The organism is Pseudomonas grimontii (genome assembly GCF_007858185.1).
GTDB classification, from domain to species: Bacteria; Pseudomonadota; Gammaproteobacteria; order Pseudomonadales; family Pseudomonadaceae; genus Aquipseudomonas; species Aquipseudomonas grimontii.
Window position 1 is genome coordinate 115344 of the sequence record NZ_VFES01000002.1, and the last position, 56235, is coordinate 171578.

The 56235-nt window shown below is 61.0% G+C and carries 52 protein-coding genes and 1 tRNA gene (2 of these 53 running past the window's edge); 28 read left to right on the plus strand and 25 right to left on the minus strand.

What is annotated here, in order from left to right; translation table 11 throughout:
• From FIV39_RS04755 to bcsQ, 5 genes are all read left to right on the plus strand, one after another.
• Positions 1-637, plus strand: partial view of an SGNH/GDSL hydrolase family protein gene (locus FIV39_RS04755; protein ID WP_090401054.1) — the 3' portion only. Its footprint begins 26 nt before the window's first position; only the last 637 of its 663 coding nucleotides appear in the window; its start codon lies off the left edge, out of view; it ends in the stop codon at positions 635-637.
• Positions 637-1302, plus strand: coding sequence for an alginate O-acetyltransferase AlgF (locus FIV39_RS04760; protein WP_090401053.1), 666 nt, complete (start codon positions 637-639; stop codon positions 1300-1302). Before FIV39_RS04755 ends, FIV39_RS04760 begins: the two co-directional genes overlap by 1 nt.
• A gap of 17 nt (positions 1303-1319) precedes the next feature.
• On the plus strand, positions 1320-2735 hold the full coding sequence (locus tag FIV39_RS04765; RefSeq protein ID WP_090401052.1) for an MBOAT family O-acyltransferase: 1416 nt from the start codon (positions 1320-1322) through the stop codon (positions 2733-2735).
• 12 nt (positions 2736-2747) lie between these two features.
• Positions 2748-3872, plus strand: a complete 1125-nt coding sequence (locus FIV39_RS04770; RefSeq protein ID WP_090401051.1) for an alginate O-acetyltransferase AlgX-related protein — start codon at positions 2748-2750, stop codon at positions 3870-3872.
• A 175-nt stretch (positions 3873-4047) separates the two neighbouring features.
• Positions 4048-4968: a cellulose biosynthesis protein BcsQ gene (bcsQ, locus tag FIV39_RS04775; protein WP_090401050.1), complete on the plus strand. Its 921-nt coding sequence runs from the start codon at positions 4048-4050 to the stop codon at positions 4966-4968.
• A gap of 241 nt (positions 4969-5209) precedes the next feature.
• Here bcsQ and FIV39_RS04780 read toward each other — a convergent pair whose 3' ends face one another.
• The 5 genes from FIV39_RS04780 to FIV39_RS04800 form a co-directional block, all read right to left on the minus strand.
• Positions 5210-6397, minus strand: coding sequence for a methyltransferase (locus tag FIV39_RS04780; RefSeq protein WP_090401049.1), 1188 nt, complete (start codon positions 6395-6397; stop codon positions 5210-5212).
• The gene (locus FIV39_RS04785) at positions 6378-7067 is read right to left on the minus strand and encodes an ABC transporter permease (protein WP_090401048.1); all 690 of its coding nucleotides are present in this window, start codon (positions 7065-7067) and stop codon (positions 6378-6380) included. Before FIV39_RS04785 ends, FIV39_RS04780 begins: the two co-directional genes overlap by 20 nt.
• A complete protein-coding gene (locus tag FIV39_RS04790) occupies positions 7067-7759 on the minus strand; it encodes an ABC transporter permease (RefSeq protein ID WP_090401047.1) in 693 nt (230 codons plus the stop codon). The genes FIV39_RS04785 and FIV39_RS04790 overlap by 1 nt, the downstream gene beginning before the upstream one ends.
• 74 nt (positions 7760-7833) lie before the next feature.
• The gene (locus FIV39_RS04795; protein ID WP_090401046.1) at positions 7834-8586 is read right to left on the minus strand and encodes an ABC transporter substrate-binding protein; all 753 of its coding nucleotides are present in this window, start codon (positions 8584-8586) and stop codon (positions 7834-7836) included.
• 13 nt (positions 8587-8599) lie between these two features.
• On the minus strand, positions 8600-9373 hold the full coding sequence (locus FIV39_RS04800) for an ABC transporter ATP-binding protein (protein WP_065925764.1): 774 nt from the start codon (positions 9371-9373) through the stop codon (positions 8600-8602).
• A gap of 556 nt (positions 9374-9929) precedes the next feature.
• Between FIV39_RS04800 and gabP the strand changes: the two genes are divergently transcribed.
• The gene (gene gabP, locus FIV39_RS04805) at positions 9930-11321 is read left to right on the plus strand and encodes a GABA permease (RefSeq protein WP_090401045.1); all 1392 of its coding nucleotides are present in this window, start codon (positions 9930-9932) and stop codon (positions 11319-11321) included.
• Positions 11322-11400: 79 nt separating this feature from the next.
• On the opposite strand, the gene FIV39_RS04810 is transcribed toward gabP, so the two are convergent.
• Both FIV39_RS04810 and FIV39_RS04815 read right to left on the minus strand, forming a co-directional pair.
• A complete protein-coding gene (locus FIV39_RS04810; protein WP_090401044.1) occupies positions 11401-11814 on the minus strand; it encodes a hypothetical protein in 414 nt (137 codons plus the stop codon).
• Between the two features lie 17 nt (positions 11815-11831).
• Complete coding sequence (locus FIV39_RS04815) at positions 11832-12770, minus strand: alpha/beta hydrolase family protein (protein WP_090401043.1); 939 nt, start codon at positions 12768-12770, stop codon at positions 11832-11834.
• Positions 12771-12942: 172 nt separating this feature from the next.
• Between FIV39_RS04815 and FIV39_RS04820 the strand changes: the two genes are divergently transcribed.
• Together FIV39_RS04820 and FIV39_RS04825 are read left to right on the plus strand one after the other, a co-directional pair.
• Entirely contained in the window at positions 12943-13908 is a 966-nt protein-coding gene (locus FIV39_RS04820) for an arsenic resistance protein (protein WP_090401042.1), read from the plus strand.
• Positions 13909-13993: 85 nt separating this feature from the next.
• Entirely contained in the window at positions 13994-15598 is a 1605-nt protein-coding gene (locus FIV39_RS04825; protein WP_090401041.1) for an ArnT family glycosyltransferase, read from the plus strand.
• 106 nt (positions 15599-15704) lie between these two features.
• Here the strand turns inward: FIV39_RS04825 and FIV39_RS04830 are convergent, their stop codons facing one another.
• The 6 genes from FIV39_RS04830 to FIV39_RS04855 all read right to left on the minus strand — a co-directional run bounded on the left by FIV39_RS04830 (position 15705) and on the right by FIV39_RS04855 (position 20474).
• Complete coding sequence (locus tag FIV39_RS04830; RefSeq protein ID WP_090401040.1) at positions 15705-16025, minus strand: hypothetical protein; 321 nt, start codon at positions 16023-16025, stop codon at positions 15705-15707.
• A gap of 88 nt (positions 16026-16113) precedes the next feature.
• Positions 16114-16410 carry a hypothetical protein gene (locus FIV39_RS04835; protein WP_090401039.1) on the minus strand — a complete coding sequence of 99 codons (297 nt, stop codon included), beginning with the start codon at positions 16408-16410 and terminating at the stop codon, positions 16114-16116.
• Positions 16411-16751: 341 nt separating this feature from the next.
• Positions 16752-16827, minus strand: a tRNA-Phe gene (locus FIV39_RS04840).
• A gap of 103 nt (positions 16828-16930) precedes the next feature.
• Positions 16931-17203 (minus strand): oxidative damage protection protein, encoded by a 273-nt coding sequence (locus FIV39_RS04845; RefSeq protein WP_090401038.1) that lies wholly within the window; start codon positions 17201-17203, stop codon positions 16931-16933.
• Complete coding sequence (mutY, locus tag FIV39_RS04850) at positions 17200-18267, minus strand: A/G-specific adenine glycosylase (RefSeq protein WP_090401037.1); 1068 nt, start codon at positions 18265-18267, stop codon at positions 17200-17202. Before mutY ends, FIV39_RS04845 begins: the two co-directional genes overlap by 4 nt.
• Complete coding sequence (locus FIV39_RS04855; RefSeq protein WP_090401036.1) at positions 18264-20474, minus strand: AsmA family protein; 2211 nt, start codon at positions 20472-20474, stop codon at positions 18264-18266. Before FIV39_RS04855 ends, mutY begins: the two co-directional genes overlap by 4 nt.
• A gap of 325 nt (positions 20475-20799) precedes the next feature.
• Between FIV39_RS04855 and FIV39_RS04860 the strand changes: the two genes are divergently transcribed.
• From FIV39_RS04860 to FIV39_RS04890, 7 genes are all read left to right on the plus strand, one after another.
• Entirely contained in the window at positions 20800-22461 is a 1662-nt protein-coding gene (locus FIV39_RS04860) for an OFA family MFS transporter (protein ID WP_090401035.1), read from the plus strand.
• 169 nt (positions 22462-22630) lie between these two features.
• Positions 22631-23224 carry an imidazoleglycerol-phosphate dehydratase HisB gene (hisB, locus tag FIV39_RS04865; protein ID WP_003218037.1) on the plus strand — a complete coding sequence of 198 codons (594 nt, stop codon included), beginning with the start codon at positions 22631-22633 and terminating at the stop codon, positions 23222-23224.
• Positions 23224-23862, plus strand: a complete 639-nt coding sequence (gene hisH / locus FIV39_RS04870) for an imidazole glycerol phosphate synthase subunit HisH (RefSeq protein WP_090401034.1) — start codon at positions 23224-23226, stop codon at positions 23860-23862. Before hisB ends, hisH begins: the two co-directional genes overlap by 1 nt.
• Entirely contained in the window at positions 23863-24123 is a 261-nt protein-coding gene (locus tag FIV39_RS04875) for a DUF2164 domain-containing protein (RefSeq protein ID WP_090401033.1), read from the plus strand. It begins immediately after the preceding gene.
• A gap of 90 nt (positions 24124-24213) precedes the next feature.
• Entirely contained in the window at positions 24214-24951 is a 738-nt protein-coding gene (gene hisA, locus FIV39_RS04880) for a 1-(5-phosphoribosyl)-5-[(5-phosphoribosylamino)methylideneamino]imidazole-4-carboxamide isomerase (RefSeq protein ID WP_057010603.1), read from the plus strand.
• A gap of 9 nt (positions 24952-24960) precedes the next feature.
• On the plus strand, positions 24961-25731 hold the full coding sequence (gene hisF / locus FIV39_RS04885; RefSeq protein ID WP_003171107.1) for an imidazole glycerol phosphate synthase subunit HisF: 771 nt from the start codon (positions 24961-24963) through the stop codon (positions 25729-25731).
• A 66-nt stretch (positions 25732-25797) separates the two neighbouring features.
• Positions 25798-26553: a substrate-binding periplasmic protein gene (locus tag FIV39_RS04890; RefSeq protein WP_090401032.1), complete on the plus strand. Its 756-nt coding sequence runs from the start codon at positions 25798-25800 to the stop codon at positions 26551-26553.
• Here FIV39_RS04890 and FIV39_RS04895 read toward each other — a convergent pair.
• From FIV39_RS04895 to gpmI, 4 genes are all read right to left on the minus strand, one after another.
• Positions 26544-27323 (minus strand): divergent polysaccharide deacetylase family protein, encoded by a 780-nt coding sequence (locus tag FIV39_RS04895; RefSeq protein WP_090401031.1) that lies wholly within the window; start codon positions 27321-27323, stop codon positions 26544-26546. The genes FIV39_RS04890 and FIV39_RS04895 overlap by 10 nt on opposite strands.
• 1 nt (position 27324) lies before the next feature.
• The gene (locus FIV39_RS04900) at positions 27325-28653 is read right to left on the minus strand and encodes a S41 family peptidase (RefSeq protein WP_090401030.1); all 1329 of its coding nucleotides are present in this window, start codon (positions 28651-28653) and stop codon (positions 27325-27327) included.
• A 30-nt stretch (positions 28654-28683) separates the two neighbouring features.
• Positions 28684-29979, minus strand: coding sequence for a murein hydrolase activator EnvC family protein (locus tag FIV39_RS04905; protein WP_032890130.1), 1296 nt, complete (start codon positions 29977-29979; stop codon positions 28684-28686).
• A gap of 247 nt (positions 29980-30226) precedes the next feature.
• Positions 30227-31753, minus strand: a complete 1527-nt coding sequence (gene gpmI / locus FIV39_RS04910; protein ID WP_090401029.1) for a 2,3-bisphosphoglycerate-independent phosphoglycerate mutase — start codon at positions 31751-31753, stop codon at positions 30227-30229.
• Positions 31754-31904: 151 nt separating this feature from the next.
• Between gpmI and FIV39_RS04915 the strand changes: the two genes are divergently transcribed.
• The 3 genes from FIV39_RS04915 to secB are packed head-to-tail and all read left to right on the plus strand — an operon-like array spanning position 31905 to position 33095.
• The gene (locus FIV39_RS04915; RefSeq protein WP_090401028.1) at positions 31905-32318 is read left to right on the plus strand and encodes a rhodanese-like domain-containing protein; all 414 of its coding nucleotides are present in this window, start codon (positions 31905-31907) and stop codon (positions 32316-32318) included.
• A gap of 1 nt (position 32319) precedes the next feature.
• Entirely contained in the window at positions 32320-32574 is a 255-nt protein-coding gene (gene grxC, locus FIV39_RS04920) for a glutaredoxin 3 (RefSeq protein WP_033896917.1), read from the plus strand.
• A gap of 41 nt (positions 32575-32615) precedes the next feature.
• Positions 32616-33095, plus strand: a complete 480-nt coding sequence (gene secB / locus FIV39_RS04925) for a protein-export chaperone SecB (RefSeq protein ID WP_090401027.1) — start codon at positions 32616-32618, stop codon at positions 33093-33095.
• 126 nt (positions 33096-33221) lie between these two features.
• Here the strand turns inward: secB and FIV39_RS04930 are convergent, their stop codons facing one another.
• A complete protein-coding gene (locus FIV39_RS04930) occupies positions 33222-33677 on the minus strand; it encodes a tRNA (cytidine(34)-2'-O)-methyltransferase (protein WP_046070509.1) in 456 nt (151 codons plus the stop codon).
• Between FIV39_RS04930 and FIV39_RS04935 the strand changes: the two genes are divergently transcribed.
• Positions 33676-34116 carry a hypothetical protein gene (locus FIV39_RS04935; protein ID WP_090401026.1) on the plus strand — a complete coding sequence of 147 codons (441 nt, stop codon included), beginning with the start codon at positions 33676-33678 and terminating at the stop codon, positions 34114-34116. The genes FIV39_RS04930 and FIV39_RS04935 overlap by 2 nt on opposite strands.
• Before the next feature lie 616 nt (positions 34117-34732).
• Here FIV39_RS04935 and ntrC read toward each other — a convergent pair.
• From ntrC to glnA, 5 genes are all read right to left on the minus strand, one after another.
• A complete protein-coding gene (gene ntrC, locus FIV39_RS04945) occupies positions 34733-36169 on the minus strand; it encodes a nitrogen regulation protein NR(I) (RefSeq protein ID WP_027605069.1) in 1437 nt (478 codons plus the stop codon).
• Complete coding sequence (gene glnL / locus FIV39_RS04950) at positions 36166-37251, minus strand: nitrogen regulation protein NR(II) (protein WP_024072896.1); 1086 nt, start codon at positions 37249-37251, stop codon at positions 36166-36168. The genes ntrC and glnL overlap by 4 nt, the downstream gene beginning before the upstream one ends.
• A gap of 296 nt (positions 37252-37547) precedes the next feature.
• Positions 37548-37973: a cupin domain-containing protein gene (locus tag FIV39_RS04955; RefSeq protein WP_090401025.1), complete on the minus strand. Its 426-nt coding sequence runs from the start codon at positions 37971-37973 to the stop codon at positions 37548-37550.
• 99 nt (positions 37974-38072) lie between these two features.
• Positions 38073-38612, minus strand: a complete 540-nt coding sequence (locus tag FIV39_RS04960) for a chorismate mutase (RefSeq protein ID WP_090401024.1) — start codon at positions 38610-38612, stop codon at positions 38073-38075.
• 115 nt (positions 38613-38727) lie between these two features.
• Positions 38728-40134, minus strand: coding sequence for a glutamate--ammonia ligase (gene glnA / locus FIV39_RS04965; protein WP_090401023.1), 1407 nt, complete (start codon positions 40132-40134; stop codon positions 38728-38730).
• 334 nt (positions 40135-40468) lie between these two features.
• Here glnA and thiI point away from each other — a divergent pair, with 334 nt between their 5' ends.
• Complete coding sequence (gene thiI / locus FIV39_RS04975; protein ID WP_090401022.1) at positions 40469-41923, plus strand: tRNA uracil 4-sulfurtransferase ThiI; 1455 nt, start codon at positions 40469-40471, stop codon at positions 41921-41923.
• A 139-nt stretch (positions 41924-42062) separates the two neighbouring features.
• Positions 42063-43883: a translational GTPase TypA gene (gene typA / locus FIV39_RS04980; protein ID WP_090401021.1), complete on the plus strand. Its 1821-nt coding sequence runs from the start codon at positions 42063-42065 to the stop codon at positions 43881-43883.
• A gap of 186 nt (positions 43884-44069) precedes the next feature.
• On the opposite strand, the gene FIV39_RS04985 is transcribed toward typA, so the two are convergent.
• Positions 44070-44504: a YkgJ family cysteine cluster protein gene (locus FIV39_RS04985; protein ID WP_024072902.1), complete on the minus strand. Its 435-nt coding sequence runs from the start codon at positions 44502-44504 to the stop codon at positions 44070-44072.
• Between the two features lie 238 nt (positions 44505-44742).
• Between FIV39_RS04985 and FIV39_RS04990 the strand changes: the two genes are divergently transcribed.
• From FIV39_RS04990 to FIV39_RS05015, 6 genes are all read left to right on the plus strand, one after another.
• A complete protein-coding gene (locus FIV39_RS04990; RefSeq protein WP_090401020.1) occupies positions 44743-47193 on the plus strand; it encodes a glycogen/starch/alpha-glucan phosphorylase in 2451 nt (816 codons plus the stop codon).
• A 172-nt stretch (positions 47194-47365) separates the two neighbouring features.
• Positions 47366-50881, plus strand: coding sequence for a DUF2339 domain-containing protein (locus tag FIV39_RS04995; RefSeq protein WP_090401019.1), 3516 nt, complete (start codon positions 47366-47368; stop codon positions 50879-50881).
• Entirely contained in the window at positions 50881-52233 is a 1353-nt protein-coding gene (locus tag FIV39_RS05000) for a DUF3999 domain-containing protein (RefSeq protein ID WP_090409812.1), read from the plus strand. The genes FIV39_RS04995 and FIV39_RS05000 overlap by 1 nt, the downstream gene beginning before the upstream one ends.
• 109 nt (positions 52234-52342) lie before the next feature.
• Complete coding sequence (locus tag FIV39_RS05005) at positions 52343-53353, plus strand: class 1 fructose-bisphosphatase (RefSeq protein ID WP_027605062.1); 1011 nt, start codon at positions 52343-52345, stop codon at positions 53351-53353.
• 176 nt (positions 53354-53529) lie between these two features.
• Positions 53530-53784 (plus strand): hypothetical protein, encoded by a 255-nt coding sequence (locus FIV39_RS05010; RefSeq protein ID WP_090401018.1) that lies wholly within the window; start codon positions 53530-53532, stop codon positions 53782-53784.
• A gap of 30 nt (positions 53785-53814) precedes the next feature.
• Positions 53815-54384 (plus strand): lipocalin family protein, encoded by a 570-nt coding sequence (locus FIV39_RS05015; protein ID WP_027605060.1) that lies wholly within the window; start codon positions 53815-53817, stop codon positions 54382-54384.
• Positions 54385-54499: 115 nt separating this feature from the next.
• Here the strand turns inward: FIV39_RS05015 and FIV39_RS05020 are convergent, their stop codons facing one another.
• Positions 54500-55864, minus strand: a complete 1365-nt coding sequence (locus FIV39_RS05020) for a formimidoylglutamate deiminase (RefSeq protein WP_090401017.1) — start codon at positions 55862-55864, stop codon at positions 54500-54502.
• Positions 55865-56011: 147 nt separating this feature from the next.
• Here FIV39_RS05020 and hutC point away from each other — a divergent pair, with 147 nt between their 5' ends.
• Positions 56012-56235 carry the beginning of a histidine utilization repressor gene (gene hutC / locus FIV39_RS05025; protein ID WP_244176459.1) on the plus strand. The gene runs 487 nt beyond the window's last position, so only the first 224 of its 711 coding nucleotides appear in the window; it begins with the start codon at positions 56012-56014; its stop codon lies off the right edge, out of view.

The following is a 56235-nucleotide window of genomic DNA, read 5'->3' on the forward strand; positions in this document are numbered from 1 at the left end:
GACCCTGCTGGTACTGGGCGAAAGCCACTTGAGCTTCCCGGACCATTTGCTGGACCCGCTGCAAGCCAACCTCACCGCGCAAGGCGCCAAGGTTCACACCATCGGGGCCTGCGGTGCCGGTGCGGCCGACTGGATCGTGCCGAAGAAAGTCGACTGTGGAGCCGAGCAATTGCCCGGTGGCAAGCCTCAGGTGTTCGGCAAAAACGCGATGAGCACCGCGCCGGTCAAGGACCTGATCGCCAAAGATAAGCCGGACCTCGTCGTGATCATCATCGGCGACACCATGGCCTCTTACCCTGATCCGCAGTTCCCGAAAGTTTGGGCGTGGAAGAGTGTGACTTCGCTGACAAAGGCTGTCAGCGAAACCGGCACCAAATGCGTGTGGGTCGGCCCGGCGTGGGGCAAGGTCGGCAGCATGTATAAGAAGGATGACGCGCGTACCAAGCTGATGTCGCAATTCCTCGCGACCAACGTGGCGCCGTGCACCTATATCGATTCGCTGACCTTCTCCAAACCAGGCGAATGGGTCACCACTGACGGTCAGCATTTCACCATCGATGGCTACCAGAAGTGGGCCAAGGCCATTGGCGGCGCACTGTCGACATTGCCGGCAGACGCTGTGAAGGGAGCCAAGTGATGATACGCATCACCCTGGGTCTTGCGACCTTGCTTGCCAGCGTCAGTGCCTGGAGCGCCGACATTCCGCTGTACCCCACCGGACCGGAAAAGGACTCGGCGTTCTTGCGTTTTGCCAATGGCACTGACAGCGAATTGAAACTGGTCGCCGAAGGTTCCAAGGCCAGCCTGGTATTGGCGGGTGACAAGCGGGTTTCCGATTACCTGCCTGTGTCGGGCGGCAGTGCGCCCATTAAGGGTGTGTTGAGCCAGGACGGCAAGGCCGCCGACCTGGCGGTCACTGTGGCCCCGGGCGAATTCGCGACGGTGGTGGCGGTGGCCGATGCCAAGGGCGGTCTTCGCCAGGTGGTGATCCATGAGCAACCGGACGACTTCAACGCCTTGAAAGCCTCCCTGGCGTTTATCAACGCCGACGCCGCGTGCGCCGACGCCAGCCTGGAAGCCGTGGCGCAAAAAGCCGAGCTGTTCAAGAAGGTGGCTGAAGGTTCGGTGCAGCGCCGTATGATCAACCCGGTGGAGCTGTCGGTGCAGCTAAAGTGCGCCGGTGCGCCGGTCGGCCAACCACTGACCTTCAGCCTCAAGGCAGGCGAGCGCTACAGCGTATTGGCACTGCCATCAGAAACGGGCTCACGGTTGTTATTCGCGCCTGATTCGCTCGCTAACTGATCGGGCCCGACACCACCATGGTCTTTGCCTCACTCGAATTCCTCACGCTGTTCCTGCCGGCCTTCCTGTTGATTTATGCCCTGGCTCGTCCGAGCTGGCGCAATGTCATCCTGTTGATCGGCAGCTGGTTGTTCTATGGCTGGTTGAGCCCGCTGTTCCTGTTCCTGCACATGGTGTTGACCGTGGTGGCATGGGTCGGCGGCCTGCTGGTGGACCGCTCCCGTGAGGACGGCAAAGGCCGGGTGCGCCTGTTGATTGCGTTGATCGTGTTCAACACCGCGGTGCTGTGTTGGTACAAGTACGCCAACATCGTCGTCGGCACCGTGAGCGAGGTGATCACCTGGTACGGCGCCATGCCGCTGGATTGGCAGCGCGTGGCCTTGCCGGCCGGCTTGTCATTTATCGTGCTGCAGGCGATTTCCTACCTGGTGGACGTGCACCGTCATACGGTGCCGGTGGAGCGCAGCTTCATCAATTACGCCACGTACATTTCGATGTTCGGTCACTCGATCGCGGGCCCGATTATTCGTTACGACTGGGTCCGCCGCGAACTGAACCAGCGTTATTTCAACTGGCCGAATTTCTCCCTGGGCGCGCGTCGCTTCATGATCGGCATGGGCATGAAAGTGCTGGTGGCTGACACCTTGTCGCCGTTGGTGGACATTGCCTTCCACCTCGAAAACCCGAGTCTGGTGGACGCGTGGATCGGTTGCCTGGCCTATTCGCTGCAACTGTTCTTCGACTTCGCCGGCTACAGCGCCATGGCTATCGGCCTGGGACTGATGTTGGGCTTTCACTTCCCGGAAAACTTCAACCGGCCGTACCTGGCCAGCAGCATCCAGGACTTCTGGCGTCGTTGGCACTTGTCGTTGTCCAGTTGGTTGCGCGACTACTTGTATATCGCCCTGGGTGGTAACCGCGACGGCGTGTGGCGCACCTATCGCAACCTGTTCCTGACCATGGCGATCGCCGGGTTGTGGCACGGCGGTGACAGCTGGAACTACCTGCTGTGGGGGTCGGCACATGGTATCGCGCTGTGTGTGGATCGCGCCTGGTCGCGGTCGAGCCTGCCGCGCATTCCGCCGGTGCTGTCGCACATCCTGACGTTGCTGTTTGTGTGCCTGGCCTGGACCTTGTTCCGCGCGCCGGACTTCCATTCGGCACTGACCATGTACGCCGGCCAGTTCGGTATGCATGGCGTGGCCTTGGGTGACGCCATGGCCGTGGCCATGCGCCCTGCCCACGGCATGGCGGCGTTGCTGGGCCTGGTGTGCATCATCGCGCCGATCTGGCAGGTGCGTTGCGAGCAGCGTTTCGGTACCCAGCCCTGGTTTGTGGTGGCCGCCTCGTTGTGGCCGGTGACCGGGTTTGTGTTGTCGTTCGCGCTGATCGCCAGCCGCGACGCCGTACCGTTTCTGTACTTTCAGTTCTAAGGACGCCCGACTATGCCCGCTCCTACAGCGCCGACTCCTCCGAGCGATTTGGCCGTCCGCACCTGCCCGTTGGCGGCCTGGGTGCTGGTGCCCTTCCTGGCGGCGGGGCTGCTGTCCTGTGCCTGGCTGATGCTGAAGGGGCCAATCAGCTTCTTGCCCGCCAAGGTCGACAGCGACATGCTGCTGCACGGTGAGTTGACCCACCGTTTCGCCAAGGAACTGGCCAAGGCGCCGATGGCGAGCCAGGCTGCCAACCTGGAGCGTGGCGCGAGCTGGCTGGCGTTCGGCGACACCGGCCCACGCGTGCGGCGGGGTTGCCCGGGCTGGCTGTTTATCAGCGATGAACTGCGCATCGACCGTCACGCCCAAGCTAACGCACAGACCAAGGCTCACGCCGTGATCGACCTGCAGCGACAACTGGGGGAAAAAGGTATCGACCTGCAAGTGGTGGTGGTGCCGGACAAGAGCCGCATTGCGGTTGCCCAGCTGTGTGGCTTGTACCGACCGGCAGTGCTCAACACCCGGATTCAGGACTGGACGGCCACTTTGCAGGCCGCTGGAGTGTCCGCGCTGGACCTCACCGATACCTTAAAACCTCTCGGGGCCGAGGCGTACCTGCGCACCGATACCCACTGGAGCGAAATCGGCTCCAACGCCGGTGCTCAGGCGCTGGCAAAACGCATCCAGCAACGTGAGATCAAGGCTACGCCCGAGCAAACCTTCGAGATCACCCAGGCACCGCTTGCCGTGCGCCCCGGTGATCTGGTGCGTCTGGCAGGTCTCGACTGGTTACCGCCGAAGTTGCAGCCCCCAGGCGAGTCGGTCGCCGCTAGCTCCGCCCACGAAGCGGGTGGCGCCACCAGCAACACCGACGACCTGTTCGGCGACGCCGGGTTGCCCAATGTGGCGCTGATCGGCACTTCGTTCTCGCGTAACTCCAACTTTGTCGGCTTTCTGCAGAAAGCCCTGAACGCTCCCGTGGGCAATTTCAGCAAGGACGGCGGCGAGTTCTCAGGCGCGGCCAAGGCGTATTTCGACAGCCCGGCGTTCAAGCAAACCCCGCCCAAGTTGTTGATTTGGGAAATTCCAGAGCGGGATTTGCAGACTCCCTACGATGCGATCATCATTGGTCGGTAATTTGACGTTTTGCCGTTTATCTAAAAAATAGACAGCCTCATCATCAAAATAATGACACTTTTGTAAGCTTGAAGCAGACTGCCTGCACAAGGGCGACCACAAGAAGACCTGCGGTAAGCAGTCGTATCAGCTGACCTTTTCACGTCTTTAAGCTTCGCCGTGAGGAAGGTGCGCTATGAGCTTTACCGACGGTCTTCTTGCTCTGCTTGGCAAAGATGTCAGCCGTGACGCCCGTGGCTTGAATTCACGACTGCACTTTTTTGGCCGCATTCCCGTGGATGATGGCACCCCCTTTCCCCCTCAAGATGACACTGTACCGTCCGCGAAGGCCGAGCGGCGCCCCTGTGTGGTTGCGCTGGTGTCGGTCAACGGAGGCGTGGGGCGCAGCACCCTGGCCACCGCGTTGAGCAGTGGGTTGCAGCGTCTGGGAGAATCGGTGGTGGCGGGGGACCTGGACCCGCAAAACGCCTTGCGCCATCACTTCGGTGTCGCTTCGACCTCGCCGGGCATCGGCCTGACCAGCCTGCAGAATGCGCATTGGAAACATATCCAGCAGCCCGGTTTTGTCGGCAGCCGCGTCATTACTTTTGGCGATACCGATATCCAGCAGCAGGACGACCTGCAGCGCTGGCTGAAACATGAGCCGTACTGGCTGGCGCAGCGGCTGCACGCCTTGGGCCTGGACGCCCGCCACACGGTGATCCTCGATACCCCCGCCGGTAATAACGTCTATTTCCATCAAGCCTTGGACGTGGCGGATGTGTTGTTGGTGATCGCCCAGGCCGACGCTGCATCCCTGGTAACCCTGGACCAACTCGATGCGCTGCTGGCACCGCACCTTGGGCGCGACCGAGCGCCGCACGTTCACTATGTGCTTAACCAACTGGATGAGGACAGTGCCTTCAGCCTTGACATGGTTGAGGCATTCCGGCAGCGCCTGGGGACAAAGGAGCCCTTTGAGGTGCATCACGACATAGGCATCAGTGAAGCCCTGGCGTTTGGCTCCGACCCGCTGGACAGCCAGACGTTGAGCCTGGCCGGTGACGATATCAAAGAACTTTGTCGCCTGCTGATTGCCTGCAAAAAGCAGCTGTAAGTTGCGGTTTATACGCTTAACGCCAGATGCTTATGCACAATCGGTGGGGTACGGGTGTCACAAAACTGCCGTTTTGTGCAGTCGTTCTCAACACGCCGCAACTGCCTGTTTTACGTGCGTTTTATTCTGTGAACAAAAAATGAACAGCGCGGCTTTTTGCCTGTAGGGCAGATGGATACAGGCTCAGTGAAGATTCCATCAACAGAGTTATCCACAGATTGGGGTGCGACAATCTTGCCTCTTAATCGCGCTCGGCAAGCACCATCAAGTTGCGCGGTGTCAGTGCCGTTTCGCAGAAGCTGCCCACTTCGACCCTGTAGCCACGTTCACCAAGATACAGTGCCCTATCCAGGACCAGCCACAGCTCCAGCGGGCGCCGAAACAGCCCGCGCACCAACTCCAGGTTCCTGACCTCGGCCAAACGTTGCCAGCCGTGCGCCTCCAGCGCCGCCCAATCCTGTTCACCTGTGGACAACCCTTTGAGGCTTGCCAACGCCTGGCAGTAGTCGGCGAAGGGTTTGTCCAGCCAACTGGCGGGCAGGGAGGGTGTGGGCAGGTACTCGTCGCAGTTGCGTAACTGGCGTTGTAACTGATCGAAACCCAGGCGGCGCGCCATTGAGGTGTCCCGCTGCAGACGTACGCGTTTGCCGGCCGTGACGGTTTCGCTGAGGGGCAGGCCAAGGTCGTCGACCGACAGTTGCAACGTTGAAGCGCGGCCCGCTTCGGACAGCGGCTGGTAGGCGTTCGCGGTGATGCGGTTGTAGCAGCACGGCGCCACTGCCAGTTGTTTGCAGCCGGCGGCACTGGCCAGTTGCAGCAGGCGCACGTGCAGGTCGCCGCAGGCATGCAGGGCGATGGGGGTGTGTTCGGGGCTGAGGGGGACGTCCGCCATGACATCTTGCAGGCGATGGGTGACGGGCAGGCCGTGGTGGTCGCTCAAGGCCTGGCCGGAAGCGATCAGGGCCGGGTTGTACTCCATGCAAGTCAGCTGTTGGCCGGCGTGCAACAGGCGGCGGCCGAGGTGGCCCTTGCCGGCGCACCAATCCAGCCAATGCCGGGGTGTTTGCGCAAAGTGCAGCGCGGCGCCGAAGGCTTCGATTTGCTGCCATTTGCGCCCGGGTACGTCGACATTCAGCCGGTGCGCAGCGGGGGGCAGGGGGCGCGTCGGTAACTTATCCACAGCGCTGAGGCGCAAGGCTTCGCAGGCCAGTGTGGGAAAAGGCGCTGGCGCCGGCAGTGTGTGGGGGTGGTTATGACTGGTTTCTGCGTCGGACAACGAGCGTTGGCGCAGCCACCGGGCCAGTTCCGGATGCTCGGTTTCCCAAGGCAACTGCCGATGAACAAAGGGCCGTGGTCGCCACAGCCCTTGGTGCTCGATCAGAAACGCATCCAGCGCCTCAAAGCGTGCTTCAACGTCCCTGGCAGGCATCGACGCGCAGCCAGCGTTCCAGCAGCTTGAAGCCGCGTACCAGGAGGTAGGAGATCAACAAGTAGAACACGCCGGCGGTGAAGAACATCTCCACCGTCAGGTAGTTGCGCGCGATGATCGTCCTGGCCATGCCGGTCAGCTCCAGCAGGGTCACGGTGCTCGCCAGCGAGCTGGCCTTGAGCATCAGGATCACTTCGTTGCTGTAGGCCGGCAGCCCGATGCGCGCGGCCCGCGGCAGGATGATGTAGAACAGCGTCTTCGGCCTGGACATGCCCAACGCACGGGCCGCTTCGATTTCCCCAGGCGGAATGGCCTGGATGGCGCCACGCAGAATCTCGGCGATATACGCGGCGGTGTGCAGCGTCATGGTGGCGGTGGCGCACCAGAACGGGTCGCGCAGGTACGTCCACATGAAGCTTGAGCGGATGCTTTCGAATTGAGCCAGGCCGTAATAGACCAGGAACAATTGCACCAGCAGCGGCGTGCCGCGAAAGAAAAAGATGTAGGCGTAGGGCAGGGCGCGCACAGACAGGTGCCTGGATGAGCGCGCGATACCCAGCGGGATGGCCAGGATCAGGCCGAGGATCACGGCGATGCTCACCAGTTCCAGGGTCAGGATGGCGCCCTGGATAAACTTCGGCAGCCACTTGATGATGACTTCCCATTCCATTACGTCGTCCTCACGAAGCCGCGGGCGGCGCGTTGTTCCAGGAAGTGCATAGCCACCATCGACAGCGACGTCAGGCCCAGGTAGATGAGCGCGGCGACCATATAGAAGGTGAAAGGCTGTTTGGTGACGGTTACGGCGATCTGCGCATGGCGCATGATTTCTTCGAGGCCGATGACCGTGACCAGCGCGGTATCTTTCATCAGGATCAGGAACAGATTGCCCAGCCCTGGCAGGGCGATGCGCCACATCTGCGGCATGATCAACCGGGTAAAGATACGAAACTTCGACAGGCCCAGCGCCACACCCGCTTCGCGGTGGCCCTTGGGAATGGAGATGATTGCGCCACGCAGCACCTCCGTGGCGTAGGCGCCGAAGCACAGGCCCAGCGCGATCACGCCAGCGGCAAACGCGCTGAGGGACAGGTCGGGAATGTCGAGCAGCTCACCCAGTGAGCGCATGGCGTTGATCGTGCCGAAGTAAATCAGCAGCACCCACAGCAGTTCCGGCACACCGCGAACGATTGTCGAGTAAGTACCGCCCAGCCATTGCAGCGGCTTGTACGGGGAAGTCTTGGCCAGGGCCCCGGCGAGGCCGAGTACCAGCCCCAGGCATAACGCCGTGAGCGCCAGTTTGACAGTCATCAGCGCACCGGCAGCGAGCGCCGGACCGAATCCGTAGAGATCGAAATTCATGGTGTTTTCATATCGCGGCAGGCATTGCTGAAAGCCGACGCGCCCAAAGGAGCGCGCCGGTCAGGCCGTTCAGATCATTCGATGCTGAACGGGAAGTACTTGTCGTTGATTTTCTTGTAGGTGCCGTCTGCCTTGATCTCTGCCAGGGCTTTGTTCAGGCGCTCGCGCAGTGGGTCGCCCTTGCGTACGGCGATACCGATCTTGTCGCTCTCTACAACCGGGTCGCCCTTGAACTCGTAGGCCAGGCCGTCTTTGCTCTTGAGCCATTCGTACTGCACGTACTTGTCGGCGAGGATCCCGTCGAGGCGGCCGGACGTCAGGTCGAGGTAGGCGTTTTCCTGGGTGTCGTAGAGCTTGGCTTCGGTTTCCGGCAGCTTGTCTTCCAGGTAGGTACCGGCCAGCGTCGCGCGCTGTGCACCGATGACTTTGCCTTTCAGGTAAGCGGCGTCGGTCTTGAAGTCGGCAGTGGCTTTAGGTGCGATGAACTGCAGCTTGTTGGAGTAGTACGGGTCGGTGAAGTCGACGGCTTGCTTGCGCTCGTCGGTGATCGACAGCGAGGACACCAGGAAGTCGAACTTCTTGGCATTCAGGGCCGGGATGATGCCGTCCCAGTCGGACACATACACTTCGCACTTCTCGACTTTCATCTTGGCGCACAGGGCGTCGCCGATGTCTTTGTCGAAGCCGACAACGTTACCGCTGGCGTCTTTATTGTTGAACGGCGGGTAGGCCGCTTCGATCCCCATTTTCAAGGTTTCTGCCATGGCCGTGGCGCTGAACGCCATCGAGACGGCCGCGGCCAGAAGGAATTTTTTATAGTTCTGCATGCATGTTGCTCCGTTAGCGGTTGCTGGACATGAATTGTTTGCAGCGCGCCGAAAGCGGGTTTTCAAACACCTGCTGTGGCGATCCTTGCTCTTCGATCAGGCCCTGGTGGAGGAACACCACTTCACTGGACACCTGACGGGCGAAGCCCATTTCATGGGTGACCAGCAGCATGGTGCGGCCTTCTTCGGCCAGCGCGCGGATCACATTAAGTACTTCCTGGACCATTTCCGGGTCAAGGGCTGAAGTGGGTTCGTCGAAGAGGATGACTTTGGGCTGCATCGCCAGGGTGCGTGCGATGGCTGCCCGTTGTTGCTGGCCGCCGGACAATTGCGCGGGGTAGGCGTGGCGCTTGTCGGCGATGCCGACCTTGTCCAGCAGGGCTTCGGCCACTTCGATTGCCTCGGCCTTGCTCTGGCCGAGCACGCGACGAGGAGCCTCGATGATGTTGTCGAGGATGCTCATGTGTGGCCACAGGTTAAAATTTTGAAACACAAAACCGATTTCGCTGCGCAGGCGGTTGATCTGCTTGCCGTCGGCGGCCATCAGCTCGCCGTTTTTCGCGGCCTTGAGCTTGAGCTCTTCGCCGGCCACCAGGATCTGGCCCTGATGCGGGTTTTCCAGCAGGTTGATGCAGCGTAGGAACGTGGACTTGCCGGAACCGGAGGAACCCAGGATCGAGATCACATCGCCGTCGCGAGCGGTCAGCGAGATACCTTTGAGTACCTCCAGCTCACCATAGCGTTTATGCAAGTTGCGGATTTCAAGCGCGGGCGTGGCCTCGGCCATGTGGGGTCCTCATTGTGTTCATTGCGATCTTCGCTGTTGGGCCGCCTTCCTGGCGAGGCGCCAAGCTAGCATAGCGTCTTGATGGCGGCCAACAGCGCGGCGGGCGGTAAACGGGCGGTGTGCGGCAGGGTGTCGCATCGGCACAGCAGCGTGTCGCGCCATCAACAACCGAACAACCGTTTGAACCCATGAATACCGCAGGCTTCGCGTAAAAAAGGGCGCGATGGTGCCAGCTTTGGCCGGGTGTTGGAAGGGTTAAACGGGCAAACGGTACCTATAGGCCCTTTTATGGCGCGCCGCGTACTTCTTGTGTGTGTTTTTGGTGCGCTGGTTCGTCTTGAAAGTGAGTCGCACGGTAACGCTATAGCTAAATGCCATTGTTCTCAATGACTTGCGACGACTGTTGAATCGTCCTACAGGCCGCGTCAATCGCGGTCTTGTAACATTTTGGCGCAAATCTTGCGTAAAAAATAAAGAACGCCCTGTTGGTTTCTTTTCACGAGGAAGAGCCCAGGCCGGGCGGACCGTTTTCGCAATTCCTCGCAAAGGTGTGTCAATGAGTAGTACGCAAAGCTCCAATGACCTCGAACAGGGGCTCAAACCGCGTCACGTCACCATGCTGTCGATTGCCGGCGTTATTGGTGCCGGTTTGTTTGTCGGCTCCGGCCACGCGATTGCTGCCGCCGGCCCTGCGGTCCTGCTGGCGTATGCCGCAGCGGGTACGCTGGTGGTATTGGTGATGCGCATGCTGGCCGAAATGGCCGTGGCGTCGCCGGACACCGGTTCGTTCTCCACCTACGCCGACCGTGCGATCGGTCACTGGGCCGGTTTTACCATCGGCTGGCTGTACTGGTGGTTCTGGGTGCTGGTGATTCCGTTGGAAGCCAACGCCGCCGCGACCATTCTCCACGCCTGGTTCCCGGATGTGGCCATCTGGGCCTTTACGCTGATCATCACCTTGCTGCTGACGGCGACCAACCTGTTCAGTGTGAAGAACTACGGTGAGTTCGAGTTCTGGTTTGCGCTGATCAAAGTCGTGGCGATCGTGGGCTTTGTGATCCTCGGCCTGGCGGCGATTTTCGGCTTCCTGCCGACCAGCCAGGTCAGCGGCGTGTCGCACCTCTTTGACACCCAAGGCTTTATGCCCAACGGCATGGGCGCGGTATTGGCCGCGATCCTGACCACCATGTTCTCCTTCATGGGCACCGAGATCGTCACCATTGCAGCGGCCGAATCGAAGAACCCAGGCCAGCAAATCACCAAGGCCACCAACTCGGTGATCTGGCGGATTGGCTTGTTCTACCTGTTGTCGATCTTCATCGTCGTGTCCCTGGTGCCTTGGAATGATCCGACCCTGGCGGCCGTAGGTTCCTACCAGACCGTGCTGGAACGCATGGGCATCCCGAACGCCAAGCTGATCGTTGACCTGGTGGTCTTGGTTGCCGTGACCAGCTGCCTGAACTCGGCGCTGTACACCGCGTCGCGCATGCTGTTCTCCCTGGGCCGTCGCGGCGATGCACCGGCCGTGGCCAAGCGCACCAACAAGAGCGGCACGCCTTACTGGGCGGTGTTGCTGTCCACCGGCGCGGCGTTCCTGGCGGTATTTGCCAACTATGTGGCACCTGCAGCGGTGTTCGAATTCCTGCTGGCCAGCTCCGGCGCCATCGCGCTGCTGGTGTACCTGGTGATCGCGGTGTCGCAACTGCGCATGCGCCAGAAGCGCATGGCAGCGGGCGAGAAAATTGTCTTCAAGATGTGGCTGTTCCCAGGCCTGACCTACGCGGTGATGGTGTTCATCGTGGGCACGTTGACCATCATGCTGTTCCAGGAAGCGCACCGGGTCGAGATCATTGCGACTGGGGTCTTGAGCTTGCTGGTAGTGGCGGCGGGGTTGTTTGTGTCGAGCCGTCGCAAGGCGCAGAGAGTAGGCGCTGCGGTGCTGAATTGATGTGATGGAATGCGGTGCTTGATTGCGCCGCAGTTCAAATGTGGGAGGGGGCTTGCCCCTTCCCACATTTTGTTTTGCGTCAGTCTTGGGCGTTGGTGAGCGCCTGGGAGGCGGCGACGTAATCGGCCTGGAACTGCGGCGATTCGATCCACGCCAGTGCGACGGCTTCATCGTCGCTGTCCGTGGCCCACTGCCGATACTCGATCAGTGCCGCCAGGATAAAGTCGGTGGCTTCTTCTTCGCCTTCCTGCTCCAGCACCAGTGCGAGCAGTGGGTGGGCCAGGAATACCGCGCAGAGGGCCTGCTGGCTGGTCTCGCCGGCGGTGCGCATCTCCACGAACAGCTCGGTCAAATCCACCGACTCAAGGTCAATCCGGTCGTCATCGCCGGAAAACGCATCCGGCTTGCTCGCGACAGCGCGTTGGGTGCGATTCTGCTTGGCCTTGGCCTTGGCCCGGTGGGCACGTTTTTGCTGCTTGTTCGGCGAGGCCATGGGCTCACGTCCTTGGGTCAGGATCTGGGTAGGGTATTGAAGCGCAGGTTGAGGGAAATCCCAAGGGTATCCGCCGTTAATTGGCCGTGTTGAAGCCATGCCAATGCAATCGGCCACAACCGATCCTGGTACTCGCTGCGAAAGAACGCGAAATGTCCGACCTGTTTTTCGCCGATGTCTTCCGGTGCGATGCGCAGATGGCTGCGCTCGCTGTTTGCGAAATAGCCCAGCAATCGCTCAATCGCCGCCACGGTGCCGAACGGGTCGTCGGTGATGCTGATCGCCAGCATCTGCGCCTTCACGCGACTGAATGGCAAGTCAGCCAGGGCACGCCCGCTGGGCCGCGTCTCATACTTGGGCGTTGGCGTGCTCCAGTCGCGTACCACGCCTCTCGGCGTATCCTCGAGCCAACCCAAGCGCTTGCCGGGGAAATACCCACAGAGTGCCGTTACCAGTGGCATCACCACATGCCATTTGGCAAACATCTGCCAGCGCCCGACGGCTGCGTAATCGCGCCAGTAGGCGAACTGCGCGCCCACGGTCACGATTCGCCGGATCACCGCGCCAGACGCACCCAGCCCCGCCGCACAGCCACCGAAACTGTGGCCGACCACATCAATCGGTTGGCCTGGAAACTCGCGCTGTGCCCGCAGCAGGATCGCTTCGAAATCCAGCGTGCCCCAATCCGACCACGACGCCTTGAAGCCGCGCAACGAACCGGTGCGCGACTCGCCGATGCCGCGATAGTCGTAGGTGATCACGTCGAAGCCGTTGGCGAACAGGTAGTCGGCGAAACGTGAGTAGTGGCGGCAGCGTACGGAAGTGGCGGCGTTGATGATGACGACCGGGCGTTCAAGGTCGGTGCGCAGGTGGCGCCAGGTGAAACCGCCGAGGGGGTGGCCGTCTGCGGTGGATTCGAGGAATGCTGCTTGGGTGGGGCGGGTTGGCAGGTTCATAGGTCCGCTCGATCCGTGCGCTTTTTTGTGGTGCTTGGAGGCTCACGCGCTTTTTATAGGGAACCGAAATTAACAAATTTAGCGCGCCATGGGTGTGAAGGTGGTCATGGCGCTCGACCTTGGCCCTTTGGGTGCATAGGCTGACGATCTTTCGATTGATCTGAGCTCGACCATGACCCGCGACACCCTCGAACACAACCAGATCCCCCTCTACTTCGCCGCTGTCCTCCTGGCCGCCGCTTTCGGTCTGCTCGCGCCTTCGTTGGCCCATGGCCTCGGCGTGCTGGTCACACCCGCCATCGCGGTGTTGATGTACGCGATGTTCCTGCAAATCCCTTTTCTGGAGCTGCGCCAGAGCTTGAGTCACAAGCGCTTTCTGTCGGCGCTGTTGCTGGCCAATTTCATCCTCGTGCCGTTGCTGGTGTGGGTGTTGACCCGTGGCCTGGTGGAGCGCCCGGCGTTGCTGGTGGGCGCATTGCTGGTGTTGCTGACGCCGTGTATCGACTACGTGGTGGTGTTTACCCATATCGGTAAAGGCGATTCACGCTTGATGCTGGCGGCGACACCGGTGCTGTTGTTGCTGCAGTTGCTGCTGTTGCCGGTGTACCTGGGGTTGATGCTGGGGGCGCAGTCCGGGGTGGTGGTGCAGGCGGGGCCGTTTATCGAGGCGTTCCTGTGGTTGATCGTGCTGCCGATGGTGTTGGCGGTGATCACTACGTCCCTGGCGCGGCGCTCATCGGGCGTCAGCGCCTGGAACGACGCTTGGGCGTGGTTGCCGGTGCCGGCGATGGCGCTGGTGTTGGTGGTGGTGATCGGTTCGCAAATCACTTCGGTGGTGCGCGACATCAACCTGTTGCTGCCGGTGATTCCGGTGTACGTGGCCTTCCTGTTGCTGGCGCCGGTGATCGGGGCGTTGGCCGCGAGGCTGTTCGCGCTGCCGGCGATGGCGGCACGGGCGGTGACGTTCAGCGCATCGACGCGTAACTCGTTGGTGGTGTTGCCGCTGGCCCTGGCGTTGCCAGAAGACGTGCGCGGCTTGGCGGCGACGGCGGTGATCCTGCAAACCCTGGTCGAATTGGTGGGCGAGTTGATCTACGTGCGTCTGATCCCGAGGCTGGTATGGCCCATAGGTCGGTGAAATGTGAATGTTCAGGTTTGTTCAGGCGCTATTGGGGATACGTTCGGCACCATAGGTCGGCGTTCCCTACCTGACAGGCCCTTTCATGGATCACCGCAACCGTTTCCGCCTGGAGTCCCTGGGCATTTTCCTGTTCGCGCTGTTGCTGTTCACGCTGGGTATCTGGGACCAGCAACCCCAGGGTTTTGACGGGCGCTGGGCGCTGTTCCTGCAGGAAATGTTTCGCCATGGTGCGAGTCTTTTCCCCACCACCTATGGGCAGCCCTACGCGGACTATCCCGGTACCGCGACCTTCTTCAGTTACGTATTTGCCCGGCTGTTCGGGGCGCCCAACCACCTGGCCAATGTGCTGCCCACTGCCCTTGCGTCCGCCGGGGTCGTGGCCTTGATCTATCGCTTGCTGGTCCCGGCGAGTCGTCCGTGGGCGTTGCTCACGGTGCTGTTGACGTTGCTCACCACCCAGTTGCTCGAGAAGTCCCGTTCGGTATGCCTGGACCAGATGGTGGCGTTGCTGTGTGTCGGCAGTTTCTACCTGCTGCACAGTGGTGAGCGCCTGGGTTCGCGGCTCAGGCAGCTTGCGGTGTTCCCGCTGTTCATCCTGGGGTTTGCGATACGCGGGCCGCTGGGATTGATCGAAGTCTGCGGTGTGGTGTGCGTGTATTGGGCGCTGGGCAGCCCTGGGGAGCGGGTCAGGCAGGTGTTGGTCCACGGCATCGTCGGCCTGGTGTTGCTGGCGGCCTGTTGGTGGCTGTTGGTGAAGCTGGCGCGCATCAGCGGTGGCGATGCGTTTGCCGATGAGGTGTTCAAGATGCAAGTGGGCGGGCGCCTTGATGAAAGCGGCGAGCCGTTCTATTTCTACTTCCAGTTGAGCCTGTACCGTTATTTCCCCGTGGTGCCGCTGGCGTTGCTCACATTGGTTGCGCTGCGTCATCGCTGGGCAGAGCGGTTTGATAACCCGGTGCAGTTGGTCATGCGGCTCGGCGCCTGTGGTTTGATGATCTTGCTTGGCCTGTCGGTACCGCACTTCAAGCGCGCCTATTACATCCTGCCCATGGTGCCGATGTTTGCGGCTGTCGCGGCCTATGGGCTGCTTCAGGCGCAAGGCTGGCTCCTGGGCGTGCGCAGAGGCTACGAGGGGCTTGTCGCCGCGCTGCCGGCGCTGTGCGTGGTTGCCGTGTGTGTCTGTCGGCATGGGTGGCAGAAGCACGGTTACTGGCCTGACGTCTCATTGCCGCTGTTGGTGGGTGGGCTGTTGCTCCTGCAAGTGGCGGCCGTGCTTGCCTGGCGGCGAGCGGGGCGGCTGGTGTGGCTCAGCGCGTTCGCGCTGGGCGCGCAATGGCTGGTGCTGGTGACGGTCGTGGAGCCTGCCAAGGACCTGCAGTTCGACACCCGGCAGTTTGTCGGCCAGGTGGAAGCGCTTCGCGTATCGCAACCCGGGCAATTGGTATTCCTGAACCTCGGCAGGGACACCTGGGCGGTGCGCTACATGATGAATCTGGACCATGACGAGCAACCGCTGTTTGTCGGTGCAGCAGAGGTTGAGCGCTTGGGTGCGTTGCCCCGTCCGTCGTGGGTCATTGTGGCGCGCAAGGAGACCGCGCTGCTCAAGGGCACGCCTCTGGAGCGCCTGGCGCCAAGCTTTGAAGGGCGGTTGAACGACAACCCACTGATGGTGTTCTTGCTGAAATGAACCGGCACCGTGCTGTGCCGTTTTTGTAGTCGTCGTTACGGACCGATCACCCAACAAAAAGCCTGCTCATCGCAGGCTTCTTGTTGTTAGCGCGTGCGACTGCGGATCAGGCAGCTTCCAGCAAGGGGATCTGCATGCCGATCTTGGCCGAGGCGAAGTTCATATCGCCGCTGGCAATGGACTGCGCCTTGAAGCCTTGGCCGATCAGGTCCTTGATATAAAACTTGTTGTAGATGAATGCGAAGACGATGTTGCTCACGCCCATTGTGATCATGGCGATGACGAATTGAATCAGGCCGTATTTCACGTCGCCGCGAAACAGGGCCGGGAAGCAACCGAAAAAGAAGGTGGTCCACGAAAAGCCGACAGGAGCTTCCTTCATCGCGCCCGTGTTCGGGTTTTTGAAAATGATCGATGTGTATGCCATTTGTTTCTCCATGTGCCCAAGGGATTAAGCGATACGTTGGGCTGCGTATCGCCTGGGTGTGATGTGTCGGGTGTGATGTGTGGCGGGGTCAGTCAACGATTTCCCAGATCATGTTGTCCTCGTCGACCATGACGTCCACGCTCAGGGTCTCGTGACCATCCGGGCCATCGACCTCAAGCAGTCCGCGATACTTGTTGTGCCCTTTTTTGATCAGGGTCACTTCCTTGACGGTGTTTTCGCCGGGCGAGGTGTCTTTGTCCCACTGCTCCTGGATGCTCTCCTTCACCTCTTGGGCAAGCTCCTCGTTGGCCGCGTGAGCGTTACCGAAGCAAAGCGTTGCGGCGAGCGCCAGCGCAAGGTTGATGCGGGTGAGGGGGCGGGTCATTTCGGGCTCCTTGTTGGCATAACTCTTCCATGTCGACCGAAGGGGAGGTGCTTCAAAGTCGAATAGCTGTTAGGGGTGTCATGCGGTTATGGGAGCGAGCGCGGGGAGTTAATCCGTCGTCGTGGCTTGCTCGTGTGTTGACGGGCGATGGCTGACGGTTACAGGAGGGAATGCATCCGCATAATGTTGCTCGCCGGCCTTGGCATATTTTGAATCATATCATAGCGCTACTACTGCGAGGTGCAGTGGGGAGCGCTATAAAGCCGGGACAACAAAAAACCCGCACTAGGCGGGTTTCTTGTGTGTTTCAGATGACATTTGCACCACCTGAAACTAATAAGTGGTGCCCAGAGACGGAATCGAACCGCCGACACGGGGATTTTCAATCCCCTGCTCTACCGACTGAGCTATCTGGGCAACGGGGCGCATTAAACGGGTTTTTCAGGGGGTCGTCAAGCAAGTTTTCAAAAAATATTTAATTATTACCGTCGCTTACGTGCCGACCCCAGTTTTTGATCAATTATTGAGCAGGTGGTACGTAGCCGTCGGCCTTGGCGTAATCCTCGCCGGAAAAGAACTTGTCCATCTCGCCCGCCAGGTATTTACGGTCGTCGGCGTTCATCATGTTCAGGCGTTTTTCGTTGATCAGCAGGGTTTGGTGTTTCAGCCAGTCGCCCCAGGCTTTGGCTGAGACGTGGTCGTAAATGTCCTGGCCCTTGATACCTGGGTACGGAGGGCGCTCCAAGGCGGGCAATTCTTCTTTGTACTTGCGGCACATTACGGTGCGGGTCATGACGACTCTCCTGCGTTCAATACATCGGCCGCGCGCTTCAGCAGTTTCTTGACCGGGGCGGCAAGGCCCAGGCGCGGCGGGGTGGCGAGGTTATACCAGAGCCAGTCGGCCTCGGCGACGTGATGGGCGGATTCCTTGACCTGAACCAGCCAGGGTTCGATGGCCAGCTGGAAGTGGCTGAAGGTGTGGATCAGCCCCGGCAGTGCCTGGTGTTTGCCCAGTTCGAGCGTGTGCTGGTTGGCCAGGTGTTCGAGGTCTTGCAGGTCGTCCAGTTCGGGCAGGCTCCACAAGCCGCCCCACAGGCCCGTGGAAGGGCGACGGTAAAGCAGAATCGCGCCTTCGGCATTGGCCAGCATCGGCATCAGTGTGCGCTTTTGCGGGATGGTCTTGCGCGGCTTGGGGATCGGGTAGCGTGTCTCCAGGCCGAGCATGTGGGCTTCGCAGTTTTGTTCCAGCGGGCACAGCAGGCAGCTGGGTTTGCTGCGCGTGCACAGGGTGGCACCCATGTCCATCATCGCCTGGGTGTAGGCGTTGACGCGATCATGGGGTGTAAAGCGCTCTGCGGTGGCCCACAGCTGCTTGGCCACCTTGGGTTCGCCTGGGTAGCCCTCTTGTGCGGTGAAGCGCGCCAGCACGCGTTTGACGTTGCCGTCGAGGATCGGCGCGCGCAGGCCCATGCTCAGGCTGGCAATCGCGCCGGCGGTGGACAGGCCGATGCCGGGCAACTCAGTGAGCTTTTCCACATCCCTGGGAAAGTCGCCGCCGTACTCGGCCACCACGATTTTCGCGGTCTTTTGCAGGTTGCGCGCCCGGGTGTAGTAGCCCAGGCCGGTCCACAGGTGCAGCACTTCGTCTTCCGGTGCGGCGGCCAGGGCTTCGACCGTTGGCAGGGACGCCATGAAGCGGTCGAAGTAATTGAGCACCGTGCTGACCTGGGTCTGCTGCAGCATGATCTCCGAAACCCACACCCGGTAAGGCGTAATGCCCGTTTGCCAGGGCAGGTCATGGCGGCCGTGGCGGTCGTACCAGTCCAGCACCGCCGTTGAAAACTGCTCGTCTCTCATCGTTTGAACAGGCCTTTCAAAGCATCTTTGAGCTGCGGGTTAACCTTGTCGAGCTTCTCTTCCAGCTTCTCGCCGAGCTTGTTGCCGGCCGCCTTGATCGCGACCTGGCTCAGGCCGTCCTTGTCCAGGCGGCAGGCCTTGGCGCCGAGTTCCAGCGGGCCACGGCAGCGCAGCGGCACTTCGATACCCTGGAAGTTGGAGCCGACTTCGCAGGCCGGGTCCGGTACTTCGCGCTGGTCGCCTTCGACGATGATGCCGACGCGGTAATCCATGCCCAGCACGCGCAGGTCGACGTCACCGTTGCCGTTGACCGTCAGCCCTGGGATGCGCACTTTCAGGTCGGGATTGTTGGCCACGCCGTTACGGAAAGTCAGGTTGCCCTTCAACTCCTGGAACGGTGTGTCCTTGCCGCGTTGTTCGCCGCTCAGGGTCTTGCGGTTGAGCAGGGCGATGCCGGTGCACAGTTGCTGCTCGAGGTTGGCGTTGAGCAGCACGCCGTTGTTGATCACAAAGCTGGCGGTGCCGTTGAGGCTGTCGATCAGGGCTTTCTGGCTGTTGCCGCGGCCGCTGAGATTACTGTCCAGCGTGATCTGGCCCTTCACGGGCGGCGTCTGCCCTTGGGCCTGCAGGATGCGTTCGACCGGCACTTGCTTGATCCGGCTTTGCAGGGCCAGCAGCGGAATATCCTGGCGCACATCGAGCGTGCCGTTGGCCTGGAAGGTCCCGTTGTAGAGGCCGCCGCTGAGGGTGCCGAGCTTGAGCTGGCCATCGCTGCCGGAGGCTTTGAGCACGGCATTCTGGATCGGCAATTTGCTCAGGGTCAGTTGGTCGAAGGCGAGGTCGGCGTCTATGTCCAGCGTACGCAGGCGGGTCAATGGCAGGAGTTTGTCCGTGCTCCAGGCGCCTTTGGTCGGTGCTTGCGGCAGTGGAGTGGTGCCACCGGCCGCCATGGCGCCGGCTTCGCTGTTCTGCACTTCGGCCTGGCGGGCAGCGGTCGCGCCCTTGGCGGATTCGGACTTGGCCGGCAGGTAGTTGTCGGCGTTGAAGGTATCGCCCTTGAGCTGTACGCGCAGCGCCTGCTTGGCGAAGTCGTCCACGGCGACGCGACCGGTGAAGGTGCTGCCGTCGAGTTTCAGGTTCAGGTCTTCCAGCGCCAGGCTGTTCGGTGTGCCTTTGAGACGGCTGACCAGCTCGACCTTGCTCAGGCTGCCCTCGGCCATCGGTGGCAATGGGTTACCGACGCTGTCGAGGAACTTGGCCAGGTCAAACTGGGCGATGGACAGCGCGCCGCTGAGCTGCGGGGTCTTGTCCAGGTCGTTGACCTTCAGCTCGCCCAGGGCGCGCAGCTGGTTGGCCGACAGTTTCAGGTTGGTCCATTCGGCGATATTGGCCGCCTGGTCCACCAGCAACTGGCCCTGGGTGGAGAAGGTCACGGTCTTGCCTTGCAGCGGCTCGCCCGTGGCTTCGCCGGTGATTTTCATGTCTTCGAACTGATAGCGCTTGAGCGCGCGCTCGATACGCAGGTTGCCGTTGAGCTCGGTCTTGACGCGCATCACCGGCTGGTTGCTGCCGAAGAAGGCGGTGAGCTTCACCGGGATGCTCGCACCTTCGTGCACGGCGCCGGCGCTCAACTGGATGCTTTCGGCACTGAATTGCTTACCGGTTTGCTCATCGTTGTATTCGACGCGGGCGTTGTTGATCGTCAGGCTATCGATGTCCAGGCGGATGGGCTGGGCCGGTTTTTCCGGTTTTACCTCGGGTGACGGCTGAGCGGGGGCGGGCGTTTCGGTGGTGGCTACCGGCGCGTTCTTGCCGATGTCTTCCCAGTTGCCATGGCCTTGCTTGTCACGGTTGAGGCGTAGGTTCAGGCCTTCGACACGCACATCGCTCATCTGTACTTCGCGACGCAGCAGCGGCAGCACGCGCACCGACAGGCCAAGCATTTGCAGGTCGGCGAAGGGTTGGGTCGGCGTGGTCAGGGTCGCCACGCTGGCTTCGTGCAGTTCAAGGCCGAGCCAGGGGAACAGGCTCCAGCCGATATCGCCATTGAGCGTCAGCTCGATGTGGGCCTTGTCGCGGGCAATCTGGCGAATCTCGTCTTTATAGTCGTTGGGATCGAAGAGATGGGTCAGGGCAAAGCCCAGAGCCACAATGATCAGCAACAGCCCGAGAAGTACCAGACCCAGGATTTTGCCGAACGCTTTCATGGGCGAGTCCTTGTATGTCGATTTCAAAATTTAGCCGCAGAGTATAACGCCCGACGGCCTGCGTCAGTTCACGGATCGTTACATTGTATCCAGCCCTAGGAAAACGGGATTTTGACGCCAATAAAACCGAAAAATCGCAAAAAGATGATGTCATTTTGGTTTTTCTGTCATCCGCTAATGCTAATCTTCGGCCGTTCGTTCGCCTTCTGCGACTTATCGTCGCGCCAAAATGGAGCTTCACTCTACAAAAACGGCCACGCTTTGCGTGCAAGGCCGAGGGAGAGAGCGCCTGACGGACGCATACTAATAACTGGGGGATACATCAATGAGCACTAGCACTGTGGCCGGCACTACCGCCGCACAGCCTGCGTTCCTGTCCAAGGAGCGCATTATCGCCAAGCCCGGGTTCAACCGCTGGCTGGTTCCACCGGCCGCCCTGGCCATCCACCTGTGCATCGGCATGGCCTATGGCTTCTCGGTGTTCTGGTTGCCGTTGTCCAAGGCGCTGGGTATCACCAAACCGGTTGCTTGTGCGCCGGACATGAGCTTCATCGCGCAAGTCTTCTCGTCCCAATGCGACTGGCCCATCTCCATGCTGGGCTGGATCTACACCCTGTTCTTCATCTTCCTGGGCTGCTCGGCAGCGATCTGGGGCGGCTGGCTGGAACATGCCGGGCCACGCAAGGCCGGTGTTGTTTCGGCGTTGTGCTGGTGCGGCGGCCTGCTGATCTCGGCACTGGGTATCTATACCCACCAGATCTGGCTGATGTGGATCGGCTCCGGGGTCATTGGCGGTATCGGCCTGGGCCTGGGTTATATCTCGCCCGTCTCGACCCTGATCAAGTGGTTCCCGGACAAGCGCGGCATGGCCACCGGCATGGCGATCATGGGCTTCGGCGGCGGCGCAATGGTTGGCGCTCCGTTGGCAGCTGCGCTGATGGGGCACTTCGCTTCGCCGACCAGCGTGGGCGTATGGCAGAGCTTCCTGGTGATGGCCGCGATCTACTTCGTGTTCATGATCGGCGGCGCGCTGTCCTACCGTGTTCCACCGACCGGCTGGAAGCCTGAGGGCTGGACCGCGCCGGTGAAAAAAGCCGCCAATGCGATGATCACCCACCGTCACGTGCACGTGAACGTGGCCTGGAAAACCCCGCAGTTCCGTCTGGTATGGCTGGTGCTGTGCCTGAACGTGTCGGCGGGTATCGGCATCCTCGGCATGGCTTCGCCGCTGCTGCAGGAAGTGTTCGGTGGCAAGCTGCTGGGTGTTGATGTGCCGTTTGGCCAGCTGGACGCCGGGCAATTGGCGTCGATTGCTGCCATCGCTGCGGGCTTCACCGGTTTGTTGAGCCTGTTCAACATCGGTGGCCGGTTCTTTTGGGCGTCGTTCTCCGACTACCTGGGCCGTAAAAATACCTACTTCGTGTTCTTCGCCCTGGGCTTTGCCCTGTACGCGCTGATCCCGAACCTGGGGCACCTGGGCAACGTGGCGCTGTTCGTCGCGGCGTTCTGCATCATCCTGTCGATGTACGGCGGTGGTTTTGCGACTGTCCCGGCCTACCTGGCCGACCTGTTCGGTACCCAGATGGTCGGCGCGATCCACGGTCGCCTGCTGACCGCTTGGGCCGCCGCGGGCGTATTGGGCCCGGTGTTGGTGAACTACCTGCGTGAATATCAACTGAGCATCGGCGTTGAACGCGCTGCGGCCTATGACATCACCTTGTACATCCTCGCCGGCCTGCTGGTACTGGGCTTTATCTGCAACCTGCTGGTCCGCCCGGTGGCCGACAAGTACTTCATGACCGACGCGGAACTCGCCGCCGAGCAAGCGCTGGGGCATGACAAAGGGGCTGATGCCAGCACCTCCCTGGAATGGAAAGCGGCGCCCGGCACTGTGCCGTTGGCGATCGCTGCCTGGCTGGTAGTGGGTATTCCGTTGGCCTGGGGTGTGTGGGTGACCCTGCAGAAGACGGCGGTACTGTTCCACTAAGTTGACTGCAAGCGGGCGCACCATCCTGGAGCGCCCGCTTGTATGCACATGTCTATCCCCGACATTCCCCGCCTCAACTCGTCAGTCTTATCCCCTTCGATGTTTCTGTTTAGCGTCCGCGCCCCTATAATGGCTGCCTTTTTCGCCCAATGATTTTGCGGAGCTGGTGATGGCCGAACGTAAGGCGTCCGTCGAGCGCGACACTCTGGAAACCCAGATCAAAGCCTCGATCAACCTGGATGGCACCGGAAAGGCCCGATTTGATATCGGTGTACCTTTTCTTGAGCACATGCTGGACCAGATCGCCCGTCACGGGCTGATCGACCTGGATATCGTCAGCAAGGGCGACCTGCATATCGACGACCACCACACGGTGGAAGACGTAGGCATCACCCTCGGCCAGGCGTTTGCCAAGGCCATCGGCGACAAAAAAGGCATCCGTCGCTACGGCCACGCCTATGTCCCGTTGGACGAAGCGCTGTCGCGTGTGGTCATCGACTTCTCCGGCCGCCCAGGCCTGCAGATGCATGTGCCGTACACCCGCGCCACCGTGGGCGGCTTCGACGTCGACCTGTTCCAGGAATTCTTCCAGGGCTTCGTCAACCACGCACTCGTCAGCCTGCACATCGACAACCTGCGCGGCACCAATACCCACCACCAGATCGAAACCGTGTTCAAGGCATTCGGCCGCGCGTTGCGCATGGCCGTGGAGCTCGATGACCGCATGGCCGGGCAAATGCCCTCGACCAAGGGCGTCCTGTAATGCAGACGGTCGCGGTTATCGACTACGGCATGGGTAACCTGCACTCGGTGGCCAAGGCCCTCGAGCACGTAGGGGCCGGCAAGGTGCTGATCACCAGCGATGCCAAGGTGATTCGCGAAGCCGACCGCGTGGTGTTCCCCGGTGTGGGGGCGATTCGCGATTGCATGGCCGAAATTCGCCGCCTGGGCTTTGACAGCCTGGTGCGCGAAGTCAGCCAGGATCGCCCGTTCCTCGGCATCTGCGTGGGCATGCAAGCCTTGCTCGATCGCAGTGAAGAGAACGACGGCGTTGACTGCATCGGCCTGTTCCCCGGCCAGGTGAAGTTCTTCGGCAAGGACCTGCACGAAGACGGCGCCCACCTGAAAGTCCCGCACATGGGTTGGAACGAGGTCAGCCAGGCAGTGGATCACCCGCTGTGGCACGACATCCCGGACATGGCGCGTTTCTACTTCGTGCACAGCTACTACATCGCCGCCGGTAACCCGCGCCAGGTGGTGGGTGGCGGGCACTACGGCGTCGACTTCGCCGCCGCGCTGGCCGACGGTTCGCGTTTTGCCGTGCAGTTCCACCCGGAGAAGAGCCATACCCATGGCCTGCAATTGCTGCAGAACTTCGCCGCCTGGGATGGGCGCTGGTAAATGGCCAGGAAGCCGAAGCCGTCGATCTTGACCCTCACGCCTGAGCAGGAAAGTGAGGCTACCCTCAAGATCAAGCGCTTCATGGAGGACCGCTTCGAGCTCAAGCTGGGCTCGTTCGAAGTCGCCGAGATTCTTGAGCTGTTCGCCACCGAAGTGGCTCCGCATTATTACAACAGGGCGATTTTCGATACGCAGACGCTCCTTAAAGAAAGGTTCGAAAGCATCGAAAGCGACCTGTGGTCGCTTGAAAAGAGCAGCTGAAAGCTTCAAGCCCCAAGCTGCAAGAATTGATACGCGTGCTTGCTTGCAGCTTATAGCTTGCAGCTTGCAACTCTTTGACGAAGGAAAAGCATGCTAATTATCCCCGCTATCGATCTCAAGGACGGCGCCTGCGTACGTCTGCGCCAAGGCCGTATGGAAGACTCCACCGTGTTCTCCGATGACCCGGTGAGCATGGCTGCCAAATGGGTGGAAGGGGGTTGCCGTCGTCTGCATCTGGTGGACTTGAACGGCGCCTTTGAAGGCCAGCCGGTCAACGGCGAAGTGGTCACCGCGATCGCCAGGCGCTACCCGAACCTGCCGATCCAGATCGGCGGTGGTATCCGTTCCCTGGAAACCATCGAGCACTATGTCAAAGCCGGCGTGAGCTACGTGATCATCGGCACCAAGGCCGTGAAAGACCCGGCCTTCGTCGCCGAAGCCTGCCGCGCGTTCCCTGGCAAAGTGATCGTGGGCCTGGACGCTAAAGACGGTTTCGTCGCCACCGACGGCTGGGCTGAAATCAGCACCGTGCAAGTCATCGACCTGGCCAAGCAGTTCGAAGCCGACGGCGTGTCCGCCATCGTTTATACCGACATCGCCAAAGACGGCATGATGCAGGGCTGCAACGTGCCGTTCACCGCTGCGCTGGCCGCTGCCACCAGGATCCCGGTGATCGCTTCCGGCGGTATCCACAATCTGGGCGACATCAAGTCGCTGCTGGACGCCAAGGCCCCAGGGATCATCGGTGCCATCACCGGCCGCGCTATCTACGAAGGTACCCTGGACGTCGCCGAAGCCCAGGCTTACTGCGATGCCTACAACGGCTGAGGACTGACCATGGCGCTGGCCAAACGCATCATCCCTTGCCTGGACGTCGACAACGGTCGCGTGGTCAAGGGCGTCAAGTTCGAGAACATCCGTGACGCCGGCGACCCGGTGGAAATCGCTCGCCGCTACGATGAGCAAGGTGCCGACGAGATTACCTTTCTCGACATCACCGCCAGCGTCGACGGCCGCGACACCACGTTGCATACCGTCGAGCGCATGGCCAGCCAGGTGTTTATCCCGCTGACCGTGGGCGGTGGCGTGCGCACCGTGCAAGATATCCGCAACCTGCTCAATGCCGGTGCCGACAAGGTCTCGATCAACACCGCAGCGGTGTTCAACCCGGAGTTCGTCGGCGAAGCCGCGCAGCACTTCGGCTCGCAATGCATCGTGGTCGCTATCGACGCCAAGAAAGTCTCCGGCCCGGGCGAAACCCCGCGCTGGGAGATCTTCACCCACGGCGGTCGCAAGCCGACCGGCCTGGACGCGGTGGAGTGGGCGATGAAGATGGAAGGCCTGGGCGCCGGGGAAATCCTGCTGACCAGCATGGACCAGGACGGCATGAAAAACGGCTTCGACCTGGGCGTGACCCGCGCCATCAGCGATGCGCTGGGGATTCCGGTGATCGCCTCCGGCGGCGTCGGTAACCTGCAACACCTGGCCGACGGCGTGATCGAAGGCCATGCCAGCGCGGTGCTGGCGGCGAGTATTTTTCACTTTGGCGAATACACCGTTCCTGAGGCCAAGGCCTACATGGCGGCGCGCGGTATCGTCGTTCGCTAAACGTTGCTGGACACTATGGCAGGCGCGCGGCACTCTCTGCGCTTGCCATGGATTCCGGTAGCCTTCATGTTCAAGACCCTGCTGCTTGCCCTCGCCAGCACCTCCATCTTTATGGTGAGTGCGGCACACGCCGAAGAGCCGTCTGACGCCTCCCTGGTGTTGCTGACGGAAAATTTCCCGCCCTACAACATGGCCAAGAACGGTAAGAACTTTGCCAAGGACGAGAACATCGAAGGCATCGCCGTGGACATCGTGCGCGAAACCTTCAAGCGTGCCGGCATTTCCTACAATCTCACCCTGCGTTTTCCTTGGGAGCGAATCTACAAACTCGCCCTGGAGAAACCCGGCTATGGCGTGTTCGTGATGGCGCGTCTGCCGGACCGTGAAGCGCTGTTCAAGTGGGTCGGCCCCATCGGCCCGGATGATTGGGTACTGTTGGCCAAAGCCGACAGCGAGATCCAGCTTGCCGACCTTGAGCAGGCGCGGCGCTACAAGATCGGCGCCTATAAAGGCGATGCCATCGCCGAGACCCTGGAGAAGCAGGGCCTTAACCCGGTGGTGGTATTACGCGACCAGGACAACGCGCAAAAGCTCGTGGATGGCCAGATCGACCTGTGGGCCACGGGCGACCCGGCCGGGCGTTATCTTGCGCGTCAGGTCGGTGTGACGGGGCTCAAGACCGTGCTGCGGTTCAACAGTGCCCAGTTGTACCTGGCGCTGAACAAGAACGTGCCCGATGAGACGGTGGCCAAATTGCAGGCGGCGTTGGATCAGTTGCGCTCGGAAGGGCTTGTGGACCGGATCATGGCGAACTATTTGTAGCGATAGGTACCGTTCTTGCCGTGCCCAGCCATGGCTTGATTGCTGCGCACGCTGATCATCAGCTTGATATCAATCCACTCGATGCCCTGGGCCTTGAGCTTGGGCAGTTCGCGCTCCAGCACTGCCAGGGTTTGCGGGTAGGGGTGGCCGATCATCACCGCTGAGCCTTGTTTGTGGGCCAGTTTGATCGCGGTTTGCAGTTGCGTGGTGATCGCCGCTTCGGTGCGTTCGTCATCGAGGAACACATCCCGCGAGACGCTGGCCAGGCCGATCTTCTGCGCCTCGGCAGCGGCCACGGTCTGCGCGCTGGTGCGGCTGTCGACGAAGAATTTGTTGCGCCGTTGCAGCTCGGCCATCAGCCAGGCCATGGCGGCCGGTTGCGCGGTCATGCGGCTGCCCATGTGGTTGTTGATACCGGCGGTGTAGGGCACGGCGTTGAAGGCAGCGTCCAGGCGTTTGCCGAGCTCTTCTATGGGCAACTCGGGGTGCCAGGCGAATGGGCCGGTGGCCGGGTCCATGGGCATGTGCAGGATCACGATCTTGCTGGCCTTGTGCGCTTCGCGGGCGAATTCGGCGGCGTGGGGCGTGTCGGGCATGATCGCCGTGGTCACCGGCCCAGGCAGGGCCAGCACGCGACGATCCCGGGTAAGGTTTTGCCCGAGGTCGTCGATGATGAGGCTCAGGTAGGCTTTGTGGGATTCGCTGGCAGGGGCCGCTTGGGCGACCCCTGCCAGGCTGCACAGCGCAGCGAGGATCAGGGCAACACGCATATCAACGGCTGCGTGTAATGCTCAAGCCCTTGAGCAGGCTTAGCGCCTGGGCCAGCTGGTAATCATCGTCCTGCGGCATCGGCTTGGCTTTCTTGCTGCTGCCTGTTGGCTGGTCGGCACCGCCGTTGCCATTGCCCAGGTGACCTTGCAGGTCCGCTTCCTTGTAGTATTCGCTGTCGATTTCGTTGGTGATCTTGGCCTTGCGCACTTCGATGTCCGGCACGATGCCCTGGGCCTGGATCGAGCGGCCGTTTGGCGTGTAGTACAGCGCGGTGGTGATCTTCAGCGCGCGATCGTTGTTCAGCGGCAACACGGTCTGCACCGAGCCTTTGCCGAAGCTGGTGGTGCCCATCAGCACGCCGCGTTTCTGGTCTTGCAGGGCGCCGGCGACGATTTCCGACGCCGAGGCGCTGCCGCCGTTGATCAGCACGGCCAATGGCACGTTCTCGCTGAGGTCGTTGCCGGTGGCCGAGAAGCGTAGCTCGGAATTAGCGATACGGCCCTTGGTGTAGACGATCAGGCCCTTGGTGATGAAGTGGTCGACCACTTCCACCGCAGACTGCAGCACGCCGCCTGGGTTGTTACGCAGATCGAGCACGATGCCGCTGAGTTTCTTGCCGTTGTCCTTGCGCAGCTTGGCCAGGGCCTTGGCCACTTCGTCGCCGGTCTTGACCTGGAATTGGGTGATGCGGATGTAACCGTAGCCCGACTCCAGCAACTGGCTCTTCACGCTCTTGACCACGATGGTCGCGCGGGTGAGTGTCACGTCAAACGGGTTGCCGCCGTCGCGCACCAGGGTCAGGGTGATTTTCTGGCCGATTTTGCCGCGCATCTTGTCGACGGCTTCGGTCATGGTCTGGCCACGGGTCGGCTGGCCGTTGATCTTGACGATAAAGTCACCGGCCTGGATGCCGGCCTTGGACGCCGGGGTGTCATCGATTGGCGAGACCACCTTGATATTGCCGTCTTCGGCGCCGACTTCAATGCCCAGGCCGCCGAATTCACCGCTGGTGCTTTCCTGCAGTTCGGCGAAATCTTCCGGACCGAGGTAGGCGGAGTGCGGATCGAGGTTGCTGAGCATGCCCTTGATGGCATTTTCCAGCAGGGTCTTGTCGTCTACAGGTTCGACATAGGCTGCCTTGATCCGGTCCATGACCTCGGCGAAGGTGCGCAGCTCGTCCAGCGGCAACGGCGCCCTAGTGGTCGCGGCGGAGGTCGCGGCCGTGGCGGCGGGTGCAGCCGGGGCGGCCTGGTCGGCAAAAGCCAGAGGCGCGCCGATCACCAGGGCGATCGTCAGGGCCAGCGAAGTGAGGCGGGACAAATGCAGCATGTCGAACGAACTCCTAATGTAGATGCGACCCTATCCTTGGGACCGGCACCATTGTGCGGGATCGCTCGGGCGACCCTGCTGACGAATAGCGAAGTACAGCGCTGGGGTGTCCTGGCCGCCACTGTTACCGACAGTGGAGATGGATTCACCGGCTTTTACAACATCACCTGCCGACTTGAGTAACGTCTGATTGTGGCCATAAAGGCTCAAATAGCCATTACCGTGGTCGAGAATCACCAATAAACCGGCGCCGCGCAGCCAATCGGCAAACACCACGCGCCCACCATGTACGGCGTGGACCTGGCTGCCGGCGGAGGCGCTGATCATCACCCCGTCCCACTTGGCGCGGGTGTCATCGCCACGGGTTTCGCCAAAGCGTGCCAGTAGTCGACCATCAACTGGCCATGGAAGTTTGCCGCGCGCTGAAGCAAAAGGCCCGCCGAAGGACTCGCCGGCGCTGGAAACCAGCGGGCCAGGGGCGGCATGCGCCGGTTTGCGGGGCGCCGGGGCATCAGTGGTGGCTGCCAGTTCGGCCTCACGCTGACGCTTTTTTTCGGCTTCCTGCTGGGCGATCAGCGCTTTCTGCCGCGCTTCTTCGGCCTCACGTGCCTGGCGTGCCAGGGTTTCTTCGATGGTCTTGAGCACTTTGGCCAGGTCGGCCTGGTCTTGCTCGCGGGCCTGCAACTTGGCGTCGCGGGCCTTCACGTCGTCATTGAGCTTGGCCAGGGCCAGCTGGCGCTCCTTGCGGACCTTGTCCAGCTCGTCGCGCTGGGTGTCGAGGGCGCTTTTCTGGTCCTCCAGCTGCGACTGCTGGTTGGCGATTTCCTGTTCGACGTTGACCAACTGGCGCAGGGTTTCGTTGAAGCTTTTCAATTGCTCCAGGCGGGCCTTGCTCAGGTAGTCGTAGTAGGTCAGGGTGCGCGCGAATTTTTCCGGGTTCTGCTGGTTGAGCAGCAGCTTGAGGTATTCCTGGCGGCCGCTCTGGTAGGCGGCGCGGGCCTGGATTGCGATCAAACGCTGCTGTTCAACGCGTGCGCTCTGGAGTTTTTTTTTCTCAGCGTCGAGTCGCTCCAGTTCCGACTCGCTCTTCTTTAGTTCTTTTTGCAGCTCCTGGACCTGCTTCTCCAGCTTGCCCATTTCGGTTTCCGTGCCGCGCAGGTCTTTCTGCACCCCGGATTTTTCTTCCTGGAGCTTGCCGAGCAGTTTTTTCAGCTCGGTAATGTCCTGACGCGTAGCGTCCAACTGTTGTTGAGTTTGTGCGCGCTCATCGGCAAATGCCGGTTGGAGCAGGCAGACAAGAGCAAGGGTAATCAAGGCGCGAAGCATAGAGGCGGGCGACACCAGGGAAAGGGACGGCCTAGTATGCCCGCCAAGCGCCGCAAAAAAAACGCCCAATTCGGACTGGAACGCAAGATAGGTGCCGAGTGGCGGTGGTATGGCAAAAAGACATCTGCCAAACACCGCGAAGCTAATGTGGGAGGGGGCTTGCCCCCGATTGCGATGTGTCAGCTGAATATGTGCTGGCTGATCCACTGCTATCGGGGGCAAGCCCCCTCCCACATAGTTGTTTGGATCAGACCAGGATTGAGGTACCAGTCATCTCTTTCGGCTTCTCCAACCCCATCAGCATCAGCATGGTCGGTGCCACATCCGCCAGCACGCCGCCATCACGCACTTTGAAGTCGCGCTTGCCGACATAGATGAACGGCACCGGCTCGGTCGTGTGGGCGGTGTGGGCCTGGCCGGTGGATTCGTCGGACATCTGCTCGCAGTTGCCGTGGTCGGCGGTGATCAGCGCCTCGCCACCGACTTTTTCCAGGGCCTCTACAATGCGGCCGACGCACAGGTCCAGGCATTCCACGGCCTTGGTCGCAGCTTCCAGGTTGCCGCTGTGGCCAACCATGTCACCATTGGCGTAGTTGACCACGATCACGTCGTAACGCTGGTGGTCGATGGCGTCGACGATCTTGTCGGTCACTTCCGGCGCGCTCATTTCCGGCTGCAGGTCGTAGGTGGCGACTTTTGGCGAAGGGATCAGGATGCGCTCTTCGCCAGGGAACGGTTCTTCACGCCCGCCGGAGAAGAAGAAGGTTACGTGGGCGTATTTTTCGGTTTCGGCAATACGCAGCTGGGTCTTGCCGTTTTTCGCCAGATAGTCGCCCAGCACGTTGTCCAGGCTGCCGGCAGCAAAGGCTGCGGGAGCCGGGATGCTGGCGGCGTATTGGGTCAGGCCGACGTATTGGACTTTTGGCTGGCGGGCACGCTCGAATTCCTTGAAGCCGTCCTCGACAAACACACGGCTCAGCTCGCGGGCACGGTCGGCGCGGAAGTTCATGAACACCACGGCGTCGCCGTCCTCGACTTTTACCGGCTCGCCGATGGTGGTGGCCTTGACGAACTCATCGCTCTCGCCACGGGCGTAGGCGGCTTCGAGGCCTTCCTGGGCGGTGGCGGCGTGGAATTCGGCCTGGCCGTCGACGATCAGGTTGTAGGCCTGGGACACGCGGTCCCAACGGTTGTCGCGGTCCATGGCGAAGTAGCGGCCCACCAGGCTGGCGATGCGGCCCTTGCCCAGGGCGGCGAAGGTGGCGTCCAGCAGCTCGATGGAGGATTGCGCGCTTTTCGGTGGGGTGTCGCGGCCGTCGAGGAAGGCGTGCAGGTAGATCTTGTCGGCGCCGCGCTTGAAGGCCAGCTCCGCCATGGCGACCAGATGGTCCTGGTGACTGTGAACGCCGCCGTCGGACAGCAGGCCCATGAAGTGCACGGCCTTGCCGGCCGCCACTGCTTTATCTACCGCTGCGCAGAGGGTCGGGTTCTCGAAGAACTCGCCATCGCGAATCGATTTGGTCACGCGGGTGAAGTCTTGATATACCACTCGTCCGGCGCCGAGGTTCATGTGGCCGACTTCCGAGTTGCCCATCTGGCCATCCGGCAGGCCCACGTCCATGCCCGAGCCGGAGATCAGGCCGTTGGGTACCGTTGCGGTCAAACGGTCGAGTACGGGCTTCTTGGCCGCGTACACGGCGTTGTCGTGGTGGCTTTCACTGTGTCCGAAGCCATCGAGAATTATCAGGACCAAAGGTTTAGGCGTGGTAGTCATAGATCCTCTCGCGGCGGTAATAAAGGAAGGCAATTGAAAAGGGAGTGGCAGTTTAAAGCGAAGTTCCGACCACGTCACCGCTTTACGGGGGTTGGCCCCCCCTGACGGCTGTGTATACTTACCGCCATTTTAACGCCCTGGAACCTCCTTGATGGTTGATCACCTGATTGCATTTGCCACTGCCCACTATCTGCTCGTGGGTGCCTTCGTCATCTTGCTGGCGCTGCTGATCGCTCACGAATTGAGCCGTGGTGGCCGCAGCCTCAGCACCGCGGAACTGACCGCGCTGGTCAACAAGGACGAGGCCGTTGTGGTGGATATTCGCCCGGCCAAGGATTTTGCCACCGGCCACATCGTCGGTGCCCTGAACATCCCCCAGGACAAGCTGATCGCGCGCCTGCCCGAGCTGGAAAAGCACAAGGCCAAGACCATCATCCTGGTCGACGCCCAAGGCCAGCACGCCGGCACCCACGCCCGCGAAATGCTCAAGACCGGCTTCATCGCCGCCAAGCTGTCCGGTGGCATCAGCAGCTGGCGCGCCGATAACCTGCCGCTGGTGAAGTGATATGAGCCAGGTCGTCGTGTATTCCAGCGATTGGTGCCCTTACTGCATGCGGGCCAAGGCCTTGCTGGAGAAGAAGGGCGTTGCCTTCGAAGAGATCAAGGTCGATGGCAAGCCCCAGGTTCGTGCCGAAATGGCCCAGAAGGCGGGGCGCACGTCCGTGCCGCAGATCTGGATCGGCGCCAGGCACATCGGTGGTTGCGACGACCTTTTTGCCCTGGAGCGCGCCGGTAAACTCGATGCGCTGCTGCTTGTCTGACTCCCAACCCCTAAAGACCCCAAGATCAAGAAGGATCTGCGATGACTGACCAACAGAACACCGAAGCAGCAGAAGCCCAAGGCCCACAATTTTCGCTGCAGCGTATCTATGTGCGTGACCTGTCGTTTGAAGCGCCGAAAAGCCCGGCTATCTTCCGCCAGGAATGGACCCCAAGCGTTGCCCTGGACCTGAACACCCGTCAAAAGGCACTGGAAGGCGACTTCCACGAAGTTGTGCTGACCTTGTCGGTCACCGTTAAGAATGGCGAAGAAGTGGCGTTCATCGCTGAAGTGCAACAGGCCGGTATCTTCCTGATCCAGGGCCTGGACGAAGCGTCCATGAGCCACACCCTGGGTGCGTTCTGCCCGAACATCCTGTTCCCGTATGCCCGCGAAACCCTGGACAGCCTGGTCACCCGTGGTTCGTTCCCTGCGCTGATGCTGGCTCCGGTGAATTTCGATGCCCTGTATGCTCAAGAGCTGCAGCGCATGCAACAGGAAGGCACTCCGACGGTTCAGTAATCTCGAACCCGACGCAGAACCCAATGTGGGAGGGGGCTTGCTCCCGATAGCGGTGGATCAGTCAGATAGATGTTGACTGACACTCCGCCATCGGGGGCAAGCCCCCTCCCACATTTGCTATGCGTGTTACTTGAAACCGAGTTGGCGCCAGCCTTCGTAGACGGCTACGGCGACGGTGTTCGACAGGTTCAGGCTGCGGCAGCCTTCGCGCATCGGCAGGCGCAGGCGATGCCCGTCAGGCAGGGCGTCGAGTACGTCAGCCGGCAGGCCCCGGCTTTCCGGGCCGAACAGGAAGGCGTCGCCTTCGGCAAAGCTGGCATCATGGAACGGTCGCGACCCCTTGGTGGTGAACGCGAACAGCCGCGGGTGTCCCAGGCTTTCCAGGCAGCTGGCCAGGTCGGCATGGCGCTGGAGGGTGGCGTACTCGTGGTAGTCGAGCCCGGCACGGCGCAGGCGTTTGTCGTCCATGTCGAAGCCCAGGGGCTCGATCAAATGCAGGTGGCAGCCACTGTTGGCGCACAGCCTGATAACGTTGCCGGTATTCGGCGGAATTTCTGGTTGAAAAAGGATGACGTGAAACATGCACGGCTCCGAAGGCAAAGATGCGCTGCATTCTACCCCTGAAGAAGACCCAAGGCCGAAGCTAATGCCGAGGGTCATGGGCTCATTGGCGATTGTCGGCCTGATGGTGGGCCTGATGATCGGCCGCCTGACCACCCCTGACCCGGTCGAGTTGCAGCAGATAGAGACGGCGGTAGACGGTGTGGTGGTGTGGTTCAACAGCGAACCCAAGCTGCACGGCGAGCACATCGACGGCACCGTGGCGCTGTTGTTCGACGCGCAAGGCAAGGCCGCCAGTGGGCAACTCAAGGTCAACGACAAGGATGTGAACTGGCGCGTGCGCAAGACCGATGCGGGCTTGCTGCTGAACCTGGTGGCGGCTCGGCCGTTGCGCGGGGAGTGGAAGGGCGAGGAGGTCGATGACCGCTGGCGGCTGGAGATCCATCTCCAAGAGCAATAAAAGAGGGAATCCCCGGCCTGCCTGTACCAAGGTCCCCAAAACGGGCTGGAGCTATGGGCGCTGAGCCACATAAGCCCCGGGTGTAAAGAAGGGAGTTCCCGGCCTGCCTGTACCAGGGCTCCCAAAACGGGGTGAAGCCAGAGGCTTCGGTGTTAAAGAGGGAGTCCTCGGCCTGCCTGTACCGAGGTTCCCGAAAGCGGTGTGGAGCGCGACGCGGTTCGCATCAAGCACCCCGGGTGTAAAGAGGGGATTCTCGGCCTGCCTGTACCAAGGTCCCCGAAACTGGGTTGTACTGGGGTTATTGCAGGGCGCGTGCCAGAGTGGCTAAGTTGTGCCAAAAAATTTCTTCAGAAAGCGCAAAGCCCCGGAATACGGGGCTTTGGTGTTTTCAGCTTTCAGGTTTTTTTCAGCGCAGCTGAGGTTCCAGGCATTGGATCCATGCCCGATGCCGGTTCATGGTGCATTGAAGCGGTGCACGATCCTGAAGCTTTTTGAAGGTCCAAATGTGGGAGGGGGCTTGCCCCCGATGGCGGTGTATCAGGCACAGATGTTGTGACTGACCTACTGCTATCGGGAGCAAGCCCCCTCCCATATTTGGACCTCGGTAGATTAGCGATCAGGCGTCGTCGCCCTCATCGTCATCACCACCATCCACCTTCATTCCCAACTCCTTGATCTTGCGCGTCAGGGTATTGCGACCCCAACCCAGCAACACGGCGGCATCGCGACGGCGGCCAGCGGTGTGCTTGAGGGCCGTTTCGATCATGATCCGCTCGAAGGCCGGTACGGCGCTGTCCAACAGGTTCGACTGGCCGCGTGCCAGGGCCTGGTCGGCCCATTGGCGCAAGGCCTGCTCCCAGTTGGTCACGGGGGCCGAATCCTGCGGCAGGCTCAGCAGTTCAGGTGGCAGGTCGCCGATGTGCACTTCGCGGCCGGACGCCATTACGGTGATCCAGCGGCAGGTGTTCTCCAGCTGGCGCACGTTGCCGGGCCACGGCAGGTTTTTCAGGTATTCCTCGGTCTCGCTTTTCAGCAGCTTCGGCTCGACGGCCAGTTCCTGGGCGGCGCGGCTGAGGAAGTGGCGGGCGAGGGTCGGAATATCTTCGCGGCGGTCCGACATCCGTGGGATATGGATGCGGATCACGTTGAGACGGTGGAACAAGTCCTCACGGAACTTGCCTGCGTGCACCAGGGTTTCCAGGTTCTGGTGGGTCGCGGCGATGATGCGCACATCGACCTTGACCGGTGTGTGCCCGCCCACGCGGTAAAACTCGCCGTCCGCCAGTACGCGCAGCAAGCGGGTCTGGGTGTCGGCCGGCATGTCGCCGATTTCATCGAGGAACAGCGTGCCGCCGTCCGCTTGTTCGAAGCGCCCGCGACGCAGGTTGGCCGCACCGGTGAACGCGCCTTTCTCATGGCCGAACAGCTCGGACTCCATCAGATCCTTGGGAATCGCCGCCATGTTCAGTGCGATAAACGGCGAGGCCGCCCGCGGGCTGTGACGATGCAGGGCGTGCGCCACCAGCTCTTTACCGGTACCCGACTCGCCGTTGATCAGCACGGTGATGTTGGAATGGCTCAAGCGCCCGATGGCGCGAAACACTTCCTGCATCGCCGGCGCTTCACCGATGATTTCCGGGGTGCGGGTCAGGGTCGGCGGGGCTTCCTGGTTCTGCTGTTCCTGGGCGTGCTGGTTGGCGCGCTTGACCAGCGCCACGGCCTCGTCCACGTCAAATGGCTTGGGCAGGTACTCGAAGGCGCCGCCCTGATAGGACGCGACAGCGCTGTCCAGGTCGGAGTGCGCAGTCATGATAATCACCGGCAGGCGCGGGTGCTGCTCGCGAATCCGCGCCAGCAGGTCCAGGCCACTGGCGCCGGGCATGCGGATGTCGGAGATGATCACGTCGGGCTGCTGACGCGCCAGGCGGCTCATCACCCCGTCGGCGCTGTCGAAGCTCTGGGTGGTCATGCCTTCCTGTTGCAAGGCTTTCTCGAGGACCCAGCGGATAGAACGGTCGTCATCGACGATCCACACAGTTTCACTACGGCTCATGTCGATGGGGCTCCTTGTTCCAGAGGCAGAAAGATCGAGAACGTGGTGTGGCCGGGATGGCTTTCACATTCGATCAAACCCTGGTGCTGGCTGATGATGTTCTGGGTAATGGCCAGGCCCAACCCGGTACCGTCCGGGCGGCCGCTGACCATGGGAAAGAAGATGGTTTCCTGAAGTTCCGCAGGGATGCCTGGGCCGTTGTCGATGATCTCGACCTTGGTCACCAGGCGATGGCGCACGTGGCCGATGGTGAACTGGCGCAGCGCACGGGTGCGCAGGCTGATGCGGCCCAGGCGCAACTCGTTCTGGCTGCTGATGGCCTGCATGGCGTTGCGCACGATATTGAGTACCGCCTGGATCATCTGCTCGCGGTCGATCAATACGTCGGGAATGCTTGGGTCGTAGTCGCGCACCAAGGTGATGCAGCCCTGGCTTTCGGCCTCTACCAACTGACAGACGCGCTCAAGTACTTCGTGCACGTTGGTCATCGCCAGCGACGGCAGCTTGTTGGAGCCGAGCATGCGGTCCACCAGGTTACGCAGGCGGTCAGCCTCTTCGATGATGACGTTGGTGTAGTCCTTGAGATGCTCGTCCGGCAGCTCGCGGGCCAGTAACTGCGCCGCGCCGCGAATGCCGCCCAGTGGGTTCTTGATCTCATGGGCCAGGCCGCGCACCAGCATCTTGCTGGTCTCCTGCTTGGATAGCTGGGCTTCTTCCTTGGTGATGCGCAACAGGCGGTCGCGGGGGTGCACTTCGAGCAGCAGCAGGGTCGCGCCGTTGCTCAGGATCGGGGTTACGGCGTAGTCGACGGTCAGCGTCTGGCCGGTCAGTGCCGTGAGCATCGCTTCACGCTTGGTGAACGGATGTGCCTGCTCCACCGCCTGGCGTAATGAACTCAAGGCCTCGGCCGACTCGGTGAACAATTCGCTGATGAACTGCCCATGGCTGCGCTGGCCGCTGATGGCCAGGAGCATCTCCGCCGCCGGGTTCATGTACTCAAGGCGCAGGTCGTCATTGAGCAGGATGGTCGCGGTAGTCAGGTTGTCGAGTAACAAACGGTGCAGTGCATCGCTGATGGTCATCGGGACCTCTTTTGGAGCAAGGCGCGGGCTTGAGGCACGCGCTGATACAAGGAAAATGCAAAAACCAAACCAAGGCTCCGAAAAGAAGCGTTAATCCCCTGAAATAGGGGTTTAAGGCGCGAAACTGTGGCGTTCTGCCAGCTTGGTCGGGAAGTTTCGAACCAAAATGGGGTGATCCAGTGGGAAGGGTGCAGGTGGTCGCACCAATATAGTGCGGTTTTGTGAAGGTTGTTCAGGAAGTGATGAGAGATCGCTCTCGGCGGCTGTGCAAGAGCGATCTCAGTGGTGGGGCTTTATCAATGTGGCTGGGAGAGTGGCATGCCCGCGCTGCCGGCGTAAAAGACCAGCAGCTCCACCGGTGTGCTTCCGGTTCTGCCGCGATGGACTGTGCTTACCATCTCGGCCAGGGTTTGCCCTTGTGTCAGGGTGATGACTTGCCCGCCTTTACGGGCTTCAACGATCAGCTCGCCCGAGAGGATATACGCTGCGTTCGGCATGGGGTGGCTGTGCCAGGGTAACTGCGTATTCGCGGGGATCTTGAGTCGCAACAGCGTGAGTTCCGGCGGGCCGGAGGGGTAAGCCTTGTAAGGTGTTCCGTCCCATGATGCGCTGCTCTGCAGCAGGATTTCCTTGTCGATTTGCACGACGTCTTTCGGCTGGCTGCTGCAGCCTAGGACAGACAGGCAGGCCGCTGTCGCGATCAAGCATTTGAGGGCTTCCATGGTTTGGTTTCATCCCGTTCGCTGAGTGGCCGGTCAGGCTACGATCGCTGTTCGGGGAGGGATGCCGGAAGGTGCCTAAAATGCTGTGGGTGTCATCCGTTATTCGCCTGTGCGGATACACAGCTCGGCCGTGGCGCGGATCATTGCCAGTTGCCGCAGCGGGTCGTTCAGCGGCTCATGCACTGCTTCGGCCAGCCATTGAGGGCACTGCGGGTCGGTACGTTGTGGGGTGAAGTCCGCCAGTTGTTGCAGCAGGTGTTTTTGCAATTGATCCAGCTGCGGGCGAATCTGCTTCACCAGGTCCGGGCGCGGATCGTCGGGTGCCTTGCCCTGGAACTGCCAGTCGGACAGGTGGGTGTACTGCACCAGCTTGTTTGCCTCGATCTGTGCCGAGAAAAATTGCTCGGCGGCGGCGGGGGCCAGTTTGTAGCTCGGCGCCTGGGCGACAACGCTGGCGATCACCTCTTGTTCGCGCTTCTTATCTTCTACGGGTTTTTTGCTGTCCCATTTGCTCAGGGCTACCTGATCGGCGATGGCCAGGCGTTCGGCGATGCTATTGAGCAGCGGTTCAAGAGAGGGTGGTGCGGCGGATGCGCAGGCGCTGACGAAGAGTAGGGTGAATGCAATTCTATATTTCAACGCAGATCTCCTTGTGGGAGGGGGTTGTACATCGGTATATGCGTGATCTTCGGGCAAAAAAAGACCTCCCGAAGGAGGCCTTTTTAATCACGCTGCGTCAAGCAGCGCTACCGGATCAGCAGCTGTAGTACAGCTCGTATTCCAGTGGGTGTACGAAGGTGCGTACTTTGATTTCTTCTTCGCTTTTCAGCTCGATGTAGGCATCGATGAAGTCGTCGCTGAATACGCCGCCTTTGGTCAGGAACGCACGGCCCTTGTCCAGCTCTTCCAGGGCTTCTTTCAGGCTGCCGCACACTTGTGGGATCTCTTTGGCCTCTTCAGGCGGCAGGTCGTACAAGTTTTTGTCGGCGGCGTCGCCAGGGTGGATCTTGTTCTGGATACCGTCCAGGCCGGCCATGACCAGTGCAGCGAAGGCCAGGTATGGGTTGGCTGCCGGGTCCGGGAAGCGAGCTTCGATACGGCGAGCGCGTGGGCTGGACACGTAAGGAATACGGATCGAGGCGGAACGGTTGCGAGCCGAGTAGGCCAGCATTACCGGAGCTTCGAAGCCTGGGACCAGACGCTTGTAGGAGTTGGTCGACGGGTTGGTGAAGCCGTTCAGGGCCTTACCGTGCTTGATGATGCCGCCGATGAAGTACAGGGCGGTATCGGACAGGCCGGCATAACCTTCGCCAGCGAAGGTGTTCTTGCCATCTTTGGCGATGGACAGGTGAACGTGCATACCCGAACCGTTATCGCCGTACAGCGGCTTAGGCATGAAGGTAGCGGTACGGCCGTAGGCATCAGCCACGTTGTGTACGCAGTACTTCAGGGTCTGGACTTCGTCAGCCTTGGCAACCAGGGTGTTGAATTTCACACCGATTTCGTTCTGGCCGGCAGTCGCCACTTCATGGTGGTGAACTTCGATGACCAGGCCCATTTCTTCCATGGCGTTGCACATGGAGGTACGGATTTCGTGGTCGTGGTCGAACGGCGGAACGGGGAAGTAGCCGCCTTTGATGCCTGGACGGTGGCCTTTGTTGCCGCCTTCCACGTCCTGGTCGGACATCCACGAACCTTGTTCGGAGAAGATCTTGAACATGGAGCCGGAGATGTCGGACTTGAACTTGACCGAATCGAAGATGAAGAATTCTGGTTCCGGGCCTACGAATACGGTGTCACCGATACCGGTCGACTTCAGGTATTCCTCGGCACGCTTGGCGATCGCACGTGGGTCGCGGTCGTAGCCTTGCATGGTCGAAGGCTCGATCACGTCGCAGACGATGATCAGGGTTGGGTCTTCGGTGAACGGGTCGAGGACGGCAGTGCTGTCGTCCGGCATCAGGATCATGTCGGAGGCTTCGATGCCTTTCCAGCCAGCGATGGAGGAACCGTCGAACATTTTGCCTTCTTCGAAGAAAGCATCATCCAGCGCGTCGCGAGCCGGCATGGTCACGTGGTGCTGAGTGCCTTTGGTGTCCGTGAAGCGCAGATCAATCCATTTAACGTCATGATCTTTGATGAGTTGAACCGACTTCGACATAGTGTCCTCCGGGTGGCTTCGGGCTGGGGTAGTGGAGTTAGCCCTTAGAATGTGGGTGATGCCGGCGCGGATAGTCCGCCATGGCAACCTGCCTCACAAGAGAGCAAATTGCATGCCAGTGCGCCAACATGGGTTTTTTGCTCCAAAAACGCCCTATAAAAGGAACATTGCGACAAAAGCCCAAAATCAGTGCACTGCAATGTGGCGCAATGAGTTGTAAATGCACCTCTTTAGTGCGCATCAAGTGTTGTGCATATTAACTGGTTAAACCTTGAGCGATTTCCGCTATAATCCGCGCCCCCCTTTTTCGGCAGGCCCTGCGCGCGCTGTTTCCATGAAATTAATCGTTAAAGTCTTCCCCGAGATCACCATCAAGAGCCGACCGGTACGGATGCGTTTCATCCGTCAGTTGGCCAAGAACATCCGTGCCGTGCTCCGCGATCTGGACCCGGCTGTGGTGGTGAATGGTGTGTGGGACAACCTCGAGCTGGAAACCCGCCTGACCGACGCCAAAGCCTTGAAGGACATGACCGAGCGCCTGAGCTGCATGCCGGGTATCGCGCATTTCCTGCAGGTGGATGAGTACCCGCTGGGCGACTTCGACGACATCACCGAAAAATGCAAACGGCACTTCGGCGACAGCCTTGAAGGCAAGATTTTTTCGGTGCGCTGCAAGCGTGCCGGCAAGCACCCGTTCAGCTCCATGGACGTCGAGAAATACGTTGGCAGCAAGCTGCGTCGCGAGTGCGGCGCCGCCGGAATTTCCCTCAAGGCGCCGCAAATTGAAGTGCGCATGGAAATTCGCGACCAACGGTTGTTTGTGATTCATAGCCAGCACGACAGCATCGGCGGCTATCCGCTGGGCGCCCTGGAACAGACCCTGGTACTCATGTCCGGCGGTTTCGATTCCACGGTGGCGGCCTACCAGATCATGCGCCGCGGCCTGATGAGCCACTTCTGCTTCTTTAACCTGGGCGGGCGTGCACACGAATTGGGCGTGATGGAAGTTGCGCACTTTATCTGGAAGAAGTACGGCAGCTCCCAGCGCGTGTTATTTGTGAGCGTACCGTTCGAGGAAGTGCTGGGCGAAATTCTCGGTAAAGTCGATAACAGTCATATGGGCGTAGTATTGAAGCGTATGATGTTGCGCGCTGCGTCCCAAATCGCCGATCAGTTGCAGATCGACGCGCTGGTGACCGGCGAAGCGATTTCCCAGGTTTCCAGCCAGACGCTGCCGAACCTGTCGCTGATCGACTGCGTGACTGAAAAGCTGGTACTGCGCCCGCTGATCGCCAGCCACAAGCAGGACATCATCGACTTGGCAGAAGAAATCGGCACCGCCGACTTTGCCAGGCACATGCCCGAATACTGCGGGGTCATTTCGGTGAACCCCAAGACCCACGCCAAGCGCAACCGCGTGGAGTACGAAGAACAACAGTTTGACATGGCGGTTCTGGAGCGTGCGCTCCAGAACGCCAAGCTGGTCCCGATCGATCGTGTTATCGACGAGTTGGGCCAGGATGTGCAGATCGAAGAAGTTGGCGAAGCCCTGGCCGGACAAATCGTCATCGACATCCGTCACCCGGATGCCGCTGAAGATGAGCCGCTGGAAGTCGCCGGCATCGACGTACAAACGCTGCCGTTCTATGCATTGAACGCGCGTTTCAAGGAACTGGATAACAGCCGTCAGTACCTGCTGTATTGCGACAAAGGCGTGATGAGTCGCCTGCATGCCCACCATTTGCTCAGTGAGGGGCATGCCAATGTGCGCGTTTATCGACCGAGCTAAGAGCCCGGGGCTGTTTGCCTGTGGCCTGCGTCACCGGCCCCCCGACTCTGCCGTCAAGCTGTAACGGCAAGGCCTGACTCTACTGTTAATCGCTGCCACGACCTGTCAGCACACCGAATCCTCTGATCGAGATACACAAGTGATCGAAAATCTACGTAACATCGCCATCATTGCTCACGTTGACCATGGTAAAACCACCCTGGTAGACAAACTCCTGCGTCAATCCGGCACCCTGGAGCGCAACGAGCTCAACGACGAGCGCGTGATGGACTCCAACGACCAGGAAAAAGAGCGCGGTATTACCATCCTGGCAAAAAACACCGCTATCAACTGGAACGGCTACCACATCAACATCGTGGACACCCCGGGCCACGCCGACTTCGGCGGCGAAGTAGAACGCGTAATGTCGATGGTTGACTCCGTTCTGCTGCTGGTTGACGCTCAAGACGGCCCTATGCCGCAAACCCGTTTCGTGACCAAGAAGGCTTTCGAAGCCGGCCTGCGTCCGATCGTGTGCATCAACAAGGTTGACCGTCCAGGCGCACGTCCGGACTGGGTTCTGGACCAGATCTTCGACCTGTTCGACAACCTGGGCGCCACCGAAGAGCAACTTGATTTCCAAGTGATCTACGCCTCGGCCCTGAACGGTATTGCCGGTCTGGAACACACCGCCATGGCGGAAGACATGACCCCGCTGTACCAGGCGATCGTTGACCACGTTCCACCACCGAAGGTTGACCGTGACGGTCCGTTCCAGATGCAAATCTCGGCACTGGACTACAACAGCTTCCTGGGTGTTATCGGCGTTGGCCGTATCGCCCGTGGTAGCGTCAAGCCGAACACCCCGGTTGTCGCTATCGGCGCCGACGGCAAGAAGCGTAACGGTCGTATCCTGAAGCTGATGGGTCACCACGGCCTGCACCGTATCGACGTTGAAGAAGCCTTCGCCGGCGACATCGTGTGCGTCAGCGGTATGGACTCGCTGTTCATCTCCGACACCCTGTGCCAGCCGGACACTGTCGAGGCGATGAAGCCTCTGACCGTTGACGAGCCAACCGTTTCCATGACCTTCCAGGTAAACGACTCGCCTTTCTGCGGTAAAGAAGGCAAGTTCGTGACTTCCCGTAACATCAAGGAACGTCTGGACAAAGAGCTGCTGTACAACGTTGCACTGCGCGTTGAAGAAGGCGACTCGGCTGACAAGTTCAAGGTTTCCGGCCGTGGTGAGCTGCACCTCTCGGTACTGATCGAAACCATGCGTCGCGAAGGCTTCGAAATGGGCGTTGGTCGTCCTGAAGTGATCATCCGTACTGTTGACGGCGTGAAGCAGGAACCGTTCGAAAACGTCACCATCGACACCCCTGAAGAATCCCAGGGCAAGGTCATGGAAGAGATGGGCCTGCGTAAGGGCGACCTGACCAACATGGTGCCGGATGGCAAAGGCCGTGTGCGTCTGGAATACAACATCCCTGCTCGTGGTTTGATCGGTTTCCGTAACCAGTTCCTGACCCTGACCAACGGCGCTGGCATCCTGACCTCGATCTTCGATCGCTACGACACCATGAAGTCCGGCGACATGTCCGGTCGTCAGAACGGTGTTCTGGTATCGGTAGAAACCGGCAAGGCACTGACCTACTCCCTGGAAACCCTCCAGGCGCGTGGCAAGCTGTTCGTTGAACACGGTCAAGAGATCTACAACGGTCAGATCGTTGGCCTGAACAGCCGTGACAACGACATGGGCGTCAACCCAACCAAAGGCAAGAAGCTCGACAACATGCGTGCTTCGGGTAAAGACGAAACCATCGCTCTGGTTCCACCTGTTCGCTTCACCCTGGAACAGGCCCTGGAATTCATCCAGGACGACGAGCTGTGCGAAGTGACGCCTAAGTCGATCCGCCTGCGTAAGAAGATCCTGGACGAAGGCGAGCGTACCCGCGCTGCCAAGAAATCCAAGAACTGAGTTAACTCAGGCTGAATGAAAAACGCCCCCGGTCGAAAGGCCGGGGGCGTTTTTTTATGTCTGCAGGTTTGGTGGTGGCTTTACCGGCCTCATCGGGGGCAAGCCCCCTCCCATATTTGAAATGCATTCCAATGTGGGAGGGGGCTTGCCCCCGATGGGGCCCTTGAGAGCCCCACAAAACCCGGATCAGAACTTGTCGAGCGTCTTAAACTTGGTCTCGCGCACCACTTCTTTCGGCTTGTACGCGCAATACCCCGGGCGCGGCCCGATTTTCGGGTGGTTGCGGCAGGTATCCGGGCGCTTGTCATAAATAGTGCAGAAGCGCGTCTTACGATCCAGGTACAGGCAATCGTTGTTGCTCATGCGCTGCAGGGTAAAAATCTCGGATTTGTTGTTGTAGCGCTCGACGATGCCTTCCTTCTGCAACCGCTTGGCGATGTTCTTCGGCGGGTCGCCGCGCTCGAACTCATCGACGATGCCAATGCGGATCAGGTCCTTGATCTTCACCTCAACCGGCAGCGTGCAGCAGCTGGACACGCAGCCGCCGCACATGTGGGCGGAGTATTTCTGCCAAGTCTCGAGACGGTCGAGTTCCGCGGCGGCGATCAGTTGAGGCTTCATCAGGGTTCCAAAGGTGGGGCTGTATCCGGGCGCGCGATCATACCGGGATTGGTGGTTTTTTGAACAATATTTTGCGGATTTCAGCTCAAAGGCGTGCACATGGGCCGATCGGGCACGACCCCTGCATCAAATGCCTGTAAAGGTGAATGAGTTAAAAAACTGCCGAACCAGAGCGTCTACCGTCTGTCAGACCGACTAGGCTCTAGCAACTCCTTCAATCTCGCCCGAGGTCGCACCGATGTCTCAGGAACCGCTTGCACGAGAAGCAGAGGTAGCCGCATTCCGCGATGCTGTCTTGACCAAACTCACCTACGCGGTGGGCAAAGACCCGGACCATGCCTTCGACCATGACTGGTTCGAAGCCATTGCCCTGGCCGCCCGCGACCAGATGGTCGACCACTGGATGGACCATACGCGGCGTATCTACCGCAAAGGCCAGAAGCGGGTTTATTACCTCTCCCTGGAATTCCTTATCGGCCGCCTGCTCTACGACAGCCTGAGCAACCTTGGGGTGCTGGAGATCGCTCGCGAAGCGCTGTCTGAGCTCGGCGTGGACCTCGAGCGCATTCGCCTGCTGGAGCCCGATGCGGCGCTCGGCAACGGCGGCTTGGGCCGTCTGGCGGCGTGCTTTATGGAAAGCATGTCGACCTTGGGCATCGCCGGCCACGGCTATGGCATTCGTTATGAACACGGCTTGTTCCGCCAGGCGATTGTCGATGGCTGGCAGCAGGAGCAGACCGAACGCTGGCTGGATTTCGGCAACCCGTGGGAATTCGAACGGGCCGAGGTGATTTACCCGATTGGCTTTGGCGGCAGCGTCGAGACCCTGCCGGATGCCTCCGGCAAGCAGATCCAGGTGTGGACGCCCAACGAAACCGTGCGCGCGGTTGCCTACGACACCCCAGTGGTCGGTTGGCGCGGCGCCAGCGTGAATACCTTGCGCCTGTGGCGTGCCCGTGCGGTGGAAGACCTGCACCTGGAGCGCTTCAACGCCGGTGACCACCTGGGCGCCGTCGCCGAAGTGGCCCGCGCCGAGAGCATCTCTCGAGTGCTTTACCCGGCGGACAGCACCGAAGCGGGGCAGGAGCTGCGCCTGCGCCAGGAATACTTCTTCGTCGCCGCCTCCCTGCAAGACCTGTTGCGTCGCCACAAGAACATGCACGGCTCGGTCCTGAGCCTGGGCGAACACGCGGCGATCCAGCTCAACGACACCCACCCGTCGATCGCCGTGGCCGAGTTGATGCGCCAGTTGGTCGACCTGCACGACATTCCGTGGGAGGCCGCGTGGGATGTCACCGTCGAAACCCTGTCGTACACCAACCACACCCTGTTGCCCGAGGCCCTGGAAACCTGGCCGGTCGGCCTGATGGAACGCATGCTGCCCCGGCACATGCAGATCATCTACCTGATCAACGCCCAGCACATCGATGCGCTGCGAGCCAAGGGTATCCATGACTTCGACGTGCTGCGTGCCGTGTCCCTGATCGAAGAAGACAACGGCCGCCGTGTGCGCATGGGGAACCTGGCGTTCCTTGGCTCCCACAGCGTCAACGGCGTGTCCGGGCTGCACACCCAACTGATGCGCAGCACCGTGTTCTCCGAACTGCACAAGCTCTACCCGGAGCGCATCAACAACAAAACCAACGGCATTACCTTCCGCCGCTGGCTGTACCAGGCCAACCCCAAGCTCACCGATATGCTGGTGGAAGCCTTGGGCCCGGACATTCTCGACAACATGGAAACCCGCTTGGGCGAGTTGGAAACCTTCGCCGAGAAACAGGCCTTCCGCAAAGCCTTCGCCGACCAGCGCCTGCACAGTAAGCGTGCACTGGCCGAGATCATCCACGAGCGCCTGGGCATTTCGGTGAACCCGGCGGCGATGTTCGACGTGCAGGTCAAGCGTATCCACGAATACAAGCGCCAGTTGCTCAACCTGCTGCACACCGTGGCGCTGTACCAGGCGATCCGTGCCGAGCCGGGCACCGACTGGGTGCCACGGGTGAAGATCTTCGCGGGCAAGGCGGCGGCCAGTTATCACCAGGCCAAGTTGATCATCAAGCTGACCAACGACATTGCGCGCACCGTCAACAACGATCCGACCGTACGTGGCTTGCTCAAGGTGGTGTTCCTGCCCAACTACAACGTCAGCCTGGCGGAAAGCATCATCCCGGCGGCGGACTTGTCGGAGCAGATCTCCACCGCCGGCTTTGAAGCGTCGGGCACCAGTAACATGAAGTTCGGCCTCAACGGCGCGCTGACCATCGGCACCATGGACGGCGCCAACGTGGAGATGCACGAGCGTGTGGGGGCCGATCACATGTTTATCTTCGGCCTCAGCGCGCAGCAGGTCGAGGCACGTAAACAGGCCGGTGAATTCAACGCCGGGCCCGACATTGCTGCGTCCCACCGTCTGAACGATGTGCTGCAAGCGATTCGGGGTGGAGTGTTCTCGCCGGATGATCCGGGCCGCTATGTGGGCTTGATCGACGGGTTGATCGACTACGACCGCTTCCTGGTCTGCGCCGACTTCGATTCCTATTGGGACGCCCAGGCGCGGGTTGAAGCGCATTGGCATGATTCCAAGGCGTGGTGGCGTTCGGCGGTGCTCAATACCGCACGGATGGGCTGGTTCTCCTCGGACCGGACGATCCGCGAGTACGCAACCGAGATATGGAAAGCCTTGGACTAAACACTGCGATAGCAAATGTGGGAGGGGGCTTGCTCCCGATAGCAGAGTGTCAGTTTGCAGATATGTCGACTGGTACACCGCTATCGGGAGCAAGTCGAATCGTCGCACCGCCCCTCCCACATTAGGTCCGCGTCGATATACTGAGCGCCGGTTTGCTTAGGGAATATCGACCATGCAATGGATTTTCATGCTGATTGGCCTGGTGCTCGGCTGGACGCTCGATGAGTCGTTCTACGATGCGGGCATCGGTGCGCTGTTGGGGTTAGGCATTGGCCAGGCGATTCGCCTGTCGAAGCTGGCGACCCAGGCGCAGCAGCAGGCTGCTCAGTTGGAAACCACGCAGAAGGCGCTGATCGCCCTGGGTGAGCGCTTGCGGCAACTGGAAGTGCCCACGCCGGCGAGCCATGTCAGCGTCGAGACGCCTGTCCCTGAGCCGGTACCTGTCGCCAAGGCGCCCGAACTGGTGTGGGAGCTACCGGCTGAATTGGCACCTGTCGCCATGGTCGCCGAACCGAGCCAACCCTTGCCGGATGACGTCTGGGCGCCTGCCCCGACGCCGCGCCCGCCTCAAGAACCAACCGCTCCCCGTGGCCCCAACCTGATCGAACGCGCCCTCCACGGCGCACGCAATTGGCTGTTTGGTGGCAACACCGTGCTGCGTGTCGGCGTCGTGCTGTTGTTCCTCGGCCTGGCCTTTCTGCTGCGCTACGCCACCGAAGGCATGGTGGTGCCGATCGAACTGCGTTATGCCGGCGTTGCTGCGGCGGCCCTTGGTCTGCTGGGCCTGGGCTGGTGGCTGAGACTGCGCAACAGCAACTACGGCTTGATGCTGCAAGGCACCGGGATCGCGGTGCTGTACCTGACGGTGTTTGCCGCGATGCGCCTGCACCCGTTGATCGACCCGAGCGCGGCGCTGGGCCTGCTGGTGGCGGTCACGGTGTTCTCGGCGATCCTGGCGATTACCCAGGATGCGTTGGGGCTGGCCTGTGCGGCAGCGCTCGGCGGCTTCGCGGCGCCGATCCTTACGTCGACCGGCGCCGGCAACCACGTGGCGCTGTTCAGTTATTTTGCCCTGCTCAACGCCGGTATCCTCGCCATCGCCTGGTTCAAGGCCTGGCGTTTGCTCAACCTGATTGGCTTTGTCGGCACCTTCGGCATCGGCTTTGCCTGGGGCATGCGTTCCTACACGCCGGAACTGCTGTGGAGTACCGAGCCGTTCCTGATCCTGTTTTTCCTGATGTACCTGGCCATCGGCCTGTTGTTCGCCCGGCGCAAATTGCGGGAGATGGGCGACGCGCCCGAAGGCCGTGATGCGTTGTTGCGCTGGTCGGCGGCCAAGGGCGATTACGTCGACGGCAGCATGCTGTTCGGCCCGCCGCTGGTGGGGTTTGGCTTGCAGTTCGCGCTGGTGCAGCACCTTGAGTTCGCCGCTGCGTTCAGCGCGCTGGGCCTGGGCATCCTCTACATGGGCCTGGCCCGCGTGCTCAGTGGCGGGCGCGCGTTGCTGCTGGCGGAAACCTGCCTGGCCCTGGGGGTGATCTTTGCCAGCCTGGCGATTCCCCTGGGCCTCGACGCGCGCTGGACCGCAGCCGCCTGGGCCGTGGAGGGCGCCGGGATCTTCTGGCTCGGCTTGCGCCAGCAGCGGCCGTTGGCGCGGGCATTTGGCCTGTTGCTGCAATTGGGCTCGGCGCTGGCGTTTCTCAGTGAGCTGCGCATCGGCGAACACACGCTGCTGGAGGGGGCGCCTTTGGGGGCGCTGTTGCTGGGCGCGGCGTTGCTGTTCAGCTTTGACCAACTGCGCAAGGCCGCGATGGAACAAGCGGCAGACTGGGAGCGCAAGGGCCTGCCGGTTCTGGCCAGCCTCGGCCTGACCTTTGTGTACCTGCTCGCGCCGCTGCTGTTGCTGACTCAAGGCACTGCCATCAGTTGGGCGCTCGCCGGTCTGGCAACACTGTTTATCGGTTTGCGGATTGGCTCGCGCACCTTCCTGTTCACGGCGTTTGCCGTGCAACTGCTGGGCGGTGCGTTGTTCCTGCTGCGCTTGCAGGGCGGCGACTCGGCAGCGGTATTCAACACCGGCTGGAACGGCCTGCTCACCGCGTCGTTGATCGGCCTGGCGTTGATCTGCGGCATGCTGCTGGCGGCGCGCGACGACATGGTGCGCAGCGATGTGCGGCTGTTGCGCGGGCTGTCCGTGGTGCTGCTGGCCGGGTTGGTGCTGATCAACCTCGCCGTGTTGTTTGTACTGCCCTGGGAAAGCGCCAGTGGTGTGTGGGCGGCCAGTGGGTTGTTGATCATCTGGTTGAGCCTGTACCTGCAACAGCGCGTCAGTTTTGTATTTGGGTTACTGCTGCAAGTGATCGGCGGCGCGTCGTTTCTGCTGGCGGTGCCGGAGCTGCTCGGGCCGCTGAGCAGCGAAGGTTTGCGTCCGCTGGGACACAGCGGTTTCTGGACGCCGATGGTGCTGGGCCTAGCCGCCTTGATCGGCGCCTGGCGCTTGCAACGTGAGCCCCATGCGCCGGTGTTTGCCGTCCTCAAGCTGCAACGCCTGTCTGACCTGCTGCTGGTGTGGGGCGCGGCGTGGTGGGCGTTGGCGCTGATCGCTGAAGTGCTGCGGTTTATTCCCGACGAGCTCCAGGGCTCGTTCCTGCTGGGCATCGCGGCGGTCAGCGTGGCGCTCTGGGCGCTGCTCGCGACGCGGCTGCGCTGGGCATCGCTGGGCGTGTTGTGCACCGTGTTGATGCCGGCGGCGGGCCTGGTGCTGCTGGTGTCCGCGCATCACTATTACCACCCGGCGGCGCAGTACGGCTGGCTGGCCTGGTTGGCGGTATTTGGCGTGCATTTCATCGCGCTGCGGCGTTTGGCGGCGCTGGTGCCGGCCACCGTCCTGAGCGTTGCTCACGTGTTGGGTGGCTGGATGTTGATCGGTGTATTGGCGCTGGAACTGCGCTACGGCCTGTTGTTGCTGTCGAGCGAATACAACGCGTGGCGCTGGCTGGGCTGGGCGATCCTGCCAAGCCTGTACCTGGTGCTGGCTGCCGCGCCGCGCAGTTGGCCGTGGCCGGTGTCGGCGTACCCACGGGAATATCGAGTGTTGGCGGCACTGCCCTTGGCGGTACTGATGCTGGGCTGGTTCTGGCTGGCGAATACCTTCAGTGACGGCACGGCCAAGCCGTTGCCCTATGTGCCGTTGCTCAACCCGCTGGACCTGGGTTTGCTGTTTGCGCTGCTGGGTGTGTACCTGTGGTCGCGCAGCGTGGCGCCGCAGCGAGGGCCGCGAGTTGAATTGATCGCCCAAGGCGTTGCTGGTATTTCGCTGTTCGCGTTCTTTACCGCATTGGTGATGCGCACCGCACACCACTGGGGCGGCGTGCCGTTCCATCTGGATGCGTTGCTGGAATCGATGTTGGTGCAAGCCGGCCTGTCGATTGTCTGGACCCTGATCGCCCTCGGCCTGATGATCGGCGGCCATCTGCGCCATCGCCGCGAAGTGTGGCTGATCGGCGCGGCGCTGATCGCGGTGGTGGTGGCCAAGCTGTTCTTTGTCGAGCTGAGCAACCGTGGCGGCCTGGCGCGGATCGTGTCGTTTATCGGCGTGGGCGGGTTGTTGCTGGTGGTGGGCTACTTTGCGCCGCTGCCGCCCAAGCGTGCCGAACCTGTGTTGGAAACTGAAGGAGCATCCTCTTGATCGGTAAGTTGAGCGTGGTCGTGCTGGGCATGTGTACGACGTTGTCGGGGTGGGCGCAGGAAACGCCGGCCGACTTCAGCAGCCAGGTGCCGCTGAGCGTCAGCGGCAGCGGCCCGTGGTACCGGCTTGAGTTGCCCTTGGCCGTGCAACTGAATGCCCGCCAGGCTGACCTCAGCGATGTGCGCGTGTTTAACGCCGCCGGCGAACCCCAGGCCTACGCGCTGTCGCGTCAAGCGTCGCAACGCACCGAAAGTCGTGATGTCAGCGACGTGAAGTGGTTCCCGCTGTACGCGGCCGACACCCAGACAACCTTGCCCGGTGTGGTGATGAAAACCACGGCCGAAGGCACTCTGGTGGAAATCAACCCGTCCACCGCGCCGAAGCCCGGCAAGCAGGTGCTGCGCGGCTGGGTGCTCGACGCCAGTAAGATCAAGGCGCCGTTGCAGCAACTGAGCCTGGACTGGAGCCGCGAGCAAGAGGGCTTCCAGCGTTTCAGCATTGAAGCCAGTGATGACTTGCAGCACTGGCAATCCTGGGGGGATGGGCAAGTCGCGCGATTGTCGTTTGCCGACGAGCGCGTCGAGCAGCACGACGTCAGTTTGCCGGGCCAATCCGCGCGTTACCTGCGCCTGGTGTGGAAGGGGCAAGCGGCGCCGTTGCTGACCTCGGCCAAGCTGGCCAGTGCAACCAGCAGCAGCCTGCCGATGCCGCTGGTATGGTCGCCGCCGCTTTCGGGCACGCGCCTCAAGGCCGGTGAGTACAGTTGGAAGTTGCCCACAGGGCTGGGTGTCGAGCGCTTGCGTATCGAGTTGAAGCAGCCCAATACGCTGGCGCCGGTGACCCTGGCGGGGCGACGCGATGGCAATCAAGCCTGGCAGCCGTTGAGTAATGGTCTACTGTATCGCCTGACCCAGAATGGCCAGGATGTGGTGCAGGACGAATTGCAGCTGCCCGGCCAGACGGTCGCCGAACTCAAGTTGCAGGTCGACGAGCGCGGCGGCGGCCTGGGGGTCGAAGCGCCGGCCCTGCACTTTGCGGTGCGCGCCACGCAGTTGGTGTTCCTGGCGCGGGGCGAGCCACCGTTCACGTTGGCGCTGGGGAATGCCTCGGTGAAGGCGGCGAACCTGCCGCTGTCGACGCTGATCCCCGATTACAGCGCCGAGCGCCTCAACACGTTGGGGCAGGCCAAGGTGGCCGGGGCTGTCACGGTCACTTCGCCGGTGGTCTCGGTGGCTGTCGACAGTGGGCCGAACTGGAAAAAGTTGGGGCTCTGGGCCGTGTTAATGCTCGGTGTGGCGGCGCTGGGAGGCATGGCCTACAGTTTGCTGCGCAAGCCACCGGCGGCACGTTAAATAAAGTCCATGAACTCTATTGGGTTTAAATCCTCTGATAGGAGGAAATACACCCCGACTCGCGTTAAACTGCGCGGGTTTTTAGCCCCCCCATTCATCGGAGCCTTCCATGTCCCGCGTTACCTTGAGTCGCTATTTGATTGAGCAGACCCGCAGCAACAACACGCCTGCCGATCTGCGCTTCCTTATCGAAGTGGTGGCGCGTGCTTGCAAGGAAATCAGCCACGCCGTGTCCAAAGGCGCACTGGGTGGTGTCCTGGGCAGCATGGGCACTGAAAACGTGCAGGGCGAAGTGCAGAAGAAGCTCGACGTGATCTCCAACGAAATCCTGCTCGAAGCCAACGAATGGGGCGGTCACCTGGCCGGCATGGCGTCCGAAGAAATGGACAATGCCTACCAGATCCCGGGCAAATACCCGAAAGGCGCCTACCTGCTGGTATTCGACCCACTGGACGGTTCGTCCAACATCGACATCAACGCCCCGGTTGGCACCATCTTCTCGGTACTGCGTTGCCCGAACGAATACCTGAGCCAAAACGAAGCCCTGAACGAAAAGGCCTTCCTGCAGCCAGGCACCGAGCAGGTCGCTGCCGGCTACGCGATCTACGGCCCACAGACCATGCTGGTGCTGACCTTGGGCGATGGCGTCAAAGGCTTCACCCTGGACCGTGAAATGGGCAGCTTCGTCCTCACCCACGAAGACATCACCATTCCGGCTTCCACCCAGGAATTCGCAATCAACATGTCCAACCAGCGCCACTGGGAAGAACCGGTCAAGCGCTATGTGAACGAGTTGATGGAAGGCGAAGAAGGCCCGTTGAAGAAGAACTTCAACATGCGCTGGGTCGCCGCGATGGTGGCCGACGTGCACCGTATCCTGACGCGTGGTGGCCTGTTCATGTACCCACGTGACAGCCGTGAGCCGTCCAAGCCGGGCAAACTGCGCCTGATGTACGAAGCCAACCCGATGTCCTTCCTGGTCGAGCAGGCGGGCGGTGCGTCCACCGACGGCCACCAGCGCATCCTCGACATCCAGCCCGACGGCCTGCACCAGCGTGTGGCGGTGTTCCTGGGTTCCAAGGAAGAAGTTGAGCGTGTGACCGCTTACCACAAGAAGTAAGCTGCGGCGATAAGTGAACGGCGTTGTTGTGAGCCGGTTCACCCTTAAAGAAGCCCCGAAACGTTTCAGCGTTTTCGGGGCTTTTTTGTTTTCGTTCGTCGGGAACCAGACACCTCTTTTCCCTTCTAAGCTTCTGGCAGATACCCAAGCTGCTTCGCCCCTCCAGGAGTTATTCCATGTCGTTACGCCGTCTCGCTTTGCTGGCTTTTTGCGTGCTGTTGGCCGCTTGCAGCAAGGTCAACCAAGAAAACTACGAAAAATTGTCGGCTGGCATGGCCAAGACAGAAGTGGAGTCGTTGCTGGGTAAGCCGACCGACTGCTCCGGCGCACTGGGCATGTCCAGCTGCACGTGGGGCGATAAAGACAGCTTTATCAGCGTTCAATATGCCGGTGACAAAGTTCTGATGTTTTCCGGGCAAGGCCTGAAGTAAACCGGGGCGAGAGCCTGCGGGAGAAGAAGAATGATGCGTTTTGTTTTGTTCCTTTGTGCCAGCCTGTTTTTGGCGGGCTGCGCCAGCCATTCTGGCGATGATCTGCAACCCAAGACAGCGAGCAACGTCAATCTCAAGCGTTACCAGGGCACCTGGTATGAGTTGGCTCGATTGCCGATGTACTTCCAGCGCAACTGCGCGCAGTCCGAAGCCCGCTACACACTGCTGCCGGATGGCGATATGTCGGTATTCAACCGCTGCCTCACCACCGAGTGGAAGTGGGAAGAAGCCAAGGGCACGGCCACGCCGCAGGTGCCCGGCAAGACCGACAAGCTCTGGGTGGAATTCAACAACTGGTTTACGTCACTGCTGCCAGGCGTGGCTAAGGGCGATTACTGGGTGTTGTACGTCAGCGATGACTACAAGACCGCCATCGTCGGCAGCCCGAGTCGGCGCTATATGTGGATCCTGTCGCGCACGCCGACGGTCAGTGCGGATACTCGCGAAGACCTGTTGAGCAGGGCACGACAGCAAGGGTATGACACCACGCGTTTGATCTGGCGTACGTCGGATAAGCAGATGGCGAAGACTTCGCAGTAACCCAGGATCACCCGTGATCAAAATGTGGGAGGGGGCTTGCTCCCGATAGAGTGTGTCAGTCAGCACATCTGATACTGATACATCGCTATCGGGGGCAAGCCCCCTCCCACATTTTTTAACCGAGTAAATCTCTCAACACGTGTGTAAACGCCCGGCGACTCTCTTCCTCGCCGGCATGCCGCCCATCGCGCACTGCCCATTTCCCGTTGACCAGCACATCGCGCACCTGGCGATCACCGCCGGCAAACAGCCAGCGATTGAGAATGCCGTCTTCTGTCGCTGTCGCCAGGTACGGGTCGTTACCGTCCAGCACGATCCAATCCGCACGCTTGCCCACTTCCAGCCGACCTATCGGCTGCCCCAGCGCCTGTGCACCACCGTCCAGCGCCGCGTCGAACAACGTACGGCCGACCATCGGCTGGTCGCCGCGATACAAGCGGTTGCGCCGTTGATCGCGCAGGCGTTGGCCGTATTCCAGCCAGCGAAGTTCTTCCACCACGCTCAGTGACACATGGCTATCGGAACCGATGCCCATGCGCCCGCCCTGGGCGAGGAAATCCACGGCCGGGAAAATCCCGTCGCCCAGGTTGGCTTCGGTGGTCAGGCACAAGCCGGCAATCGCCCGGCTCTTGGCCATGCGCGTCACTTCTTCCGGGTTGGCGTGGGTCGCGTGTACCAGGCACCAGCGCTCATCAACCTCAATGTTGTCGTACAGCCATTGCAGCGGGCGTTTGCCGCTCCAGGCCAGGCAGTCGTCGACTTCTTTTTGCTGTTCAGCGATATGGATATGCACCGGGCACGTCTTGTCGCTGGCGGCCAATACCTCATTGATCTGCTGCGGCGTAACCGCACGCAGCGAGTGGAAGCACAGCCCCAGTTGCTGCGCCGGTTGCGCCGCCAGAATCGGTTTGAGGCGCGCTTGCAGGTCCAGGTAATGTTCGGTGCTGTTGATAAACCGTCGCTGTCCCTCATTGGGTGCCTGGCCGCCAAACCCGGAGTGGGTATAGAGCACCGGCACCAACGTCAGGCCGATGCCGCTGCTCGCTGCGGCCTGGCTGATCTGCCGCGACAGTTCCGTACGGTCGGCATACGGCTGGCCGCTGACGTCGTGATGCACGTAGTGGAATTCAGCCACTGAGGTGTAGCCGGCCTTGAGCATCTCGATATACAACTGGCGGGCGATCACCTGCAGTTGCTCCGGGCTGATCTTGCCGACCATGCGGTACATCAGCTCGCGCCAGGTCCAGAAACTGTCATTCGGATTGCCGGCCACTTCGGCCAACCCCGCCATGGCGCGCTGAAAGGCGTGCGAGTGCAGATTCGGCATGCCCGCCAACACCGGGCCCCTGAGCCGTTCGGCACCGTCTGCGCTGGCGTTGGCCTCAACCTGTGTCAGCAGGCCATCGGCGCTGACTTCAAGACGTACATCGTTGGCCCATCCATTAGGCAGCAGCGCGCGTTCGGCAAAGAAAGCGGACATGATTAGAGCACTCCGGTCGTGTGTTTATTTGTATATACATATACAGACGTTTGCCTGCTCGGTAAACTCCGGCAATCTATGCATCTTTTCCCCCTGCAAGGATTCCCTGTGCCGACTCCGCCCGCCAAGTCTTCACTGGCTGCCCACATGGACGAAAGTCCGGCGCCCTTGTATGCCCGTGTCAAACAGATGATCAGCCAGCAGATCCTCAACGGCAACTGGCCGCCCCATTACCGCGTACCGTCGGAAAGCGAGCTGGTCAGCCAGTTGGGCTTCAGCCGCATGACCATCAACCGCGCCCTGCGTGAGCTCACCGCCGAAGGTTTGCTGGTGCGCATGCAAGGCGTCGGCACGTTCGTCGCCGAGCCCAA

What these genes read in the sequence shown, in the direction of transcription:
- FIV39_RS04760 (WP_090401053.1), top strand. Translation starts at nt 637, where the DNA reads ATGATACGCATCACCCTGGGTCTTGCGACCTTGCTTGCCAGCGTCAGT.
- FIV39_RS04765 (WP_090401052.1), top strand. Translation starts at nt 1,320, where the DNA reads ATGGTCTTTGCCTCACTCGAATTCCTCACGCTGTTCCTGCCGGCCTTC.
- FIV39_RS04770 (WP_090401051.1), top strand. Translation starts at nt 2,748, where the DNA reads ATGCCCGCTCCTACAGCGCCGACTCCTCCGAGCGATTTGGCCGTCCGC.
- bcsQ (WP_090401050.1), top strand. Translation starts at nt 4,048, where the DNA reads ATGAGCTTTACCGACGGTCTTCTTGCTCTGCTTGGCAAAGATGTCAGC.
- FIV39_RS04780 (WP_090401049.1), bottom strand. Translation starts at nt 6,397, where the DNA reads ATGCCTGCCAGGGACGTTGAAGCACGCTTTGAGGCGCTGGATGCGTTT.
- FIV39_RS04785 (WP_090401048.1), bottom strand. Translation starts at nt 7,067, where the DNA reads ATGGAATGGGAAGTCATCATCAAGTGGCTGCCGAAGTTTATCCAGGGC.
- FIV39_RS04790 (WP_090401047.1), bottom strand. Translation starts at nt 7,759, where the DNA reads ATGAATTTCGATCTCTACGGATTCGGTCCGGCGCTCGCTGCCGGTGCG.
- FIV39_RS04795 (WP_090401046.1), bottom strand. Translation starts at nt 8,586, where the DNA reads ATGCAGAACTATAAAAAATTCCTTCTGGCCGCGGCCGTCTCGATGGCG.
- FIV39_RS04800 (WP_065925764.1), bottom strand. Translation starts at nt 9,373, where the DNA reads ATGGCCGAGGCCACGCCCGCGCTTGAAATCCGCAACTTGCATAAACGC.
- gabP (WP_090401045.1), top strand. Translation starts at nt 9,930, where the DNA reads ATGAGTAGTACGCAAAGCTCCAATGACCTCGAACAGGGGCTCAAACCG.
- FIV39_RS04810 (WP_090401044.1), bottom strand. Translation starts at nt 11,814, where the DNA reads ATGGCCTCGCCGAACAAGCAGCAAAAACGTGCCCACCGGGCCAAGGCC.
- FIV39_RS04815 (WP_090401043.1), bottom strand. Translation starts at nt 12,770, where the DNA reads ATGAACCTGCCAACCCGCCCCACCCAAGCAGCATTCCTCGAATCCACC.
- FIV39_RS04820 (WP_090401042.1), top strand. Translation starts at nt 12,943, where the DNA reads ATGACCCGCGACACCCTCGAACACAACCAGATCCCCCTCTACTTCGCC.
- FIV39_RS04825 (WP_090401041.1), top strand. Translation starts at nt 13,994, where the DNA reads ATGGATCACCGCAACCGTTTCCGCCTGGAGTCCCTGGGCATTTTCCTG.
- FIV39_RS04830 (WP_090401040.1), bottom strand. Translation starts at nt 16,025, where the DNA reads ATGGCATACACATCGATCATTTTCAAAAACCCGAACACGGGCGCGATG.
- FIV39_RS04835 (WP_090401039.1), bottom strand. Translation starts at nt 16,410, where the DNA reads ATGACCCGCCCCCTCACCCGCATCAACCTTGCGCTGGCGCTCGCCGCA.
- FIV39_RS04845 (WP_090401038.1), bottom strand. Translation starts at nt 17,203, where the DNA reads ATGACCCGCACCGTAATGTGCCGCAAGTACAAAGAAGAATTGCCCGCC.
- mutY (WP_090401037.1), bottom strand. Translation starts at nt 18,267, where the DNA reads ATGAGAGACGAGCAGTTTTCAACGGCGGTGCTGGACTGGTACGACCGC.
- FIV39_RS04855 (WP_090401036.1), bottom strand. Translation starts at nt 20,474, where the DNA reads ATGAAAGCGTTCGGCAAAATCCTGGGTCTGGTACTTCTCGGGCTGTTG.
- FIV39_RS04860 (WP_090401035.1), top strand. Translation starts at nt 20,800, where the DNA reads ATGAGCACTAGCACTGTGGCCGGCACTACCGCCGCACAGCCTGCGTTC.
- hisB (WP_003218037.1), top strand. Translation starts at nt 22,631, where the DNA reads ATGGCCGAACGTAAGGCGTCCGTCGAGCGCGACACTCTGGAAACCCAG.
- hisH (WP_090401034.1), top strand. Translation starts at nt 23,224, where the DNA reads ATGCAGACGGTCGCGGTTATCGACTACGGCATGGGTAACCTGCACTCG.
- FIV39_RS04875 (WP_090401033.1), top strand. Translation starts at nt 23,863, where the DNA reads ATGGCCAGGAAGCCGAAGCCGTCGATCTTGACCCTCACGCCTGAGCAG.
- hisA (WP_057010603.1), top strand. Translation starts at nt 24,214, where the DNA reads ATGCTAATTATCCCCGCTATCGATCTCAAGGACGGCGCCTGCGTACGT.
- hisF (WP_003171107.1), top strand. Translation starts at nt 24,961, where the DNA reads ATGGCGCTGGCCAAACGCATCATCCCTTGCCTGGACGTCGACAACGGT.
- FIV39_RS04890 (WP_090401032.1), top strand. Translation starts at nt 25,798, where the DNA reads ATGTTCAAGACCCTGCTGCTTGCCCTCGCCAGCACCTCCATCTTTATG.
- FIV39_RS04895 (WP_090401031.1), bottom strand. Translation starts at nt 27,323, where the DNA reads ATGCGTGTTGCCCTGATCCTCGCTGCGCTGTGCAGCCTGGCAGGGGTC.
- FIV39_RS04900 (WP_090401030.1), bottom strand. Translation starts at nt 28,653, where the DNA reads ATGCTGCATTTGTCCCGCCTCACTTCGCTGGCCCTGACGATCGCCCTG.
- FIV39_RS04905 (WP_032890130.1), bottom strand. Translation starts at nt 29,979, where the DNA reads ATGCTTCGCGCCTTGATTACCCTTGCTCTTGTCTGCCTGCTCCAACCG.
- gpmI (WP_090401029.1), bottom strand. Translation starts at nt 31,753, where the DNA reads ATGACTACCACGCCTAAACCTTTGGTCCTGATAATTCTCGATGGCTTC.
- FIV39_RS04915 (WP_090401028.1), top strand. Translation starts at nt 31,905, where the DNA reads ATGGTTGATCACCTGATTGCATTTGCCACTGCCCACTATCTGCTCGTG.
- grxC (WP_033896917.1), top strand. Translation starts at nt 32,320, where the DNA reads ATGAGCCAGGTCGTCGTGTATTCCAGCGATTGGTGCCCTTACTGCATG.
- secB (WP_090401027.1), top strand. Translation starts at nt 32,616, where the DNA reads ATGACTGACCAACAGAACACCGAAGCAGCAGAAGCCCAAGGCCCACAA.
- FIV39_RS04935 (WP_090401026.1), top strand. Translation starts at nt 33,676, where the DNA reads ATGCACGGCTCCGAAGGCAAAGATGCGCTGCATTCTACCCCTGAAGAA.
- FIV39_RS04930 (WP_046070509.1), bottom strand. Translation starts at nt 33,677, where the DNA reads ATGTTTCACGTCATCCTTTTTCAACCAGAAATTCCGCCGAATACCGGC.
- ntrC (WP_027605069.1), bottom strand. Translation starts at nt 36,169, where the DNA reads ATGAGCCGTAGTGAAACTGTGTGGATCGTCGATGACGACCGTTCTATC.
- glnL (WP_024072896.1), bottom strand. Translation starts at nt 37,251, where the DNA reads ATGACCATCAGCGATGCACTGCACCGTTTGTTACTCGACAACCTGACT.
- FIV39_RS04955 (WP_090401025.1), bottom strand. Translation starts at nt 37,973, where the DNA reads ATGGAAGCCCTCAAATGCTTGATCGCGACAGCGGCCTGCCTGTCTGTC.
- glnA (WP_090401023.1), bottom strand. Translation starts at nt 40,134, where the DNA reads ATGTCGAAGTCGGTTCAACTCATCAAAGATCATGACGTTAAATGGATT.
- thiI (WP_090401022.1), top strand. Translation starts at nt 40,469, where the DNA reads ATGAAATTAATCGTTAAAGTCTTCCCCGAGATCACCATCAAGAGCCGA.
- FIV39_RS04985 (WP_024072902.1), bottom strand. Translation starts at nt 44,504, where the DNA reads ATGAAGCCTCAACTGATCGCCGCCGCGGAACTCGACCGTCTCGAGACT.
- FIV39_RS04990 (WP_090401020.1), top strand. Translation starts at nt 44,743, where the DNA reads ATGTCTCAGGAACCGCTTGCACGAGAAGCAGAGGTAGCCGCATTCCGC.
- FIV39_RS04995 (WP_090401019.1), top strand. Translation starts at nt 47,366, where the DNA reads ATGCAATGGATTTTCATGCTGATTGGCCTGGTGCTCGGCTGGACGCTC.
- FIV39_RS05005 (WP_027605062.1), top strand. Translation starts at nt 52,343, where the DNA reads ATGTCCCGCGTTACCTTGAGTCGCTATTTGATTGAGCAGACCCGCAGC.
- FIV39_RS05010 (WP_090401018.1), top strand. Translation starts at nt 53,530, where the DNA reads ATGTCGTTACGCCGTCTCGCTTTGCTGGCTTTTTGCGTGCTGTTGGCC.
- FIV39_RS05015 (WP_027605060.1), top strand. Translation starts at nt 53,815, where the DNA reads ATGATGCGTTTTGTTTTGTTCCTTTGTGCCAGCCTGTTTTTGGCGGGC.
- FIV39_RS05020 (WP_090401017.1), bottom strand. Translation starts at nt 55,864, where the DNA reads ATGTCCGCTTTCTTTGCCGAACGCGCGCTGCTGCCTAATGGATGGGCC.